We start from the raw sequence: 57,671 nt of genomic DNA on the forward strand, positions 1-57,671 counted from the left end.
GCACCCGGGAGGGTGTGGGAGAGTAGGTCACCGCCGGAACATCATTAAACGGTCGAGAGCCCCAACCACACGGTTGGGGCTCTCCCGCATTTAACAGCCATTCAAGGTGGAGCGTGCTCCTTCCCCGCCTTCCTCGGCGTCGCAGGAGCTCAGCGGCATCAGCGGGGTTTGTGGGGGCCCCGCAACGGCGGGAGGCGCCGCCGTCGTCGGGCTCCCAAGGGAGTCCGGGAGCGTTGCCCCGGATCATGCAGGATCTGAAGGAGCATCAGGGCGGACACCGCCCCGGCTGAGAGAGCGTCCGCTGTTGGCGAAATAAGGCCCCGAAAGGCGTCGATTCCCGGGTTTTTCCCCAAAAAAGGCCGAAAACACGCGGAATTTGCCACCTCGGCGGCGGCAAGCTGGTAAGTTTTCGGACAGTGGCTTGTGCGCATGCCGTGTGCAGGCTCCAGAAATCATGACAGTCCAGGAGGACATAAATGGCTAAGAACCGTAGTGAACTTGTTGCAGAGGTAGCAGGCAAGGCCGGCACCAGCCAGGCAGCCGTCAACTCCGTGCTGGATGCACTGTTCGAGGTCTTCGAGACCTCTGTCGCCGCCGGCGAAAAGATCACCATCCCGGGCTGGCTCGCCGTTGAGCGCACCGACCGTGCAGCTCGCACCGGCCGCAACCCGCAGACGGGCGAGACCATCCAGATCGCCGCGGGCCACAGCGTCAAGCTGACCGCCGGCTCGAAGCTGAAGGCTGCGGTCTCCAAGAAGAAGTAGTCTTCTCTGAACGCTTGAAAGGAGCGGCGACCCCCTGGGTCGCCGCTCCTTTTTCGTTAACCAAACAGCCCGGAGGCTGTTCCCTGGCAGGTGGCGGGCAGCTCTCGATTCGGCGGGCAGGCGGGGCGTAGCGGACAATGGAACTGTGCCTTCCGCAGCAAATCCCCGTGCCACCACCGCCGCTCCCACCCCGACCGGGGGAGGGCGGGGCGCCGTTGCGGGTTCCGGCGAAATCTCCCGGGCCTGGCTGTTCGCCGGCCTTGCCGCGCTGTTCCTGGGACTAGTCGCCGCGCTGGTGTTCTCCGGCGCCGCGGCCGCCCGCGAGGTCTCCGACCCGGGCGCCCTGGTCCGCTGGGGCCTGCCGGTCAGCAAAGCCGTGCACAACATGGCGCTGGCCACCGTGATCGGCAGCCTTCTCTTCGCCGTCGGAATCCTGCCCCGTTCCCATGCCGGCTCCCGGTCCAAGGACGACGACGCCCCGGAACATCCGGCCTTCACGCGGACGCTGGCGGCCGCCGCCGCCGCCGGGGCCGTCTGGACGCTGTCGGCGATTGCCGTGCTGGTGCTCAGCTACTCGGACATCGCTGGCCAGGGGATCTCCGGGGATCCGGAATTCACCCGCTCCCTGGTCTATTTCATGACCGACATCGAGACCGGCCGGGCTTGGCTGGCCGTAGTTATCATCGCCGCCGTGGTCACCACGGCCCTCTTTGGGGTCCGCTCCCGGGGAGCCCTGGCGGCAACCCTGGTTCTGTCCCTCATCGGACTCGTCCCGTCAGCGCTGATCGGACACTCCGCCAGCTCCGCTGACCACGAAGGCGCCATCAACTCGCTCGGCCTGCACCTGGTCGGGGTATCGGCCTGGGTCGGCGGCATCATCACGCTGGCCCTGCTCTCCGGCACGCTGGCAGGCACCGCGGCCGGCTCGAAGTCCGGCAGCCGCCCCGATATCACCGAGCCGACGTTCCGGCGCTTCTCCGCACTGGCCGGCTTCGCCTTCGTCCTCGTCTTCGCTTCCGGCGTGATCAACTCCAGCATCCGCCTCACATCCTGGAACGACCTGTTCGGCTCGGCCTACGGGCAGCTGATTCTGGCCAAAGCAGCGGCGACCCTCGTCCTTGGCGGTATCGGCCTGATGCACCGGCATTGGGTCATTCCCCAGCTGGGCAGCCAGGGCGGGGGGCTGTCAGCCCGCCGCGTGCTCTGGCAGCTCGTCGTTGCGGAGTTGCTCATCATGGGGGCGACGTCGGGCATCGCTGTCGCGCTCGGCCGCTCGGCGCCGCCGCAGGGCGAGGCCCTGGCGCCGAACGCCTCACCGGCCTTTATCGTCTCGGGCTACGAACTGCCGCCGGAGCTCACCCCGGAACGCTGGCTGACCGAATGGCGCCCCGACTGGCTCTGGGTCGCCGTCGCGGTCTTTGGCCTGGTGGCCTACATCCTCGGCTTGCGGAAGGTGCTCCGGCGCGGGGATTCCTGGTCCTGGTTCCGGGCCGTCAACTGGGTGATCGGGCTCGGGGTGCTCACGTATGTGACCTCCGGCCCTCCGGCGGTCTACGGCCGGGTGCTGTTCTCGGCGCACATGGTGGACCATATGGCACTGACCATGGTGGCCCCCATCTTCCTGGTCCTGGGCGCCCCCGTGACGCTGGCCCTGCGCGCGCTCACGGCGCGCCGCGACAGTTCACGCGGCCCGCGCGAATGGCTGCTGATCGTCATCCACTCGAAGTTCTCCCAGCTGGTGACGCATCCGCTGTTCGCCGCTGCCAACTTCGCCGGCTCGATCGTGCTGTTCTACTATTCGGACGCGTTCGGATATGCGATGCGGGACCACATCGGCCACGAGCTGATGAACCTGCACTTCGCCCTCACCGGCTACATCTTCGTGCTCACCATGATCGGCACCGACCCGCTGCCCCGGCGCGCGCCGTACCCCATGCGGCTGATGCTCCTGCTGGCCACCATGGGCTTCCACGCCTTCTTCGGGGTCGCGATCATGGGCGGCACCGGGCTGCTGGCCGCGGACTACTTCGGCAACCTCGGCCGGACCTGGGGCCCGTCGGCCCTGCTGGACCAGCAGATGGGCGGCGCCGTGGCCTGGGGCATCGGCGAAGTGCCCACGCTGCTGGTGGCGATCGGCGTCGCCGTCCAGTGGTCCCGTTCCGATGCGCGCGAGTCCAAGCGCACCGACCGGGCGGCGGACAGGAATAACGACGCCGATCTCACTGCTTACAACGATATGTTTGCCAAGCTGGCCGAGCGCGATGCCCGGCTGGCCGAACGCAAGTCAAAGCTGGAAGGACGCTCATGACCGAAACCGTACGCACCCACCTCCGGGTCCGGGCCTCCGAGCTGGTGGGCCGCAACTGGCTCAACACCGGCGGGAAATCCCTGGACCTGGAATCCCTGCGCGGCAAGATCGTGCTGCTCGACTTCTGGACATTCTGCTGCATCAACTGCCTGCACGTGCTGGACGAACTCCGCCCGCTCGAGCAGCAGTACTCCGACGTCCTGGTGACGGTCGGTGTGCACTCCCCGAAGTTCGAGCACGAGGCTGATCCGGTGGCCCTGGCCGCCGCCGTCGAACGCTACGAGATCCGCCACCCGGTCCTGGATGATCCTGAGCTGGACACCTGGAAGGCCTACACGGCACGGGCCTGGCCCACCCTGGTGGTCATCGACCCCGAGGGCTACATCGTGGCGCACCTCTCCGGCGAGGGCCACGCCGACGGCCTCGCCGTGCTCATCCCGGAGCTGATCGCCGAACACGAGGCGAAGGGAACGCTGCACCGCGGCGACGGGCCGTATGTGGCGCCGGAGCCGACGTCGGGCACCCTGCGGTTCCCCGGCAAGGCCCTGTTCCTCCCCGACGGCCGCGGCGTTGGAAGCGCTTCAGCGGCGGGTTCCTGGCTGGTCACCGACACCGGCCACCACCGCCTCGTGGAGCTCTCCACCGACTTCCAGACCGTGCTCGCCACCTACGGCTCCGGCGAGAAGGGCCATGCCGACGGCAACGCCGCCACGGCCCGCTTCAACGAACCCCAGGGCCTGGTCCTGCTCCCGGAGGACGTCGCCGCCGAGACCGGCTACGACGTCGTGATTGCCGACTCCGTGAACCACCGCCTGCGCGGACTGTCCCTCGCGGACGGAACCGTCAGCACCCTCGCCGGCAACGGCGTCCAGCGGCTCCTCGAGACGGGACCGGCCCGGGTGGACGAGGAAGGCGCCGCCTACGGTGCCCGGCTGGAACCGGATCCGCTGCAGGTCTCCCTCAGCTCGCCCTGGGACGTGGTCTGGTCCACCAAACTGCATGCCGTCGTCATCGCCATGGCCGGCGTGCACCAGATCTTCAGCTTCGACCCGCGCTCCGGCGCCGTGTCCATCATCGCCGGCAACGGCCTCGAGGGCCTGCTGGACGGCCCGGCCGAGGAAGCCTGGTTCGCCCAGTCCTCCGGTCTCGCCGAGGACGCCGACGGCAACATCTGGGTGGCGGACTCCGAAACCTCGGCGCTGCGCAAGCTTGTGATCGGCGACGGCGGCGCCATCACCGTTGAGTCCGCCGTCGGCAAGGGCCTGTTCGACTTCGGCTTCCGCGACGGGAAGGCCGCCGACGCCCGGCTGCAGCACCCGCTGGGCGTCACCGTGCTGCCGGACGGCTCGGTGGCGATCGCGGACACCTATAACGGTGCCGTCCGCCGCTACGATCCCGCCTCGGGCACGGTGTCCACCCTGGCGCGCGGGCTGTCGGAGCCCTCCGACGTGATCGTGGACCACACCCAGGTCGCCGGCGCAGAGCCGCTGCTGGTGGTGGTCGAAGCCAACAAGCACCAGCTCGTCTACGTGCCGATCCCCAAGGAAGCGCAGCAGGTGGATGAGGGCGCGGCCCAGACCCACCGGCCCAAGACCCCCGTGGCCGCCGGGCTGCTGGAGCTGGCGGTCCGCTTCACCGCACCCACGGGCCAGAAACTGGACGACCGCTGGGGCGACCCGACCCAGCTGAAGATCTCCTCCACCCCGCCGGAACTGCTGCTGGCCGGCGGCGGAACCTCGGTGGGACTGTCCCGCACCCTGGAACTTTCCGCCGACGTGCCGGAGGGCGTGCTGCACATCACCGCACGCGCCGCTGCCTGCGACGGCCCGGAGGACGCGGACGGCGAGATCCCCGACCACGCCGCCTGCCACCTGTACCAGCAGGACTGGGGCATCCCCGTGCTGCTGCAGGCCGACGGCGACACCGAGCTGGTGCTCGACCTGCGCGGCATGGACTGACATCCGCCTGAGCGCCCCGGGTGGGCTGCTGTCCGTGACCCGGCGTCACGGACAGCAGCCTTTTGGCTTTAACCTGGCCCCGGATCCGCGGAATCCCGGCGTTCCACGGTCGTTGCGGCCGCAAAACGCTGCGCCGCGTGACGTGAAGATGTCCACATAGCGGGTCCACGGACTCCCGGCGCCGCGTGGCCGGGTAAACGATTGCCCCATGGATGTCTTCAGGGCCCTGGCCATCTGCGGGGGAGCGGCCCGGCGGCCTGCGCTGGCCCGCTTGGGAATCGACGACGCCGCGCTGCGGCGGGCGGTGAGGGCCGGCGTCCTGCAGCCGGTCCGGGGTCTCTATGCGCTCCCGACGGCGGCCCCGGACCATGTGGCGCTGCTGCGGCACCGGCAGCTCCTCACATGCAGCAGCGCGGCGCCCTTCTACGGGCTCTGGCAGGTGAACTCCGCCGGTCCGCTCCATGTGCATCACAGACGCGGTGCAGCCTTCGAGGGGCAGGCCGGGCACTACGGACTGCTCCTCGAGCCGCACCCCTACCGCCCGGTTGCTGCGCTCGGTGACGTGCTCATCCACGCGCTGAGATGCCTGCCGTTCGCTGAAGCCCTGGTCATGGTGGAGTGCGCCGTCGGCCGGGGCGACATGACAGTCGGGTTCCTGCGCGACCGACTCCCCGGGAAGCGAAATGGCCGCGCCCGACGGGTCCTTGACTGGGTGGACCGCGGAGCCGAATCCCTGCTGGAGACCCTCGCCAGGACGTATTTCCGCCAGGCCGGCATCCGGGTGGAAACGCAGGTCCACATCGACGGCGTCGGATATGTGGACCTCCTGCTGGAGGGCACCCTGATTGTGGAGCTGGATGGGCGCCTTCACGGTGGGTGGGTCCAGGTCAGGAAGGACCAGCGGCGCAACAACGTGTCCGTGGTTCAGGGCTACTCCGTGCTCCGGTACTACTACGACGACGTTGTGCACCACCCCGCGGATGCTCGCCGAGGTCCTGGCAGTCCTCGGCCGGACGCCCGGGGAGGTGCAGGCGTCACGGCAGGCAGGTTCGTGGCCGTTTGGAGCAACGGATTCCGCGGAATGGCGGGGTGCGTTGGGGCCGGTGGAGTCAAAAGACTTTCCGGAGTGACGCCACTGCCACGACCACTGCCACCACCACGGCCGCCGCAGCCGCCGCGGGGCCTAGTAGCTCAGGAGCGGCGTGACCTTGACGGTGTCGGCGTCGATATCCAGGCGCGCGGTGAAGCTGAAATCGTGGACGGTGTTGAGGGACGTCACGGCACCGGTGAACAGATCCACCTGCTGGGCCTCGATCCGTGCTTTGCCGTTCAGGGGCGCCATCACCCAGCGTCCGCCGAAGGGTTCGATGCTGATGGCGGGGTACTCGGTGATGCTCCAGTCGATGGTGCCGTCAATGACCCGGTTGTTGGTCGTGTGGTAGAACGGGCAGTCCGGCTGGAGCTGCTGCTGCTTGTCGGCGGTGTCGGCGCAGGTGTCCAAGAACTCGTTCACTTTGCTGCCCACCGCGTCCTTCAGCCCGTCGGTGGCTTCCGTCATCACGTTCAGCGGTGCCACGGGGACATCCCGGCCGGACACGGTGGCCTTGGTGGGCGCGGCGGAGAAGTATTCACCGGCCAGGGAGGCCTCGTACTCGCCCGGGTAGAAGACGGCGAAGGTGTTGCGGCCGTTGGGCATGTTCACCGGGACCCCGTTGAGGGTGGCCTCGCTGGCGTTGACCACCGTGACATCCAGGACCGGAAGGGCTGCGGGAACAAGGGCCCATTTGTGGAAGAACAGCCACTCCGTGCCGGATCTCTCCAGCAGGAACTCGGTCCGGAGCTCGCTGCCGTCAATGGTGTACTCGATCGGCACCATGACCTGGTTGTTGCCGCGGTCCTCGGCGTCGCCGTACCTGATGCCGCTGATCCGTGCGGTGGCGGTCTGCAGCGCCGTGCCGTCCAGCATGGCGGCGTTGCTCTGCGGAACGGATGCGCTCAGCAGGCCCAGGGCTTTCTCGCCTTCGCCCTTCTGCAGGGCATCCATATATTCACGCACAGGCTGCTGCGGGCTCGCAAGGGAGTTGTTCACGACGTTGACCGCAACGATGCCTCCGGCCACGGCAAGCATCAGGACCAGCAGCCATGCGGCTGCGATCCTGACTAACGCCTGACTCATTTGCACTCACCTTACGTTACCTGCACCCCGCAGGAATTCTCCTGTCACGCGGGCCCGATGTGACAAGGTCCGCCTAGCGGCGGCGCTTGGAGGCGGTGCCGAAGACGCCGCGCAGCAGTTCGCGGCCGAGCTGGGTCCCGAGCGAGCGGGCCATGCTCTTGAGTCCGCCGCCGAGGGCACCGCCCAAGACCCCGGCAAGGTCTCCGGCCATGCCGCCGTCGTCCGCCGGCTGCCGCTGCGGCTGCCGGGGTGACGGCCGGGCCTCCCGACCCGGCTCTTGCCGTGAGGGTGCCGCAGCTGGCCGGCTGCTGGGGCGGCCCAGGATTTCCTCCTCGATCCGGCGTGCCTCGGCGTCGACGTCGGAGGCGCCGCCGCCGGTGCCGGGGGCCGGGGCGGGGGCCGCCGCAGCGGCGTCCGCCGCGGCCTTGCCGGAGATCTTCTCGTAGGCGGAGACGTTGTCGACGGCGGTGCCGTACTTGGGCAGCAGCGCAGAGGCGGCCACCGTGCTGGAGATCAGGGCGTCGGCGCTGGGCCCCATGACGGATTCCGGCGCGCGCAGACGGGTGAGCGCCACCGGCGTCGGGGCGCCCTTCTCGTTCATGACGGTGATGACGGCCTCGCCGATTCCGGCGGAGGTGAGGGTTTCCTCAAGGTCGTAGTCGCTCATCGGGAACGTGGAGACGGTGGCTTTGAGCGCCTTGGCATCCTCCGGCGTGTAGGCGCGGAGGGCGTGCTGCACCCGGTTGGCTAGCTGCCCCAGGACCTCCGCGGGGACATCCTTGGGGGTCTGGGTGACGAAGAAGATGCCGACGCCCTTGGACCGGATCAGCCGCACGGTGGTGGTGATGGCGTCCAGGAACGCCTTCGAGGCGCCGTTGAACAGCAGGTGGGCCTCGTCAAGGAAGAACACCAGCTTCGGCTTGTCCAGGTCCCCGGCCTCGGGCAGGTCCTCGAACAGGTCGGCCAGCAGCCACATCAGGAAGGTGGAGAACAGCATCGGCTTGGTCTGCAGGGTGGGCAGCTCCAGGCAGGTGATGACGCCGCGTCCGTCCGGGGCGGTGCGCATCAGTTCGGCGGTGTCGAACTCGGGTTCGCCGAAGAACTTCTCCATGCCCTGCGCCTCGAGCGTGATGAGTTCGCGGAGGATCACTCCGGCGGTCGACTTCGACAGTCCGCCGAGTTCCTCGAGCTCGTCCTTGCCTTCGGCGGAGGTGAGGAACTGGATGACGGCGCGCAGGTCCTTCAGGTCGATCAGTTCGAGGTTGTTCTTGTCCGCGAAGTGGAAGACGAGCTGCAGGCTCGATTCCTGCGTGTCGTTGAGCTCCATGATGCGGGAGAGCAGGATGGGGCCGAAGGACGTGATCGTGGCGCGGACCGGGATGCCGTTGCCGTCGCCGCCCAGGGCCAGGAACTCCACCGGGAACGTCTTGCCGGACCAGGGCTGGCCGATCCCGGCCGTGCGGGCCATCAGTTTTTCGCTGCCCGTGGCGGCCGTGGCCAGCCCGGACAGGTCGCCCTTGATATCCGCCAGGAACACCGGGACCCCGGCGGCGGAGAGCTGCTCGGCCATCATGTGCAGCGTGACGGTCTTGCCCGTACCGGTTGCCCCGGCCACCAGCCCGTGGCGGTTCATCATGGACAGCGGGAGCCGGACGGGGGCTTCCTTGTGGACCTCGCCGTCGATGATCGCGGCGCCCAGCTCAATGGTGGGGCCCTCGAGGGTGTACCCCTTCTGGAGGGTGGCGACTTTGTCTGCGGTGGATTTGATGGCCATGCGGACAGCTTAGCCGGGTCCGGCAATCCGGACCCGGCTCCGGCGGGTGGTGTTCCGGCGGTGCTACCCGGCGAGGGCCTTGAGGACTTCCTGCGCCACGTCCTCGCTGGACTGCGGGTTCTGGCCGCTGATCAGGTTGCCGTCGCGCACCACGTGGGAGCTCCACGCGGCGGCGTTCTCTACGACCGCGCCCTTGTCCTTCAGCACGTCCTCCACGAACCACGGCGTGTTGGGGCCGGTGCCGCCGCCCAGTTCCTCCTCGTTGGTGAAAACGGTGAGGCGGCGTCCCGCGAAGGCGAAGGCCCCGGCGTCGTCCGTGGCGCTCAGCAGGCCCGCCGGGCCGTGGCAGAACGGGGCGATGATCTTGCCGGCCGTGTTCGCCGCGATCAGGAGTTTGCCTAGGTCGGCGTCCCGGTAGAGGTCGGCCATCGGGCCGTGGCCGCCGGGCAGGACGACCGCGTCGTAGCCGGCGGGGTCGACGTCGGCCAGCGCCAGCGGCGCGGACAGCTCGGCGTCGATCCCGGCGAGGTAGCTGCGGAAGCTGTCGGCGCGGTCCTGGCCGCCGGCGGACCCGGCCGCCAGGCTCACCTCGTCCACGGTCGGCTTCGCGCCGCCGGGTGTGGCGATGTGGACGGTGTGTCCGGCGTTGCGAAGGGTCTGGTGCGAAACCACCAGTTCCTCGGCCCAGTAGCCGGTGGGGTGTTCGCTGCCGTCACGCATGGTGAGGGAGTCGGCGGCGGATACGACCATCAGAATGCTAGCCATGTCAGGCTCCTGTTCTGCCGGCCACGCGGCCGGCGGGTATCAGCAAGGGGTGTTAGCGTGCGGCTTCGAGTTCGGCGTACGTGGTGTCATCCAGCACGACGCCGGCGGCGGCCAGGTTCTCTTCGAGGTGCCGGATCGAGCCGGTGCCGGGGATCGGCATCATAACGGGGGAGCGGCGCAGCAGCCAGGCCAGGGCCACCTGGGACGTGGTGGCGCCGAGCCGCTGGGCGGCGGCATCCAGCGGGCCGCCGGGCCGGGACAGCTCCCCGGCGGAGATCGGTGCCCAGGGGATGAAGCCGATCCCGTTCTCCTCGGCGTAGTTGAGCACGTCCTCGGAGCTGCGGTCGGTCAGGTTGTAGCGGTTCTGGACGGTGGAGACGGTGAAGTACTTCCCGGCCTCCTCGAGTTCGGCGACGCTGACCTGGGACAGGCCCAGCGCCTTCACCTTGCCTTCCTTCTGCAGGTCGCGAAGCACGGTGAACTGCTCCTCGGGATCCACCTTGGGGTCGATCCGGTGCAGCTGCAGCAGGTCGAGCGCGTCGACCTTGAGCTTGCGCAGGCTCAGTTCGGTCTGCTGCCGGAGATATTCGGCGCGGCCCAGCGGCACCCATTCGTGCGGGCCGGTGCGCGTGAACCCGACCTTGGTGGCGATCTGAAGGCCGTCCCGGTAGGGGTGCAGGGCCTCGGCCAGGATCTCCTCGCTGATGTTCGGCCCGTAGGAATCGGCGGTGTCAATGAAGTCGACGCCGAGTTCGACGGCGCGGCGGACGACGGCGACGGCGGCCTTGCGGTCCGCCGGCTCGCCCCAGACGCCGTCCCCGACAATGCGCATGGCGCCGAACCCCAGTCGGTGGACGGTGCCCAGGTCCTTGAGGCCGATCGTGGCGGACAGTTCCGGATGCTGTGAATTGTCATGGCTCATGGGGGCGGCAACTCCTTCAGCCTGCTGAGTATTCCAACCGGCGACCCGCGCGGCGGGTTTCCCCGCCCGGGGCAGGGGCCGGAAGTAAGCTGGAGCATGGCTACCCGGGCATTGAAAAAAGTTCTTTCCGCCGCCATCACGCTTGGCCTGCTCCTGCTGGGCGGAGTGCCGGCCTCGGCGGCCCCTCCCCGGAACGCCGAGCCGGTCGGCATCGACGTTTCCTGGCCCCAGTGCGGCAAGACCCTCCCCAAACAGCCGGCGTTCGCCATCGTCGGGGTGAACAACGGCCTCGCCAACACCACCAACCCGTGCCTGGCCACCCAGCTCGCCTGGGCCAACACCGCGCCGTCCCCGGCACGCACCGCCCAGCCCCGGGTGGCACTGTACGTCAACACGGCGAACCCCGGCCTGCAGGGTTCGTGGTGGCCCACTTCCAACCACTACGGCGGCGATAACGTGGCCAACCCGTACGGTGCCTGCCGCGGCGGCGGCAGCGGAGCGGAGGACTTCCGGGCGTGCTCCTACATGTACGGCTATGCAAAGGCCTACGACGACGCCACAATCCGCGGGATCGACAACCCGGAGAAATACCTGTGGTGGCTGGATGTGGAAACCGAAAACAGCTGGCAGCCGGACAAGGCCGCCAACGTCGCGGACCTCGAAGGCATGACCGCCTACTTCACCAGCATCAACGCCGAAGTCGGCCTGTACTCCACCGGCTACCAGTGGAACCAGATTGCCGGCACCGTATCGGCGAGCAGCCCGCTCGCAGGGCTGCCCAGCTGGCTGGCGGGGGCGCGGTCACTCACGGGCGCCAAATCCAACTGCTCGCTGCCGGCGCTCACCCCCGGCAGCCGCGTCGCCCTGACGCAATACGTCTCCGCCGGGCTGGACTACAACTACTCCTGCCCCTGAGCCGCCGCCTGCTTCATGGGCAGCGCCACAGCTGGGGCAGAAATATCCCGGGGCCTGGCGTCGTTGTCGATAGTGTGCCCGCGCCGGGATCCGGCGCTGCGCCTGAGACTTCCCCGCTACGAAAGGCCGGCTTTTCCGTGACTGTTCCGCTTTCCATCCTTGACCTGGCAACCATCGGCAAGGGCCAGACGGCGGCAGAGAGCTTCGCGGGAAGCGTCGCCATGGCGCAGCTCGCCGAGCAGCTCGGTTACCGGCGGGTCTGGTACGCCGAGCACCACAACATGTCGGCCATCGCCTCCTCGGCCACGAGTGTGCTGATCGCCCACATCGCCGCGCAGACCGAGAGCATCCGCCTCGGTGCCGGCGGCGTGATGCTGCCGAACCACTCGCCGCTCACCATCGCCGAGCAGTTCGGCACCCTGGAGACCCTGCACCCGGGACGCATCGACCTGGGCCTGGGCCGCGCGCCCGGCAGCGACCAGAACACGCTGCGGGCCCTGCGCCGCGACCCGATGTCCTCGGACAGCTTCCCGCAGGACGTGCTGGAACTCCAGGGCTACCTGACCGGCCCCACCCGCATCCAGGGCGTGGAGGCCACCCCGGGCAAGGGCACCGACGTGCCGCTGTACATCCTGGGCTCCTCGCTCTTCGGCGCCCGGCTCGCCGCGCAGCTGGGCCTGCCCTACGCCTTCGCCTCGCACTTCGCGCCCAACGCGCTGCAGGACGCCGTCGCGATCTACCGGCGCGACTTCCAGCCGTCCGCGCAGCTGGACGCCCCGCACGTGATCGCCGGCGTCAACGTCATCGCGGCGGATTCCGCGGCCGAGGCGCAGCAGATGTTCCAGGCCACCAAGCGCGCCCGCGTCTCGCTGTTCTTCGGCAACGGCCGCGAGTTCAGCGACGACGAGGCGGACATGATCCTGGACTCGCCGCAGGGCCAGCACGTGGCCCAGATGATGAAGTACTCCGCCGTGGGCACCCCGGACGCCGTGCTCGAATACCTGGACGAGTTCACCGCGCACGCCGACGCCGACGAGCTCATCGTCGCGCACCAGAGCACCGGCACCGAGGCACGGCTGCGCTCCGTGCAGCTGCTCGCCGACGTCGCCGGTCTGGTCCGGGTCTAGCCAACCCGGGTCCCGGCAACCCGGGTTCCGGGCAACCCGGGTTCCGGGCCGCGGGCCCGTCGCCGGTCCCGTCATGCCAGGGTATCCGTCACGCACGGCAGGCTTTAGCGTCGTTCGACCCGCCGTGCCGCGGACCGGCGCGGCAGGACGGCACTTCTCGCGCCAATAACCCGCCCTGCGTGACGCGGCCGGCTGCCGGGCCGCCTCCCGCCCGGTCCCAGCCTCTCAGGCAAACGCTTGACACATCTCAACTGAACCGGTTTAGTAGTACACATCACTTAACCGGTTCAGCGCTTAACGATGCAGCTGAACCCCTCCGAAAGGGAACGGCCCATGGCAGTCACCATCAGCGACGTCGCCCACGCGGCCGGCGTCAGCAAGGGTGCCGTCTCCTACGCCCTCAACGGCCAGCCCGGCGTCAGCCAGGACACCCGCGACCGCATCCTGAAGGTTGCCAAGGACCTTGGCTGGAAACCGAGCCTGCGGGCCAAGGGGCTGTCTTCCGCCAAGGCGTATGCGCTGGGCCTGGTGGTCGCCCGGGATCCCTCGCTGCTCGGAACGGACCCCTTCTTCCCCGCGTTCATCGCCGGGATCGAGACGGCACTTGCCGAGCACGACTACACCCTGGTCCTGAGTGTCGCCACTGCCCCGGGAGCCGAGGAGCGCTGCTACCGAAAGCTCGTCGAGAACGGCCGGGTCGACGGCGTGATCCTCACCGACGTCAGGCACAACGACTCCCGCATCGGCCTGCTGAACGAGCTGAAGGTGCCGGCCGTGACCCTGAACCGGCCCGACGCCAACTCCCCGTTCCCGGCGGTTTCCGTGGACGAATCGGCCGGCATCGTTGCCGCGGTGGAGCACCTCGTGGCCCTCGGGCACACCCGGATCGCCCACGTCGGCGGCGGGCAGGAATACATCCACGGGCGCAGCCGGCGCAAAGCGTGGGCGGATGCGCTGGCCGCGGCCGGGCTCGCGTCTGATCTCTTCGCCGCGGCCGACTTCACCGCCGCCGGCGGCGTGGCGGCCACCGCCGAACTTCTCCGGCGGACGGACCGGCCGACCGCCATTGTGTACGCGAACGACCTCATGGCTACCGCCGGGCAGTCCTATGCGCAGTCGCTCGGGCTCAGCGTTCCCGGTGACCTGTCGATCACCGGTTACGACAACGCCGAGTTCACCCAGTACCTGAACCCGCCCCTCACTACCCTCGCCACGGACCCCATGCTCTGGGGCCGGGTGGCCGCCCAGGTGCTGCTGAACCAGCTCGCCGGAACGCACGGCGGCGGAGACACGGCCCTCCCGGCGCCCCGGCTCGTGGTCAGGGCCTCCACCGGCCCCGCCCCCGGCCATCCGACGGCCGCCTGACCGGCCGGCTGTCTGACGCGACCGGTCGCCTGACCGGCCGCACCGATCTTCCGCACCCCACCACGAACACCAGTCCCACAACCCCTCCCAAGGAGACGCAATGAAGCGCTTTTCAACTGCCACGCGAGTACTGTCCGTAGCCGCCCTGACCATCATGGGAGCCGGCCTGGCCGGTTGCGGCGGCGGCGGCGGAGCCGGCGGCAGCACCGCGGAGTCCGCCACCACGGCCAAGGGCCCCATCAAGATCTGGTACTCCAACAACGAGTTCGAGGTGAAGTGGGGCAAGGCCATGGTCGAATCGTGGAACGCCGCCCACCCGGACGAGAAGATCGATGCCCAGGAGATCCCGGCCGGCAAGAGCTCCGAGGAAGTCATCGGCGCCGCCATCACCGCTGGCAACGCCCCCTGCCTGGTCTTCAACACCGCCCCCGTCGCGGTTCCGCAGTTCCAGAAGCAGGGCGGACTCGTCGCCCTCGACTCCTTCCCGGACGGCGCCCAGTACATCAAGGAACGCACCGGCGATCTCGCGGACCAGTACAAGTCCACCGACGGCAAGATGTACCAGCTTCCGTGGAAGTCCAACCCGGTGGTGCTCTACTACAACAAGGACATCTTCACCCAGGCCGGACTGGACGCCGAGAACCCCAAACTGGGAACCCAGGCGGAATTCGTTGAGACCGCCCGTGCCCTCGTGAAGTCCGGCGCCACGGCCAACGCCGTGTGGCCGTCCCCGGCCAGCGACTTCTTCCAGTCATGGTTCGATTTCTACCCGTTCTACGCCGCCAACTCCCAGGGCGCCCCGCTCCTGAAGGATGGCAAGGCCACCTTCGACAGCGAGGAGGGCAAGCAGGTCGCCGCCATGTTCGAGACCCTCTACCAGGAGAACCTGGCCTCCAAGGAGGTCTTCCAGGGTGATGCCTTCGGCGAAGGCAAGTCCGCCATGTCGCTGGCCGGTCCGTGGGCCATTGCCGCCTACAAGGACAAGATCAACTGGGGCGCCGTTCCGGTCCCGGGTTCCGAGGCCCAGTCTGACGGCTCCACGTTCTCTGATGCGAAGAACGTCGCGATGTACTCCGCCTGCGAAAACCAGGGCACGGCCTGGGAGGTCATGAAGTTCGCCACGAGCAAGGAACAGGACGGCAAGCTCCTCGCCGACACCGGCCAGATGCCGATGCGCCAGGACCTCCCGGCCACCTACGCCGACTACTTCGCCACGAACCCGCTCTACACCCAGTTCGCGGAGCAGGCCGGCCGCACCGTGGAGGTACCGAACGTCCCCAACTCCGTTGAAATCTGGCAGACCTTCCGGACCGCCTATGCCAAGTCCGTGATCTTCGGCAACGAATCCGTGGACGCCGCGTTCACCGGTGCCGCGGAGAAGGTCAACCAACTGGCAGCCCAGAAGTAACGGGCGGATCCCCATGTCACTTCGCTCAGCCGACGGCGGCGCGGCCAGCGGCCAGACTGCTGGCGAAACCGCCGGGCGGGCGCCGGAGCGGCGGCCGGAGGCCAGGAAGCGCAAAAACTTCCTGGGCCGCCAGCCGCTGGGACTGCTGTTCAGCGCCCCCTATGTCATCTATGTCCTGGCCGTGCTGGCGTTTCCGCTCGGCTACGCCGTCTACATTTCCTTCCACGACTACTTCTTCACCGCACCGAGGGTCAAGGTGGACCGGCCGTTCGTGGGCCTGGACAACTACATCACCGTCCTGACCGATCCTGCCGTGCAGCGCTCCTTCGCCAACATCGGCGTCTTCCTGGTCATCAACGTTCCGCTGACCGTGGGCCTGTCCCTCGTCCTGGCGAACGCGCTGAACCGCGTGACGAAGCTGCGGACCTTCTTCCGGGTCAGCTACTACGTCCCGTACGTCACGGCGAGTGTCGCCGTCGTCGGCGTCTGGCTGTTCCTGTTCCAGCAGAACGGCCTGGTCAACGAGCTCCTGGGGCCGCTGGCCCCGAACCCCTCGTGGCTGGTGAACTCGTGGCTGGCGATGCCGACGGTGGCCCTGTACGTGACCTGGAAACAGCTGGGGTTCTTCATCCTGCTGTACCTGGCCGCGCTGCAGAACATCCCGGACGAGCTCTATGAGTCCGCCTCGGTGGATGGTGGCAGCAAATGGGTCCAGTTCTGGAACATCACCGTTCCCGGCGTCCGTTCGGCCAGTGTGCTGGTGACGCTGCTGGCCACCATCACCGGCGCCAACCTCTTTACCGAGCCGTACCTGCTCACCGGCGGCGGCGGCCCGGACGGCGCGTCCACGTCACCGGTGTTCCTGATGTACCAGAAGGGCATCCTGCAGGGGAATCCCGACCTGGCCGCCGCGCTGGGCGTGGTGCTGGTGATCGGCGTGCTGCTGATCGCCCTGATCCAGAAACGCCTCGTCGGCGGGAAGGAGGATTAACGTGTCAATTCTCAACAAGGCAACCGCGCCCAACGATGAGAACAACGACGACGGCGCCCGCCGCGGCGGTCTGCCCGGCGGGCCCGGCAGGAAACCGGCCGCAGCGGCCTCCGCCGTGGAAAAGCGCAAAAACCTGGGCCTCGGCAGCTTCGTGCTGCTGGCCGTCGGCGCGTTTGTGTTCCTCTTCCCCTTCTACTACATGTTCATCGGTTCGCTGCAGACCTCACCGGACACCTCGGTGGCGGGCGCGTTCCCGAACCCGTCGAACGTCACGGGTGAGAACTACACGAACATCAACAACTCCATCAACCTGCTGAAGGGCCTGGTGAACTCCGGGATCTTCACCGGCGGCGTCATCTTCTTCACGGTGATCTTCGGGCTGCTGGTGGGGTACGCCCTGGCGCAGATGCAGTTCCGCGGCAAGGGCTTCGTGTTCGGCATGATGCTGCTGGTGCAGATGATCCCGTTCCAGCTGCTGCTCATCCCGCTCTATGTGATGATCGTGCGCGACTACGGCCTCGCCGACACCTACCTCGGCATGATCCTGCCGTTCGCGATCAACTCCACCGCCGTGTTCGTGTTCCGCCAGTACTTCCTGCAGCTGCCCTCGACCCTGTTCGAGGCGGCCCGGATCGACGGCGCCTCGGAACTGCGGATCCTCTGGCAGATCGCCATCCCGCTGGTGAAGCCCGCGATTGTCACAGCGGTCCTGCTGACCTTCATCGGGCCCTGGAACGAATTCCTGTGGCCGTTCCTGGTCACGAAGGACCAGGCCATCCAGCCGCTCGCCGTCTCCCTGGCGAATTACATCTCCAACGTCTCCGCGACGGCGTCCAACCCGTTCGGAGCCATCCTGGCGGGAGCGTGCGTCCTCGCGGCGCCCGCCGTCGCACTGTTCATTTTCTTCCAGCGTCAGTTCATTTCCACCAATATCGGATCCAGCGTAAAGGGCTAATCTATGACTTCCCCCCAGACTTCCGCACTGCCCACCGTCCCCTTCACCCTCACCCGCGCCGGCGTCATCATGTCGCCGGAACCGGGCAATGAGTTCGAGGCCGAGGGTGTGCTCAACCCGGCCAGCGGCCGCGGCCCCGACGGCGAGCTCTACCTGCTGCCGCGCCTGGTCGCCAAGGGCAACGTCTCCCGCGTGGGGCTGGCCAAGGTGATCATCGAAGACGGTGTCCCCACCGGCGTCGAGCGCCTGGGCATTGTCCTGGCCCCCGACGAGGGCTGGGAGCGCGGCCTGAACAACGCCGGCACCGAGGACCCCCGCACCACCTGGGTCCCCACGCTCGGCAAGCACCTCATGACCTACGTCGCCTACGGCCCGCTGGGCCCGCGCCTGGCCTTCGCCCACTCCGAGGACCTCCGCAGCTGGGAACGCCTGGGCCCGTGCCTGTTCGGCTATCAGGCGGACCTCTCCCTGGACCTGAACCTCTTCCCGAACAAGGACGCCGTGTTCTTCCCGGAGCCGGTCAACGACCCCGACGGCGTGCCCTCCTACGCCATGCTGCACCGCCCCATGTGGGACCTGGGCTGGATCCGTGAGGGCGAAGGCGAGCACCTGCCGGCCGGCGTCACCGACAACCGGCCCGGCATCTGGATCTCCTACGTTCCGGTCGCGGACGTGGAAAAGGACATCCGCAACCTCGTGCACATGTCCAAGCACCGGCTCGTGGCGCTCAGCGAGTTCCCGTTTGAGGAACTGAAAATCGGCGGCGGCCCGGCCCCGATCCGCGTCGAGGAGGGCTGGCTGCTGATCCACCACGGCGTCGCCGGCGCCCTGGAGAAGTCCGCGTTCGACCACCAGCAGAAGGTCAACTACACCGCGGCCGCGATGATCCTCGACGCCGATGACCCGTCCAAGGTGATCGCCCGCAGCGACAAGCCGCTGCTGGCGCCCGAGACCGAGGACGAGATCTCCGGCATCGTGCCCAACGTCGTCTTCCCGACCGCCATCGAGAAGATCGGCGAGCAGCTGTTCGTGTTCTACGGCATGGCTGATTCGAAGATCGGCGTCGCCAAGCTGGACCGGATTCCCGCAGCCCACTAGTACCGCCGCCCACTAGTACCGCCGCCCGCCGACCCGACCGACAGAGAACCCCAGCAGGAGTACCGATGACGAACAACGATGTCCGCTCGAAACTGAGACCACAACCCACGGCCGTCGCTGTGGCCGTATCGATGCTCCTGCTGGGGACGGGTGCCGGTGCCGCGACCGCGGCACCGGCACCCCCGGCGGCGGTCGGGCTGGAGCCTGCGCAGCCGGGACCCGCCGCCCCCGCGCCGCCCCTGACGAACCTTCGCCACCTCGACTTCCTGATGGACACCGTGCCCCTCGCCCCGGTGGAGGGCCACACCACCTACCAGCTCGACCAGACCCCCTCGGCGCAGGCCCCCTGGACTTACGCGGACAAGAAAGCGGACGGCAGCTACGCCCGGATCGGCGGCGGAGACCTCGACCCCGCCACCGGCCACTGGACCCAGGGCGCCTACAACGCCGACGACATCGCCCGCACCGCCGTCGTCTACCTCCGCCACTGGCAGCAGACCGGCGACGCCGCCAGCAGGGAACGCGCCTTCCAGACCCTGCGCTCGCTGACCTACCTGCAGACCGTCAGCGGCCCCAACACCGGGAACGTCGTCCTCTGGCAGCAGGCGGACGGCACCCTGACCCCCAGCGCCAAGCCCGTGGAACTGCCGGACCCCTCCGATTCGGCCGAGTCCTACTGGCTGGCCCGCACCGTCTGGGCGCTCGGGGAGGGCTACGCGGCCTTCGCCGCCGCCGATCCGGCGTTCGCGTCCTTCCTGCAGGAGCGCCTCCACCTCGCGCTCGGCTCCCTGAACAAGCAGTCCCTCGGCAGATACGGCTCGTATGACTCAGCCGACGGCGTGCAGGTCCCGGCCTGGCTGATCGCCGGCGGGGCCGACGCGTCCGCCGAGGCCGTGCTCGGGCTTGCCGCCTACGCCCGGGCCGAGCCCGACGACGGCCTGGCCACCACGGCGCTCACCCGGCTGAGCGAGGGCGTCGCCGCGATGTCCTCCGGCTCGGGCACCGAATGGCCCTTCGGCGCGATCCTGCCCTGGAACAAATCCCAGACCCTCTGGCACGCATGGGGCGGCCTGGCCCCGGCCGCTGCCGCCACCGCCGCCGACGTCCTGGACCAGCCCCGGCTGCTGGAGGCCGCGGTCAAGGATTCAGCCCAGTTCACCCCGCAGCTGCTCGCCGCGGGCGGGCCGGACAACGCCTGGAGCCCCACGCCCGGCGAGGCGCAGATCGCCTACGGTGTGGACTCCCGCGTCCAGAGCCTCGTCGCCACGGCGGACGCCGCCAACGCCCCCGGGCTGCTGGACCTCGCGGCCATCGCGGCCGGCTGGTTCTTCGGCGCCAACCCCAGCGGCGCGCCCGCCTACCACCCGGCCACCGGAACCGCGATCGACGGGATCGAACCCGACGGCCGGGTCAACCCGAACTCCGGCGCCGAATCCACCATCCACGCCCTGCTGACCATGCTTGCCCTCGACGCCCGCCCGGAGCTCAAGGCCCAGGCCCTCGGCATCAACCGCACCGTCTCCACCCACGGGCTGAGCGTTGTCGAGGCCGAATCCGGCACCATCACCGGCGGCGGAACTGTGGTGAAACCCGCCTCGGCCTGGACCGGGGAGGCCAACATATCCGGCGGCGCCTACGTCGCCCTGGCGGCAGGCGCGTCCCTCAGCGTTCCGCTGCCCGCCGCCGACGAGCCGCGGAACATCTACCCCATCGTCAACCAGGGCATTGCCCCCTCCGGCAGCACGAGCTGGACCACGGCCAAAGGCCCGCTCGGCACGACCCGCAACGGCGGTGCCGGGGCGCAGGGCATCACGGACGCGCCCGGCATCCTCTTCCCGTTCACGCTGCAGCGGGCGCTGCCCGCGGGGGCGGCCGCCGTCGTCGGCACCACCGACGGTGACGTGGCACTGGACGCGCTGCTGGTCCAGCCGCAGCTGTCCACCGTCTCGGTCGACGGCTCCGGCGGTTCGGCCACGCTGTATGTCAGCGCGGCGAAGTCCACCACCGTCAAGGCAGTGCAGCTCCCGGCCGGGTTCGTCATGGAACAGCAGCAGTACGACAGCACGGGCAAACCGGTGCAGGGGAACGGCAACGACGCCCGGTCCGGGAACGTCACCGTCGCCCCCGGAGGCTTCACCCTGGTGAGCTTCGTGGCCCGCTAGACGGGAAACGGCACCTTCGCACGGGTTTCCCGGCGGTTGCGGATGTTACACAGCTGCAACCGCCGGGACACCCGCGGGAAATCGGGGCGGGAGGATACTGGAAGTACGTCCTTCACGGACGGTCTCACGCAGGCATTGGGGACTATCGAAGGACTCCGCACATGCCCACTCCTCTTAACCAGTCCCTGGCCGACTCTGCCCTCCTGACGAAATCCCTGCCGCTGGGCCTGCTCCGGGCCTTTGTGCAGACCAACGCCGCCGACGACGGGCTGACGCCGCAACTGCTGGCCGAACTCAAGATCCTGGCCCGCACGCCGGGTTTGCTCGTGGCCTGCAACTACGGCGGGACCCTGTGCGCCGCGGAAGGCATCTCCACCGAGACCCTGCCGCTGGGCAGCGCCGCGATTGCCCTCCGGGCGCTGGCCGCCCTCCCCAACACCCACGCGGCCGTCATCTCGGGGCGTTCCCTGCGCGACCTGGCCGCCGTCTCGCGGCTCCCGGCCGAGGTGCACCTGGTTGGCTCGCACGGCGCCGAGTTCGACATGGGCTACGCCCACGGGCTGTCCCTGGCCACCGAATCCGCGCTCCAGCAGGCCAGCCAGGCGCTCGCGGAAACGGTCGGCGCCTACCGCGGCATCACCATCGAGCGGAAGCCTGTGGCCGTGTCCGTGCACACCCGCCCGGCCGCGCCCGAAATCGTCGCGCTGGCCACCGAGCAGGCGGAGGCGATCGCCCGGGCGCACGGGCTGTCCTTCATCGTCGACGGCTCGGTCCTGGACCTGTCCGTGGTGGAACCGGCCAAGGCCACCGCCCTGGAACACCTGCGCTCCATGCTCGGCGCCAGCGCGGCACTGTACGCGGGGGACGCGGCCAGCGATGAGCTGGCGATGGCAACCCTGCGCGGGCCGGACATGGCCCTCCGGGTGGGGGAGGGTCCCACCCTGGCCGCGCACCGGCTGCGCGATCCCGAGTCCTTCGCCCGGGTGCTGGCCATCCTCTTTGAACTGCGGCGGGCCTGGCTGTTCGGGGAGGACGCCGTCGGCCTGGAGCGGCATTCGATGATCGGCAACGGCTCCTCCACGGCGCTCATCACCCCGGACGCCAAGATCTGCTGGATGAGCCACCCGCTGCCGGACTCGGGGTCCCTTTTTGCGCATCTCCTCGGCGGCGACGCGGCCGGCCACTTTTCTGTGGAACCGGTGAAGGCCTCCCAGGTCCTGGGCCAGCGGTATGTGGACAGCACCATGATCGTGGAAACCCGCTGGGCCGACGTCACCGTCACGGACTACCTGGAACCTGCGCCGGAGGGCGTGACCAGCCTGGTGCGCGTACTCTCGGGCACGGGAACGGCTCGGATTGTCTTTGCGCCCCGCCCGGACTACGCGAACGCGCCCTTCAGCATGGAGGCCCGCGGGACGGAGCTGCACGTGGTGGGGACCGCGGACCCGATCATGCTGCTCGCCCCCGGCGTCAGCTTCACCCTCACCTCGGACGGCCGCCACGGCACTGCGACGGCCGACGTCGAACTGCGGCACGGCCCCGTGGTGCTGAACCTGCGCTGCGGCGACACGGAGCCCCAGCGCGCGGAACCGCCGGAGGAAAACTCGCGCCGCGCCGCCGTCGCGCATCATTCCCGGCGCTGGGTGCAGGCGCTGCAGCTGCCCGCCGTGAAACCCTCCCTGGTCCGCCGGTCCGCCCTGGTGCTCCGCGCCCTGGTCCACGAGCCCACCGGCGCGGTGCTGGCGGCGCCGACCACCTCGCTGCCGGAGGGGATCGGCGGCACCCGGAACTGGGACTACCGGTACTGCTGGCTGCGGGACGGCTCCATGACGGTCAACGCGCTGGTGAACCTCGGCTCGACGTCGGAGGCGGAAGGGTTCCTGGCCTGGCTGGGCCGGATCCTGGCCCACGCCCCCGGACCGGAGTGGCTGCACCCGCTGTATTCCGTCACCGGGGCGCCGCTGTCCACCGAAGCCATCATCGAGAGCCTCCCCGGATACGCGGGCTCCCGGCCGGTCCGGATCGGCAACGCCGCGGACCACCAGGTGCAGCTGGACGTGTTCGGGCCGATCGCCGAGCTGATCGACGCCCTGAGCGCGCGGCAGGGGGCGCTGGACGACGCGCACTGGGAGCTGATGGTCCAGATGGCCTCGGCCGTCCTGGCCCGCTGGCACGAGGCGGACCACGGGATCTGGGAAGCCCGGCGGGCACCCCGGCACCATATCTACACCAAGGTGATGTGCTGGGTGGCGCTGGACCGGGCGCTGCGCACCGCCGCCCGGCACGGCCGGACGCCGCTTCCGGAATGGGAGCCGACGGCGGCCGTCATCCGGGAGGAGGTCCTGCGCGAGGGCTGGGATGAGAGTGCAGCGTCCTACACGGTGGCCTACGACAGCCCGGACCTGGACGCCGCGGTGCTGCACATCGGGCTCTCCGGGCTCCTGGACGTCTCCGACCAGCGCTTCCTGGACACCGTCACCGCAGTGGAACGGGAACTGCGTGTGGGCCCCACCGTGTTCCGCTACCGGTACGACGACGGCCTGCCGGGCCTGGAGGGCGGCTTCCACATCTGCACCACCTGGCTGATCGAGGCTTACGTGGCGGTGGGGCGGATCGAGGAGGCGTGGGACCTGTTCGACCAGCTGGTCAACCTTTTCGGGCCCACCGGGCTGCTGCCGGAGGAGTACGACCCGGGCACCGAAACGCACCTGGGGAACCACCCGCAGGCGTACTCGCACCTGGGCTTCATCCGCTGCGCGCGGCTGCTGGACGCGTTGCCGAAGAACTAGGCGCCCGGGGTTGAATGAGCAGGCCCGCTATTCGCAGGCCTTCCACCATTCGCTCGCGACCCGCAGTTCGCTCGCGTTCCCCTATTCGCAGGCGACGCCGTCGCGGTCGCCGTCCATCTGCTCGCGGTAGCCCGGCTGGCCTGCCCGGAGCGGCGCGGCCCCGGCGGCACGGGCGGCGGCGCAGTTCGCGTAGTACACCGCACCAGGGGCCGGTGCGGCGGGTGGGGCGGCCGGTGCGGGTGCGACGTCGGCCGGGGGCGCCGGCTGGGGTTCGGCCGGTGCCGGTGCTGCCTGGCCGGCGGGGGTAGCGGTGTCCCGGCAGTCGGCCAGCACCCGAGCCATGGCGTCGTGTTCCGCCCGGGTGACCCACAACCCGTAGCTGGACTTGACCGAGATCTGGCGGGCCACGTAGTCGCAGCGGTAGGACTTGTTCGGCGGCAGCCAGGTGGCGGCGTCGCCGTCGCTCTTCTGCTGGTTGGTGGGGCCGTCCACCGCGAGCAGGTTCAGCGGGTCGTTGGCGAAGGAGAGCCGCTGGGCCTCAGTGAGCTGCTGGGCGCCCTTCTGCCAGGCATCGCTGAGTGCCACCACATGGTCGATCTGCACGTCGGGGCTGGTGCTGGTGCCGCGGAGGAAGTTGATCAGGGTTGCCGTGTAGGGGTCGTTGAGGATGCCGGAGAGGACAACGCAGTCCCGGGTGCCGGGCTTGAGGGCGAGGCCGGTCAGGTCCCGGCGGAGCATGTCGTTGCGGGTGTCGCAGCCGTTGCGGTCGACGTCGGCCCAGGCCTGGCCGAACTGATCGCGCGAGTAGCCCGTCTTCGGGGCCCGGCCCTTGACCGGGATCGTGGCCAGCACGTCCAAAGCCTTGCCGGCGGCGGCCGGCTGCGGGGTCGTCGGGGCGGCGTCGCTGGTGCCGGGGTCCGGCGTGCCGGTCTGTGCGGCGGGCGCGGGGCTCGAGCCGGGGGCGGTGGAGCTAGCGGCGGGGGCTGCGGCCGGGGCCGGGGCCGTCGCGGTGCCGGCGCAGGCCGTGGCGGAGACCAGCAGCAGTCCTGCCAGCCCGGCGGCGATCCAGTCGACGGCGCCGGACCTGGCGGTGCTGGATCCCGCCGTGCTGGTTCCCGCTGTGCTGGTTCCCGCTTTGCCGCGCGGTTTTACCCTCTGCAATTCTTCCCCACTTCGTGCCGTTGCCCCGGGTCTTGGCGGAGCAGCCTGAGACCGGTCCCAGCCTACCGGCGCCCACCGCAACGCGGGGTCACCTCGCGCCCATGCCGTGGCCCGGGATGGGCGCGATCTGGCCCCGCGTTGTCCCTGGTGAGGGCTGGCCGGGGCCGTGGGGTCAGCGGACCCCCGGGCGGGACGCAGAGAAGATCGCCGGCGCTGGCCCTGCGCCGGTGGCGAGGTCGGCGAGGATCCGCCCGATCACGGGGGTGAATTTGAACCCGTGTCCGGAGAAGCCGGCGCCGATCACGAGCGGTCCGATGCGGTCGAGGATGAAGTTCTCGTCCACGGTGGTGGTGTAGGTGCAGCTGATGTCGGTAAAGGAGTCCGCGTCCACTCCGGGCAGCCAGCGCCGCGCGTAACGCTGCAGCGCACGCATCTGCGCAGGCTCCGGCGTGAACGACCTTCGGTCCGGGTCCACAACGGGCCCCACCCCGTGCCAGCCGGCCTTGACCCCCTCGCCGGGTGTCGGCATGCCGTAGACCGGCGAGTACCAGTCGGCGAACTCCGCGCCCCGGCCCGGGACGTGGTTGAACCCGGGCCACAGCGCACCCCCGTCCGCAATGGCGAAGTGCGCCGGCTGCTCCTGCGTCACGGTGAGGCGGGGGAGGGGCGCCTGCGTGCCGAGCAGTTTCGCGGTCCAGGCGCCGGCGGTGACCACGGCCTGCCGGGCGGTCATTACCTCGGTGCGGCCGCCGGCGTCGACCGTGAGCCGGACGCCGTCGTCCTCCACGGCGAGATCCAGCACCTTGACCCGGTGCCGGATGTCCGCCCCGCGGCCCGCAGCGAGGCGCTGCAGGACCGGCAGCGCCGCATCGGGATTCAGCTGCCCGCCGTCGGGCATGTGCAGCACCTGCTGGTCGAACCGGATGCCGCGCCAGCGTTCGGCGGCTTCCGCGGCTCTCAGGAATTCGGCCCGCAGCCCGGCCCCGCGCAGGGCGGTCCGCACCTCGCCCAGGCGCGGATCAGTGCCGTGGTTCACGATGCCGGTGCGCGCCAGGAGGCGCTCGCCGCCGTCCGCCTCGAGCTCGTCCCACAGCCTGACGGCCTCGGCCAGCATCGCCACGTAGTCCGGGTCCGCATAGCCGGGATTGAAGTTCCGGGTGGCGCCGTGCGACGCGCCGTTGCGGTGTCCGGGGCTGAACTGCTCCAGCAGGGTAACGGCCCGGCCGCGGCTGGCCAGGGCCCAGGCGGCCGCCGAGCCCATGGCCCCGCCTCCGATGACGACGGTGTCCAGGCTGGTTGTCATGGGTCCTCCGGAGGGTGTTGGTGCTGGCATAAGGGAGCGTCAGGCAAGGCAAGGCGTCAGGCAAGCAGCAGCGCGACGCCGATCATGGCCGGGACGGCGACGATGGTCGTGATGAGCACGGTGTCCTTGGCGACCGTGAGGCCGGTCTGGTACCGACTGGCGGCGACGAAGACGTTCTGCGCCGTGGGCAGGGCCGAGGTGACGACGACCGCGAAGAGCGCCAGGTCCTCCATGCCGAGGGCGAAGCGGGCGAAGACATAGGCCAGCGCCGGGTGGACGATGAGCTTGAAACCGCTGGCCAGCAGGGTGTCCAGGCGCCGGCCGGCCGAGGCCTGCAGCGGCCGGGAGCCGTTGAGGCTCATGCCGAAGGCCAGCAGCATGGCCGGAATCGCGGCGCCGCCGATCAGGTGGATGGGCTGCATCACCAGCTCCGGGACCTGCCAGCCCGTCCCCGCGACGAGGAGGCCGAGGCCGGAGCCCACGATCATCGGATTCCGCAGGATCATAAGCCCGAACCCCAGCGGCGTCGTCCGGTGGCTGCTGGTGGTGGCGTCGAGCGCCATGAGGAACAGAGGTGTGAAGAAGGCCAGCTGGAAGATCAGCAGCGGGGCCACGTAGCTGGCGTCTCCGAGGACGTAGACGGCGATGGGGATGCCCAGGTTGGCGGAGTTGGCCAGCGAGGCGCCCATCGAGGACATCAGCGATTCCGGCACCGAGCGTTTGAGTAGGAAGCGGACGATGATGAAGAAGAGCGCCGCCGTCGCGATGGCCCCGAACGCTGTGACCAGGAGCGGCGCGGCGAAGATGTCCTGCAGTTTGGACTTGCTCAGTGTTTCGAACAGCAGGGCCGGGCTGGCGACGAAGAACGTCAGGGCGCTCAGCACGGAGCGGGCGTTCTCGCCCAGGATGCCGCGCCGGCCGACGAACATGCCCACCAGGATGATGCACCAGACCACAAAGAAGCCGGCCAGGACCCCTAGCACGCGGCGGTCCGCGGCGTGGAAGGCGGGGAAGGGGTGGCAGTCACCCTCCCAGACTAATCAGCTTTAATAATGCCGGGCGCCTGTTACGGCGGAAGTACGTCCGCGGTTTGCAGGCGTCAGTTGAGCGCGGCGTTGTTCAGGGCGTACGGCGGGCGCATGATCCCGGGGGTGTGGCCCTCCGCGGGATCGTTGCCGATCTGGACAATCTTGTTGTCCTTGTCCACATGGACCACCTTGGGGCTGTAGGCCTTGGCCTCATCCGTGGTCATCTGGGCGTAGGTGATCAGAATGACGATGTCGTTCTCGTGCATGAGGTGCGCGGCAGCGCCGTTGATCCCGATGACGCCGGAACCGCGCTCGCCGGCGATCGTGTAGGTCTCCAGCCGGGCGCCGTTGGTGACGTCAACTATGGACACCAGTTCGCCGGGCAGGATGTCGGCCGCTTCCAGGAGATCCAGGTCCACGGTGACCGAACCGACATAGTGGAGGTCCGCGTGCGTGACCGTGGCGCGGTGGATTTTGGACTTGAATATTGTGCGATTCATAACGGCACCAGTCTAGCGCCGGCCCGCCGGAATCGCTGTGAGCCAACCGACACCGCCGGCCACGTTACGGGCCGGCGGGCGGGATGGACGCGGCAGTCTCGGCGAGGATCTCTCGGGCGGCGAGGATGGCCGGGCGCTTGGCGCTCGAGCGCCGCACCGAGGTGAAGATGGTCCGGTGCGGATCACCCGGCAGAGTGATCAGTTGCGACGTCGTCCCCCGGCCGGTCCAGACCAGGTCCGGCATGAGGGCCACGGCGTTGCCGGATTCGATCAGCCGGATCTGGGCCTGCAGGTCGGCCGTCTCGTAGCGGACGTCGGGTTCGAACCCGGCGCTGCGGCAGGCCTGCTCGGCCCAGTGCCGTGACGCCGCCCCGCGCGGCTCCATCACCCAGGCCAGTCCGGCGGTGTCCGGAAGGGTCGTGACCGCCGGACGGTCGGGGGAACGCGGCGGAACGGCGAGGCGGATCGCATCGCTGGTGAGCCGGAGCCGGTCGAGTTCGGCATACCGGGGCGCCGCGTGTCCGGGGTACTGCTCGGCAATGACCAGGTCGAAGTCCCGGGCCCAGGTCTCGTGAAGTGCCGTTTCGGGTTCCCGCTGGATCATTTCAATCCGCACCTCGGGATAGCGCGACGACATCCGGGTGAGGGCGTCCGGCATCAGGGCGAGCGCCGCGGACTGGAAGACAGCGATACGGACCGTGCCCGTCACGGTGGTCAGCGAAGCGGCCAGGTCAGCCTCGGCCTGCTCCAGGGTTTCCAGCAGCTGCGCCGTGTGGGCCACCAGGACCTCGGCCTGCGGGGTGAGCTGGACCCGGCGTCCGGTCTTGCGGAGCAGCTCGACGCCGGCTTCCTTTTCCAGGAGGGCCAGCTGCTGTGAGACCGAGGAGGGGCTGTACTGGAGGGCCTCCGCGACTTCGGCCAGGGTGCCCCGGATCTTCAGTTCGCGCAACAGGCGCAACCGCCGGACATCCAGCATCGCTATTCCTTTGTGAATTCTAACGGTTATTGATTAGGAGAATTCACTTTATCTAATGCAATCCCGGTTGCATACTGTTGTCGTTCAGTAATTCCCATCACAGGGTGGATTGATGGGCATCACACCTAAGCAGGAGACCCTGATGGCTACAAAAGACATAGACAGGTCGATCATGCGGCGGAAGCCCATCGACGACATCGAGGAAGAAAACCTACACAGCGGACTGATGAAGAGCCTCGGGCTCTGGCAGCTGACGGCCATCGGCGTCGGCGGCATCATCGGCGTCGGAATCTTTTCCCTGGCGGGACTCGTGGCCCACGGCAGCGAGACCGAGCCCGGCGTCGGGCCGGCCGTGCTGTTCTCCTTCCTGATCGCGGGCCTCGCCTCCGCGGCGGCCGCCTTGTCCTACGCCGAATTCGCCGGCATGATCCCGCGGGCAGGCTCGGCCTATACCTACGGCTACGTCGCGCTCGGTGAGATCATTGGCTGGTTCATCGGCTGGGACCTGCTGCTCGAATACATCGCGATTGTGGCCGTGGTGGCGATCGGCATTTCCGGCTATTTCGACGCATTCCTGACCGGCATCGGGATCCAGATGCCCGCCTGGATGACCTCGACGCCGGATGAGGGGGCCGGGGGCATCGTGAACATCCCGGCGATTGTCGTCTGCCTCCTGGTGACGTGGATCCTGTCCCGCGGTGCCAAGACCTTCGGGCGGTTCGAGCTCATTGCCGTGGGCTTCAAGGTCGTCCTCATCCTGTTCATCATCGGCCTGGGCATCTTCTACATCAATACGGAGAACTACGACCCGTTTATGCCCAGCGGATTCGGTCCGGTCGTGGCGGGCGCGGCCACGGTGTTCTTCGCCGTGTTCGGTTACGACGCGATGAGCACAGCCGCGGAGGAGGCGAAGGACGGCAAAAAGCACATGCCCAAGGCCATCATCTATTCCCTCATCGTCGCAATGATCCTCTACGTGGCGGCCACGCTGGTCCTCACCGGCATGCAGAACTACCAGGACATCGACCCCAAGGCCGGGTTCGCCTCCGCGTTCAACGGGGTGGGGCTGCCGGTCGTTGCCACGATCATCTCCGTTTTCGCGGTGATGTCCATCCTGACCGTGATGCTCACCTTCCTGCTCGGGGTCACCCGCGTGTGGTTCTCGATGAGCCGCGACGGGCTGCTCCCCGGCTGGTTCGCCAAGACGGACCACCACGGCACCCCGCAGCGCGTCACCTGGATCGCCGGGATCGGCTCGGCCCTGCTGGCCGGCGTCTTCCCGATCAAGGCCGTGGCCGACCTCACCAACATCGGCATCCTGGCCGCGTTCGTCGTCGTCTGCTTCTCGGTCATCGTGTTCCGCTACACGAAGCCCGACGCCCCGCGCACCTTCCGCCTGCCGTGGATGCCGGTGGTTCCGGCCTTCGGTGTGCTGGCCTCGGCGTTCCTGATGCTTCAACTGCACTGGGAGACCTGGGCCCGCTTCGGCGTCTGGCTCGTCATCGGCCTGATCATCTACTTCGGCTACGGACGCAAGCACTCGCTGATGAACCCGGACAGCCCGCGGCACGAAGAGCTCGTGGAGATGCACCGCCCCCTCGCCTAACCGACAACCCGAGTTGCGCTATCACTTTTGGCTCCCATTCCCGCCTTTTGGGAGCCAAAAGTGATAGCGCATTCGTGTGTGCGGGGACTGTTGAGCCACCGCGAGAACCTTCGATTTTTCTAACCAGTATTGCTCGGAAAACATCGCTTTATCTTATGAAAATCCGGTCGCATACTGAGTCTAGAACGGTCCACATATTGAGAAAGAACGAGTACCAGCCATGACCAACATTTCAACGGAGTCCGGTGTGATTGCCGGCAGCGCCGCCGGGCACGCACCCGTCTCGGAAGGCTCCCCGGTCCTCGAGGCCGCAGCCCTCGCCGAGGAGACCATCGGGCTGGTACGCCACTGGCTCACCGAGGCGGCGAAGGTCCCGGTGGACGCCTCCGCCGAGCAGCTGGCCGGTGTCCTGAAGGATCCCAACGGCCTGGACTTCACCGTCGGGTTCGTCGACGGCGTCGTCCGCCCCGAGGACCTGGCGGTCGCCGCCCGCAACCTCGCCGCGCTGGCCCCCAAGGTCCCCGCCTTCCTGCCCTGGTACATGCGCGGCGCCGTCCGCCTCGGCGGCACCGTGGCTCCGGCGCTGCCGCAGGTGGTCATCCCGATCGCCCGCCGCGTGCTCCGTGAGATGGTCGGCCACCTCATCGTCGATGCCACCGACGCCAAGCTGGGCCCGGCCATCGCCAGGATCCGCAAAGACGGCATCAAGCTCAACGTCAACCTCCTGGGCGAGGCCGTGCTCGGCGAGCACGAGGCCTCACGCCGCCTCGAGGGAACGCACAAGCTGCTCGCCCGCCCCGACGTCGACTACGTCTCCATCAAGGTCTCCTCCACGGTGGCCCCGCACTCGGCCTGGGCCTTCGACGAGGCTGTGGAGCACGTCGTCGAGAAGCTCACCCCGCTCTTCACCCGCGCCGCCTCCTTTGCCGCCGGCGGAGGGAAGGCCAAGTTCATCAACCTGGACATGGAGGAGTACAAGGACCTGGACATGACCATCGCGGTCTTCACCCGGATCCTGGACAAGCCGGAGTTCAAGGACCTCGAGGCCGGCATTGTGCTGCAGGCCTACCTCCCGGACGCGCTCGCCGCCATGATCCGCCTGCAGGACTGGGCCTCCGCCCGCCGCGCCGCCGGCGGCGCCGCGGTCAAGGTCCGCGTGGTGAAGGGCGCCAACCTGCCGATGGAGCAGGTCGAGGCGTCGCTGCACGACTGGCCGCTCGCCACCTGGGGCACCAAGCAGGACTCGGACACCAACTACAAGCGCGTCATCAACTACGCGCTGCACCCGGACCGGATACGCAACATCCGGATCGGCGTCGCCGGCCACAACCTCTTCGACATCGCGTTCGCCTGGCTGCTGGCCAAGCAGCGCGGCATCGCGGATACCGCACAGCAGAGTATTGAGTTTGAGATGCTGCTCGGCATGGCCCAGGGCCAGGCGGAAGCCGTCAGACAAGACGTCGGCTCGCTCCTGCTCTACACCCCGGTGGTCCACCCGGCCGAGTTCGACGTCGCGATCGCCTACCTGATCCGCCGGCTCGAGGAAGGCGCCAGCCAGGACAACTTCATGTCCGCGGTCTTTGAACTCAGCGAGAACGAATCCCTCTTCGAGCGCGAGAAGCAGCGCTTCCGCGCCTCCCTGGACCGGCTCGACGACGAGGTCCCGCCGCCCAACCGCCGGCAGAACCGCAGCCTTCCCACCGAGCCGATGCCGCACGACTCCTTCGAGAACACCCCGGACACCGACCCCTCGCTGCCGGCCAACCGCGACTGGGGCCGCGCCATCCTGGAGCGGGTCCCGTCCTCGACCCTCGGCAACGCCGCCGTGGCCGCGGCCACCATCAACGATGAGCAGACCCTCAACACGGTGATCGACACCGCGGTGGAAAAGGGCAAGGCCTGGGGCGCGCTCTCCGGCGACGAGCGGGCGGCGGTCCTGCACCGCGCCGGCGATGTCCTGGAAGCCCGCCGCGCCGAACTGCTGGAGGTTATGGCCAGCGAAACCGGCAAGACCATCGACCAGGGCGACCCGGAGGTCAGCGAGGCTGTCGACTTCGCGCACTACTACGCCGAAGCGGCCCGCAAGCTCGACGACGTCGACGGCGCCACCTTCGTCCCGGCCAAGCTCACCGTGGTGACCCCGCCGTGGAACTTCCCGGTGGCCATTCCGGCCGGCTCCACCCTGGCCGCCCTCGCCGCCGGCTCCGCCGTCGTGATCAAGCCCGCCAAGCAGGCCCGCCGCAGCGGTGCCGTGATGATCGAGGCCCTCTGGGAGGCCGGCGTCCCGCGGGATGTCCTGACCATGGTCCAGCTGGGTGAGCGCGAGCTTGGCCGGCAGCTGATATCCCACCCCGCGGTGGACCGGGTGATCCTCACCGGCGGCTACGAGACCGCCGAACTGTTCCGTTCCTTCCGCCCGGACCTGCCGCTGCTGGCCGAGACCAGCGGCAAGAACGCCATCATCGTCACGCCGAGCGCCGACCTGGACCTCGCCGCCAAGGACGTCGCCTACTCCGCCTTCGGCCACGCCGGGCAGAAGTGCTCCGCCGCCTCGCTGGTGATCCTGGTGGGGTCCGTGGCCAAGTCCAAGCGGTTCCACAACCAGCTGATCGACGCCGTCACCTCCCTGAAGGTCGGCTACCCGGAGGATCCGTCCAGCCAGATGGGCCCGATCATCGAACCCGCCGGCGGCAAGCTGCTCAACGCCTTGACCACCCTCGGCGAAGGCGAAAGCTGGGCCGTCGAGCCGAAGCAGCTGGACGGGACGGGCAAGCTGTGGAGCCCGGGCGTCCGGTACGGCGTGCGCCGCGGCTCCTACTTCCACCTCACCGAATTCTTCGGCCCCGTCCTGGGCGTGATGACCGCCGCAACCCTGGAGGACGCCATCGCCATCCAGAACCAGATCGAGTACGGCCTCACCTCCGGGCTGCACTCGCTGGACCCGGCAGAACTGGACCTCTGGCTCGAGACGGTCCAGGCCGGCAACCTCTACGTCAACCGCGGCATCACCGGCGCCATCGTGCAGCGCCAGCCCTTCGGCGGCTGGAAGAAGTCCGCCGTCGGCGCCGGCACCAAGGCCGGCGGGCCCAACTACCTCGTCGGGCTCGGCGAGTGGGTCAGCAAGCCCAGCTCCGCGGCTGGCCAGGGGGCCGCACATGCCGGCGTCCGCCGGCTCGAGCAGGCAGCCCACGGCTTCCTGGCCGACGGCGAACTGGAACCGCTGCAGCGCGCCCTGGCCTCCGACGCCCTCGCCTGGGCCGAGGAATTCGGCACCGCCAAGGACGTCTCCGGTCTCAGTGCCGAGCGGAACATCTTCCGCTACCGGGCCCTGCCGGTCACGGTGCGGCTCTCCGAAGGCGAACGTCTCGCCGACCTGGTCCGGACCGTAGCGGCGGGCGTCCTGGCGGGCTCCGCGCTGACGGTCTCCACCGCCGTCGACCTCCCCGCCCGGCTGCGCACCGTGCTCGCGGGCCTCGGCATCGACGTGACCGTGGAGAACGACGCCGACTGGCTGGCCTCCGCGGGCAGGCTCGCCGGCGCGGCCCGGCTCGCAACCTCGCGGATCCGGCTCATCGGCGGGGACGCCAAGGCCCTGGCCGAGGCGACCGGCGGGCGTCCCGATCTGGCGGTCTACTTCCACCCGGTCACCGAAGCCGGACGCGTTGAACTGCTGCCATTCCTGCACGAGCAAGCTGTCAGCATCACGGCGCACCGCTTCGGCACCCCGAACCACATCTCGGACGGACTGATCTAGGGCCCGCGTTTCCGGGGGCGCACACCCCTGGCAGACAGCACAAACGAGCCGGGCGGCCACCCTCCAATAGTGGCCGCCCGGCTCGTGGTTTATGTGGCTCGGCTACGAGCCTGCCGGCTGATTCAGCCGAAGTACCAGCCCGGGGGAACCCACGAGGCAGGGACGGCGTGGGCGGAGAAGTCGTCGCAGCCGGAGCAGAAGTACGTGACTTCGCCCAGCTTGTTGATGGAACCGTCCCGGTGGTGAGTGGCCGGGACGAAAGTCTCAAGGTAGATGAACTCGTCGGTGCCGCAGCGTTCGCAGTAGGGGCTGCCGACGTACTCGGCCTCCACCAGGGTCGTCAGGTGCGGGTCCAGACGTCCGCGGCTGGGGTGGTGCGCGGCGGAACCGCGGTGCACTACCTGGGAAAGAGGGCCCGCCTGCTTGAGGCCTCTGGCTGATGCGGGACTGTGGGGGCGGTTAACGGCTGGCGTCATTGTCGGCCTATCCCGAACGCTTCCGGAGGTCGCCGTACGGCAGACACACAGGACAGCGTCCGTATTTCGAATCGTTGTCATTGGCCTCTGCTTGACCTTCAACACACTCAGGATAAGCCACGAACTCGAGTGGATCAATGGTATGCGTAAGTACGCAATCCGAGTAGGTACATCAAGGAGTACGCAGGTGCCGCTCCCGGGCGCTCAGGCGGGGCGCTTCAGGGTCCGGCCCGCGATGGTCTGGGTCAGGGCCTCGATCACCTCGGTGTTGGCCAGCGGGTTGCGGATCAGGGTGAAATCGACGTCGCCCACCGGCGGCAGGTCGAAGCGCCGGGTGATGATCTTCAGGTCGTCCGGCACCAGCGACGACGGCATGACCGCCACCCCGATCCCGGCGCGGACCGCGGCCAGCACCCCGCTGATCTGCCGCGTGGTGCACGTGATCCGCCAGGTCCGGCCGGCGGATTCGAGCGCGTCGATGGCCAGCTTCCGGCTCAGGCTGGGAGCGGGGTAGGCGATCAGCGGCACCGACTCCGCCGGATCCAGCAGTGTCTGTTCCAAGCCCACCCAGGCGAAGGAGTCCTGCTGCACCACGGTGCCGTCCTTGGCCCCGGCCACCCATTTGACGAAGACAAGGTCCAGCTGGCCGGCGTTGAGCCGCTTGTAGAGCTGGTCGCTTTGACCCACCGTCAGTTCCAGGTTGATCTGCGGGTAGACCTGCCGGAACTCCCGCAGGATCCTCGGCAGGCCGGTGATCGCAAGGTCGTCCGCCGTGCCGAAGCGCAGCCGGCCGCGCATGGCCGAGCCGGAGAAGTAGCGGGAGGCGGCGTCGTGCGCGGACAGGATGCTGCGGGCAAACCCCGCCATGGCGTCCCCGTTGTCGGTCAGGCGCACGTCCCGGGTGTCCCGTGCCACCAGGACCCGCTTCGCGGCGGCCTCGAGCTTGCGCACGTGCTGGCTGACCGTCGGCTGCGCCAGGCCCAGGCGTTCCGCGGCCTTGGTGAAGCTCAGGGTTTCCGCCACGGCCAGGAAGGACCGCAGCTGGGCGGGTTCGAACATGCGGTCTCCTGAACTGCGGCGTTCTCGCGCCGCATTGCGTTTCGTAATGCGAGTTATGCGGTGAATAAGCTTCCACAATCTGTTGCGGCCAGCTTAGCGTTAAGGCATTCCCGCTCACCCGCTCCCTTGAGGACTTTCTGTGGCACCCCCTCCGCCGTTCGAGGCCAACGTAACTGCACTCCCGGACACCAACACCGCGCCCATCGCCGTCGTCAGCCAGCGGCTTCCCTGGCGCCACACCTTCATCTCGCTGAAAGTCCGCAATTTCCGCATCTTCGCGATCGGCCACTTCATCGCCGTGATCGCCATCTGGATGCAGCGGATTGCCCAGGACTGGCTGGTGCTCCAGCTCTCCGGTTCCGTCACCGCCGTCGGGATCACGGTGGCGCTGCAGTTCCTGCCCTCGCTGTTCCTGGGCCCGTGGGCGGGCATGATGGCGGACCGCTTCGCGAAGCGGAAGATCCTGATGCTGTGCCAGTCGGTGGCAGCCGTGCTGGCGGCCATCCTCGCGGCGCTGGCGCTGAGCCAGCGGATCGAGGTCTGGCACGTGTACGCGATCGCCCTGGCCCTGGGCCTGGTCACCGTGCTGGACCAGCCCGCGCGGCAGGTCTTCGTCAATGAACTCGTCGGCCCGGCCTACCTCCGGAACGCCATCAGCGTGAATTCCACGACCTTCCAGCTCGGCGGCCTGATCGGGCCGGCGCTCGCCGGGCTGCTGCTGACCGCGGTGGGGGCCGGCTGGGCGTTCGCCGCGAACGCCGTCGCCTGCTGCTTCACCGTCGCGATGCTGCTCACGCTGCGCAAGGACCAGCTGCACATCAGCCCGCCGGTACCCAAGCGCAAGGGCATGCTGCGGGAGGGGCTGAACTATGCGCTGAGCAAACCCACCATCTACTGGCCGTGGCTGATGGCCGGCTTCATCGCCGTGTTCGCGATGAGCCTGCCGGTGCTGCTGGCGGCCTTCGCGGACAACGTCTACGACGTCGGCGCCGGCGGCTACGGCCTGCTGAACGCGCTGGTGGCCCTCGGGGCGCTGGCCGGGGCCATCACCTCCGCGCGCAGGCGGGAACTGAGGCTGCGCTCGGTGATCCTGGGGGCTGGAATGTACGGGCTGATGCTCTGCCTCGCCTCGCTGGCGCCCTCCATGGTGTGGTTCGGGGCGGCGATGGTGCTGGCCGGGTTCTGGTGCCTGATGTTCCTGACCGCCGCCAACCAGCTGGTCCAGATCAGCTCCAATATGGCCATCCGCGGGCGCGTCATGAGCCTGTACATCATGGTGCTGATCGGCGGGCAGGCCATCGGCGGGCCGATGCTCGGCTGGCTGGCCGAGCATGTGGATCCGCACACGGCGATCCTGGTCTCCGGCGGGGTGCCGGCGCTGGCTGCGGCGACGGTCGCCGTCGTGCTGGCGCGCCGCGACCAGCTGATGCTCAAGGTGGACCTGAAGGACCGGCGGCGGCTCGTGAGGATTGTCTGCGCAGCCGCCACACCCTAGCTTTCCGCAAAGTTTTTCGGACAGCCGCTGCGTGGATCCACGCAGCGGCTGTCCTTTTCCGCAGCGGAAACCGGGGGGCGGCGCTAGTCCGCCAGCAGCAGGTGCGGGTACTCCGCATTCCGCTGCTGGAACTGCAGGACGTCCGGGTTGAGGACCACGCCGTCGCGGATTTCGATCGCACGGCGGATGGTCTCGTTCCCGGCCCAGGCCCCGGGGCCGGCGATCACGGTCTCCAGGAACGGCAGCAGCGCCTCGCTGATTTCCCAGCTGGAGGAGTTCCAGAGGTAGGACGGGCTGTGGTCCACCGCGTAGTAGTCGATATGGTCCCCGACCTTGAACATCGGCTCGGCGAACGTGGTGGTTTTCGCCCAGCTGAAGCCCATGCCCTCGTCACAGGACACGTCCACGATCAGGCTTCCCGGCCGGAAGGCGTCCAGGTCCTCGGTGCGCAGGTACGTCAGCGGCGCGTTCGGGTCCTGCAGGGTGCAGTTGACCACGATGTCGCTCTCGGCAAGGAACGGCGCCAGCGGCACGCGGCCCCGCTCGGTGATGACCTGGCTGAGGAACGGCGCCTCGTGGTCGTGGTCGAACTGGGCGATCCGCACCGAATGGATGGGGGAGCCCACCGCGGCAACCCCGCGGTTGGTCAGCACCTGGACGTCATGGATGCCGTGGGCGTTGAGGGCCGTGACCGCGCCGCGGGCCGTGGCCCCGAAGCCGATGACGACGGCGCTCAGCCGCCGGCCGTAATCCCCGGTGGTACCGGTCAGGGCCAGGGCGTGCAGCACGGAGCAGTAGCCGGCCAGTTCGTTGTTCTTGTGGAACACGTGCAGGCCGAAGCCGCCGTCGCTGGCCCAGTGGTTCATCGCCTCGAAGGCGATCAGGGTGAGCTTCTTGTCGATCGCCAGCTGGGTGATGGCCCGGTCCTGGACGCAGTGCGGCCAGCCCCAGAGGATCTGCCCGTCCCGCAGTTCGGCGAGGTCCTCGGGCTGCGGCTTGGGCAGGAGGACGACGTCGGCCTCGGCCAGCAGCTGCGCGCGCGGGACGATGCGCCCCACGAGCGGTGCCAGGTGCTCGTCCGAAACACCGAAGCGCTCGCCGTAGCCCTCTTCCAGGATCAGCTGCTCCCGGAGCTCCGGGGCGATGCGGTCCAGATGGAGGGGGTGGATCGGGAGGCGCCGCTCGTCAGGTTTCCGCGTAGTGGCAAGGACTCCGAGGGTGAGGTGGCTCATGGCGCCGCTCACTTCTTTTTGGGACTCGCCGGCTTGGAGCTGGTGGCCTTGTCCAGGGAGCTTGGCGGCGCTGCAGCGGTCCGCTTGTCGGCCCGCTTTTCCTTGATGGATTTGCCGGACTTCTTGGATGCTGCTTGACGGGGGGATTTGTCAGCCATGATCGCTCCTGTAGCGGAACCGGAGAGGTTCCTGACTTCGAACGATACAGGTAGCGACCTAACGGTCCGGGAGGTCCGCCGGGCCGGGTTCCGGCCGTGGCCGTGCGGGTAATTGGAGCGGCTGACGGGAATCGAACCCGCGTATCAAGCTTGGGAAGCTAGCGCTCTACCATTGAGCTACAGCCGCAGTGGGACCGTCCGAAAGGCCGGACCTGGTCCCGGGGAACAACGAGATTTACCTTACCCCAGCCGGAAGCCTTCTCAGAACACCCGCGCCGTTTTCTGCTCGCGTCCAGGGCGCACAGCAATGGACGCTGGGGAGAAAACCGAGGGACGGGGCGCGTGGCGCGGCCCGTCCCTCCCGCCCGTTCTCCGTCAGCCGCCCTGGCGTGCCATGTGGCGCGCGGCGCGGAGACCGAAGACGACGGCGGGTCCGATGGTCGAGCCCGGACCGGGGTACGTCCGCCCCATGACGGACGCGGAGTTGTTGCCCGCCGAGTAGAGGCCCTCGATGACAGTGCCGTCCTCCCTCAGCGCCCGGGCCTCGGCGTCGGTGACGACGCCGCCCTTGGTGCCGAGGTCGCCGATCACGACCCGGAACGCGGTGAACGGCCCCTTCTCGAGCGGGCCGAGGCAGGCGTTCGGGTGGACCGTCGGGTCGCCGTAGTAGCGGTCGTAGGCGGAGTTGCCGCGGCCGAAGTCGCCGTCAACCCCGGACCGGGCGAAGCCGTTGAACCGGTGGATGGTCGCCTCCAGCCGGGCGGGATCCATGGTGAGCTTCGCGGCGAGTTCGGCGACTGTGTCCGCCTTGACCATGATGCCCGCCTCCTTCATGGCCTGGTTGTTCTTCGGATCGATCGCGAACGTGCGCAGGTAGCGGCGGGCGTGCCGCACGTCGCCGACGATCCAGTACGGGCCGTCCTTGTCGTGTTCGAGCATGTGGTGGCCGAGGTCGACGTAGGACTCGGACTCGTTCGCGAACCGGTCACCCTTGGCGTCGAGGATGACCGAGTAGGGCAGGGAACGCTCTCCGACGATGAACGCCGGGCCGTGGCCGGGCGCTGCGGCGATCGATCCGCCCCACCACGCGTCGTCCATCAGCTCGAGCGCGGCGCCGTTGTCCTGTGCGATCTCGATGGGGCGGCCGAGGTTGCCCGGGGCGCCCGACGGGTCGCCGTCGATCCCGTGGTGCTTCTGGCGGAGGTCCTTGTTGTGGTCGAAGCCGCCGCCGGCGAGCATCACGCCACGCGTCGCGCCGATGGTCAGCGGCCGGCCGTCGCGCGTGACCCGCACCCCGACAACTCGGCCACCCTCGATGACGAGGTCCTGCAGCGGCGCATTCAGCCACAACTCAGCACCCTGCTGCTGCACCACCACATCGAGGAACGCGGCGGCGAACCCGGCGCCGATGCCACCGAGCTTCTTGCCGGTGACTGCGCCGCCGAGGGCGCGGAAGACGAGCTGCGCCCCGCGGACAAAGCCGGCTGGCGTCGACCAGGCGCGGCCCAGGAGCCACACGTCGTCGGTCTTGATCGGCAGCGCGGCGGGCGCCTGGCAGGTCTTCCACCAGTCGCCGATTTTATTGATGTCGAAAGGCTTCACCTCGAGGCCGCGGCCGATCTTGCCGCCCGGGAGCTCAGGGTAGTAATCGGGGTAGTCCGCAGCACGCACGAACGTCACGCCGTACTTCTCAGCGGTGGTGACGAAATCGGCGACGCCGTCGACAAAGGCCTCCTTGCGGGCCCGCCGCGTGGCGCGGCCCTCATCGCCGACCGTCGCCTCCAGGTAGGTCAGCGCCTCGTCGCGGGAATCGCCGGCGCCGTCGCGCTGCATGAGCGGGTTGTTGGGCATCCACATACCGCCCCCGGACATCGACGTGTTGCCGCCCCACTTCCCGGTGCTTTCCAGGAGGAGGACCCGCAGGCCCTCGTCTGCGGCGCCCATGGCTGTCGCAAGTCCGGCGGCACCGGTGCCGACGACGACGACGTCATAGCTGTGATCAGTGGACTTCGACTCTGACATGCCTTGCTCCTTCGCTTCCCGGACGCCTGTGTCCGGGTGGGACGTTGCCGGACTGATGCCGGGCGCTTTTCGTCACTCTATGACATAAAGAGGTTTGCGACTAGGGTGCTGACATGACCGACACCAGGACACCGACGACAGCCCGCGGGCGCCCCGTCGCGGTCACGGCTGAACAGATCGAGGCCGTCGCCCTGCGGCTCTGGTCGGAGCGCGGATTCCACGAGGTCTCCGTCGCCGACATTGCCGCCGAGGCTGGCGTCACCGCGCGCACCATCTTCCGCCGGTACCCGACGAAGGCGGACATCGTGTGGGGCCCGCTCACGGCCTCGTTCCAGCTCCTCACGGAGGCGCTCGAGCAGACCTCACCGCGGGCCCCCCTGCTTGAGCGCGCGCGCACGGCCCTTGTCGGCATGATCCGCGACGGTGACATCGACCCGACCGCCCGCCACCGGATCCGCATCGTCGGACGGACCCCCGAGCTGCAGAGCAGCACCTCGGCCCCGTTCACGCTGTGGCGGCAGAGTCTCTACGACTTCGCCGTCGCCCAACCCGGCGTCGGCGACCTCCGCGCCCAGGTGTTCGCCTGGTCCGTGCAGAGCACGGCGCTGGCCGGGCTCATCTGGTGGGTGGCGCAGGATCCGGGAACGGCCCCCTGGCAGGCCGTGGACGAGGCGTTCGCACACCTCACCGACTAAGCGGGCGCCGCCGGATACGGGACGGCGCCTGTTCGCGGAGCGTCCTGGCCGTGGCGGCGCGCAGACCTCTATAGCCTAGATCCATGACTGTTTTGCTGAGGAAAGACCGACGGTGGTAGAAATCCCGGCGCCGCCGCCGGGAGACGGACTGGACTCCGATCCGGCCGGCGGAAGCGCCGTCCCCCGGCCGACCCCGCGGCACCAGCAGCTGATCGTCACGGTATACGGCCTGTACGGGCGCGCCAACGGGGGTGCCCTGCCGGTCTCGGTGCTGATCTCCATGCTCGACGACCTGGGCGTCGAGTCCTCCGGGGTGCGCTCTTCCGTGTCGCGGCTCAAGCGCCGCGGAGTGCTGGAAAGCGTCAAACAGGGCGGAGTGGCCGCCTATCGGCTGGCCCCCAATCTTGAGGATGTCTTCCAGGAGGGTGACCGCCGCATCTTCTCGCCCCGGCGGGCGACGGCGACCGACCGCTGGCTACTCATCGCCTTCTCCGTCCCGGAATCGCAACGCCACCTTCGCCACCAACTGCGCAGCATGCTGACCCGGATGGGCTTCGGGTCTGTCACCCCGGGCCTCTGGATTGCCCCGGGCAACACCTACGAGGACATCAGCCACCAGCTCGAGCGGACCGGGCTGACCGAATATGTCGAGTTCTTTAGGGCGGAGCACCTGACTGCCGGCGACGTTAAGGACAAGGTCTCCCGGTGGTGGGACCTTCCGGCGCTGGAATCGCTCTACTCGGAATTCATCGAGCGCTTCGCTCCGGTGCTGGCGCGGTGGGAGTCCGCAGGCACGGCCGGGCCCGACGCCGACCGGGCGGCCTTCGCGGACTACGTCCAGCTCCTCACCCAGTGGCGCCGGCTGCCGTATCTGGATCCGGGCCTGCCGGCGGAGTTCCTGCCGCCAGGCTGGCACGGGCTCACCGCGGAGCGGATCTTCGCCGAACTGCACCGCCTCCTGAACGGCCCGGCCCGCCAGCACGCCGAGAGGCTGCTCGCGGCTACGGGCAGTTCCGGCACCGTCTAGGCCGTGCCGGGCCGAGAGCCGGGCCTGGTCCTAGCCCTGGCCTGATACGACGGCGATGGCCTGGATCTCGATCAGCGCCTCTGCCTGCCACAACCGCGTGACCCCGACGCCGGCCATCGCGGGGTAGTCGGTGCCCGCCATCTCGCGCCAGATCCGCCCGATTTCGCGGCCGTTCCGCTGGTAGTCCTCGACGTCGGTCAGGTAGATAGTGACGTTGACCAGGTCCGAGGGCATGCCCCCGGCTTCGGCGAGGGTGGTGAGGACGTTGGAGAAACACTGGCGGAACTGCTCCACGATGCCGCCGGGAACGATGGCGCCGCTGCTGTCCATGGCCGTCTGGCCACCGAGGAACACGGTGTTGCCGGCCAGGACGCCGTGCGCGAATCCCGAGGGTTTGGCCAGTGCTGCGGGGTTGATGACCTTGTGGTTCATGGTGGCTCCTCAATGAGTCGGCGGTGATGGGTACATGCGAAGGTACATGCGGGCGGGGCCCGCGGTGGCCCGGAGGCGGATCGGAACACCTGCCGGTCTACCCAAACGGGTGAATTCGTGTTAACTTGAGCATATGTGACGACCGTAAAAATGTCGACATACCCAAGTTGGGGATGCCGCGGTTGCTCGTCACCGGAACCGGCAAAGGGGCCGGCTCCGCCGTCGAACCGGAAGTGAAGAAATCATGCGCCTTGCGACCGTCATTACGGCAGCCAGCGACGCCCAAGGTGGCCCCGCCACACGCGCCGCAGTGCAGTCGGGGGACCGTTTTGTGCTCCTGGCCGCGCGGGACCTGAGTGAACTGCTGGGAAGTGCCGGCTGGCAGGAGCAGGCAGCGGCCGCCGTTGCCGCCGCGGAAGCGGCGGGCAGCGGGCCGGAAGACTCCATCGCCGTTGGTTCCGCCCGGTACGCCACCGCGCTGCCGCGCCCGTCCAAGGTCATTTGTTGCGGCCTGAACTACGCGGACCACATTGCGGAAATGGGCAGGGAGTTGCCTGAATACCCCACCCTGTTCGCCAAGTTCGCGGACACCCTGATCGGCGACGGCGAAGTCATCGACGCCGCCGGGCACGGCGCCAGGCTGGACTGGGAAGCGGAACTGGCGGTCGTCGTCGGCGCTCCGCTCAAGAATGCCTCGCCGGCGGAAGCCGCCGCCGCGATCGCCGGCTACACGGTGGCGAACGATATTTCCCTGCGCGACTGGCAGAGCCGCACCCTGCAGTGGTTCCAGGGCAAGGCCTTCGACCGCACCACCCCGCTCGGTCCCGTGCTGGTGACCCCGGATGAGTGCGACCCCGAGGCCGGTGTCCGGGTCCGGTGCCTGGTCAATGGCGAAGAGGTGCAAAACGGCAACACCAAGACGCTCGTATTCACCGCGGCCGCCCTGCTGTCCTATATCTCCACGTTCACCAGGCTGAGCCCCGGCGACGTCGTCCTCACCGGCACCCCCGGAGGTGTCGGCATGGGCGCCAACCCGCCGCGCTTCCTGCGCGACGGCGACGTGGTCACCACCGAGGTCGAGGGGATCGGCACGCTCACCAATACGGTCCGGCTCTAAACTCCCAAACCGCCCTACCGACCCGCCATACAGAGAGGCACCACCATGACAGAACAGATCAACCAGCAGTTGACCGAACAGGTTGTCCCGGTCGTCACCCGCAAGGGTGCCGAGCACCGCGACACCGGCCAGTCCGGCGGAGCCGTCCGGATCTCCGGCGTCAGCCCGCAGCACACCCCTGCTACAAAGATCTGGTACGGCCAGGTCAGCAACGAACCCGGATACCGCTCCTTCCCGCACCACCACGGTGAAGCCGAGACCGGCGGCTATGTGCTGCGCGGCCACGGCCGGATCTACTTCGGCGAGGACTACAGGGAATTCATCGACATGACCGAGGGCGACTGGGTCTTCGTCCCGCCCTACATGCCGCACGTGGAGGCGAACATGAGCATCACCGAGGAACTCGTCTGGCTCACGGCACGCACGCCGGAGAACATCGTGGTGAACCTCGACGACGTCGACGACGCCACCCTCGAAGGGTACCGCCGGGCATGAGCCCCACCTCTGAAATCCTCCTGTCCGCCCTCGAGCTGACGCCGGTCGAGCCGGACTTCCTCGACGAGGCCTACACCGCCACGACGCAGTACGTGCCCTGGCCCAAGGCTTACGGCGGCGACATGGTGGCGCAGGCCGCAGCGGCCGCGATGCGCTCGGTGGGGGAGGACCGCTCGCTGCACTCCATGCACAGCTATTTCATGCGCCCGGCGGACATCGGCGCCGAAGTCCGCTACGAGGTGGAGCGGCTTCGCGACGGACGGGGTTACTCCACCCGTCAGGTCCGCGCCTATCAGGGCGGCAAGACCGTCTACGTGGCCATGGCGTCGTTCCACGCGGCGGAAACCGGCGAGGAATTCGCCCGCGCCATGCCGGCCGGAATCCCGGAGCCGGAATCGCTGCCGTCCTCCGCCGACGTGCTCGACGGCGTCGATGGTGACGCCGCGGCCTACTGGTCCGGCGGCCGCAGCTTCGACATGCGGCACGTACCGGGGTCCGTGTACCTCAGCGTCGAGGGGGAGCAGGTGCCGCATCAAGCCGTCTGGGTGAAGGCCTTCGACCGGCTGCCGGACGACCCGAACCTGCAGAAGGCGGCGCTGGCCTACGTCTGCGACTACACCATCCTCGAACCGGTGCTCCGGGTGCACGGCTACGCCTGGGGTGACCCGGGCCTGGTCACAGCCAGCCTGGACCACGCCATGTGGTTCCACCGCGAGGGCCGGGTGGACGACTGGCTGCTCTACGTGCAGGAAGCTGTCTCGGCCCAAGCCAGCCGCGGCCTCGCCCAGGGGCACTTCTACGACCGGCAGGGCAGGCTCCTCGCCACGGTGGTCCAGGAAGGCATGATCCGGATGTCGGTTGCTCCGTAACTGCCCTTTTGGGCTGCCAAAACGGCCGTTACGGAGCAACCGATGGCCCTCCACCTCCTATCAATGACGATACGAAAGGTCTGCAATGGAACTGACGCCCTCGGCGCACCAGGACACCTTTGCGCGTGACAATCTGCCGCCGGCAGAGCAGTGGCCGGAACTGGAGTTCACGCTCCCGGAACTGCAGTATCCGCAGCAGCTCAACGCCGCCACCGCGCTGATTGACGACGCCGTCCGCAGCTTTGGTGCCGAACGCCCGGCCCTGCTCACCCCCGACGGCAACGTTTGGAGCTACGGTGACCTGCAGCGCCGCGCCAACCAGGTGGCGCAGGTCCTCGTCGAGGACTTCGGGATCGTACCCGGCAACCGCGTGATGCTGCGCTCGCCGAACAACCCGTGGCTCGTCGCGGCCTGGCTCGGGGTGCTCAAGGCCGGCGCCGTGGTCGTCACGATCATGCCGGCTTTGCGTGCCAACGAGATCCGGACGCTGCTGGGGCTGACCCGGCCGGCCGCCGCCCTGTGCGACAGCCGCTTCCTGGACGATCTGGCAGAGGCCGCCGGAGACGACATGCCGGTGCTGGCCATGGGGGGCAGCACCGGAACGGACCTTGCCGCACGCTGTGCCGCCAAGCGCGGCGAGTTCACCGACGTCCCGACGGCGGCGGATGACGTCGCGCTGCTCGGCCCGACCTCGGGCACGACCGGGACGCCGAAGATCACCATGCACTTCCACCGCGACATCCTCGCCAATGCGGACACCTTTGCCAGGCACATCCTCCAGCCGACGCCCCAGGACGTTTTCGCAGGGTCGCCGCCGCTGGCTTTCACCTTCGGGCTGGGCGGCCTGGTGGTCTTCCCGCTGCGCTTCGGGGCTGCGGCTCTGCTGACCGAACGCGCCACCCCGCTCGAACTGGCGCAGGCCGTCCACGCCGCGAAAGCCACCGTCCTGTTCACTGCCCCCACGGCGTACAAGGCGATCCTCAAGGAAGGCGCCGAGGGGCTCCTCGCCTCGCTGCGCACCGCGGTCTCCGCCGGCGAGCACCTGCCGGCCGAAACCTGGCGGGCCGTCCACGAACGCACCGGCCTGAAGCTGATCAACGGGATCGGTGCCACCGAAATGCTGCACGTCTTCATCTCCGCGGCAGGGGATGACATCCGCGCCGGCGCCACCGGCACGGCCGTCCCCGGCTACCGGGCCACGATCCTGGACAACGACGGCCGGGAACTCGGCCCGGGCGCCGTCGGACGCCTCGCTGTCATCGGCCCCACCGGCTGCCGCTACCTCAACGATTCCCGCCAGCTGGACTACGTCGTCAACGGCTGGAACGTCACCGGCGACACCTTCAGCCGCGACGACGACGGCTACTTCTACTACCAGGCCCGCTCGGACAACATGATCGTGTCCTCCGGCTACAACATCGGCGCCCCGGAGGTCGAGGCCGCGATTGACCAGCACCCGGACGTGATGGAAAACGCCGTCGTCGGTCGGCCCGACCCGGAGCGCGGCAGCGTTGTCTGCGCGTTCATCGTGCTGCGGGAGGGCGTCGAGGCCGATGACGCGAAGCGCAAGGAAATCCAGGACTTCGTCAAGCAGACCATCGCCCCGTACAAGTACCCGCGGCAGGTGAACTTCGTCGACGGCCTGCCCCGCAACCCCAGCGGGAAACTCCAGCACTTCCGGCTGCGCGAGCAGCTGGCCGCTGACACTGCCACCCCCGAACACCAGAACGCTTGAGAGGCACCACATGAAAATCGCAATCATCGGCGGCGGTCCGGGCGGGCTGTACTTCGCCGCCCTTATGAAGCAGCTGGATCCGAACCACGAGGTAACCGTCTGGGAACGCAACGCCGCGAGCGACACGTTCGGCTTCGGCGTCGTCTTCAGCGACGAGACCCTCGGCGGGATCGGCAACGCGGACACCGTGATCGCCGAGTACATGTCCGAGCGCTTCGCCCGCTGGACCGACATCGACATCCACTTCCAGGGTGCGCAGCACACCGTCGGCGGCCAGGGTTTCGCCGCCATGAGCCGCAAGGAACTGCTGGAACTGCTCCAGCGCCGCTGCGCCGAACTCGGCGTCGACCTGCGCTTCAGCACCCTGGCGCCGGACATCGAGGACCTAAGCCGGGACTACGACCTTGTCCTTGCCGCGGATGGCCTGAACTCCGCCATCCGGTCGCAGTTCGCCGAGGTTTTCCAGCCCAGCCTCGACGTCCGCAAGTCCAAGTACATGTGGCTCGGCACCGACCTGGTCTTCGAGGCGTTCAAGTTCTTCGTCAAGGACACCGAGCACGGCGTCATGCAGATCCACGGCTACCCCTATTCGGATGAGGGAAGCACCTTCATCGTGGAAATGCACGAGGACGTCTGGCGCCGCGCCGGCTTCGACGCCACCAAAAACCAGACCTTCCGGCCCGGCGAAAGCGACGAGGCGGCCGTCGACGCCATTCGCGCCCTCTTCGCAGCGGAGCTTGAGGGCCACGAGGTCCTGGTCAACAACTCCAAGTGGCTCAACTTCACCACGGTCCGCAACGAGTCCTGGCGGCACGGCAACATCGTGCTCCTCGGCGACGCCGCCCACACCGCGCACTTCTCCATCGGCTCCGGCACCAAGCTGGCCATGGAGGACTCCCTGGCTCTGGCGGCCTGCCTGCACGAACACTCCGAGCTTGGTGCCGCGCTGGAAGCCTACGAAACTGAACGCCGTCCCGTCGTCGAATCCACCCAGCGCGCCGCCCAGGCCTCGCTGGAATGGTTCGAGAACATCGGCATGTACAAGGACCAGAACCCGGTCCAGTTCTGTTTCAACCTGCTCACCCGCAGCCGCCGGATCACCTACGACAACCTCAAGCTTCGGGATCCCGAGTTCGCCGCCCGCGTCGACGAGGAATTCGCCCGGACGCAGGGGATCGAGGGCAGTGCCCCTGCCATGTTCCAGCCCTACCGGATCGGCGGGCTGGAACTGAAAAACCGGATTGTCGTCTCGCCGATGGACATGTACTCCGCCACGGACGGTGTGCCGGGCAACTTCCACCTGGTCCACCTGGGCAGCAAGGCCCTCGGCGGCGCAGGCCTGGTCATGACCGAGATGGTCTGTGTCTCCGACACCGGCCGCATAACGCCAGGCTGCAGCGGTCTCTACAACGAGGCCCAGCAGGAGAGCTGGCGCGGGATCGTCGACTTCGTGCACGACCGTTCGACGGCGGCTATCGGTGTCCAACTGGGCCATTCGGGCCGCAAGGGCTCCACCAAACTCATGTGGGAGGGCATTGACGAGCCGCTGGCCACGGGCGGCTGGGAGCCGGTTGGCCCCTCGGCGATTCCCTACGGCCCGGAAAGCCCGGCCCCGCGCGAAATCGGCCGCGCCGAAATGGACCAGGTCCGGGACGAGTTCGTCGCGGCCACTGCCCGTGCGGCCGCCGCGGGATTCGACCTCCTGGAGCTGCACTGCGCGCACGGCTACCTGCTGTCCGCTTTCCTCTCGCCGCTGGCCAACCGCCGCACCGACGACTACGGCGGATCGCTGGCGAACCGGCTGCGGTACCCGTTGGAGGTGTTCGACGCCGTCCGTGCAGCCTGGCCGGCGGACAAACCGCTGACGGTCCGGCTCTCCGCGACGGATTGGTCACCCGGCGGCAACGACGAGCACGACGCTGTTGCCATTGCCCGGGCATTCGTGGAGCACGGCGCCGACGGCGTGGACGTCTCCTCCGGCCAAGTGGTCAAGGAGGAGAAGCCAGCCTACGGCCGGAGCTACCAGACGCCGTTCGCGGACCGGATCCGGCAGGAGGTGGCACACAAGGCAGGCGTGGCAGTGATCGCGGTGGGGGCGGTGTCCTCCTACGACGACGTCAACTCGATCCTGCTGGCAGGCCGGGCGGACCTCTGCGCCCTCGGCCGCACGCACCTGTTTGATCCGCAGTGGACCCTTCACGCGGCGATCGAGCAGGACTACCGCGGGCCCGGCGCCGAGTGGCCGCAGCAATTCCGGGCCGGCAGCCGGAAGCCGCCGGCGGCCCGCACGGACGCGGTCCGGCCCCGGCTGGCGCTGATGCGCGAGCCCGAGATTGCCGGATTGCCGACGCACCTGCGCTGGACACCGGCGAAAGTGCCGGCGGCGGTCTAGCGCCGGTGCGGGGATCGCTGCCCGGTGCCCCGATGGCGCGGTGCCGGGCAGCGGCCGGGGCGGTCCGGTCAGTCCAGACCGGAGACGCCGCGGGCGGTGACTTTGGCCGCCAGCTCAGCCGGCCACGGGGTGGCGGCCGTTGCGCCCTGGGCGACATGGGCCGTCACAAAGGACCCGTGGGCGGCCAGGGCACGGGGTTCGCCGCGGAATTCCTCGCCCCACACCTCAAAGCTGAACGTCATGGACGTGCGGCCGATTTTCTCCACCACTACGGTGGTGGTGACCTGCTGGCCGAAGTACAACTTCGCCCGGTAGTTGAGCTCGTGGCGAACCCGCGGAGCCGACGGGAAGTACTCCGGCAGATCAAGGTCCCGGAACAACTTGGCCTCGCAGGCCTCGACGAAGCGGAGCACCGCCGAGTTGTGCTGGTGCCCCGCGGCATCCGTATCCACCCATTCAATGGTCCGTTCCAGGGTTGCCGTCGTGGCGGTGTCAGGGAGGGACTGAAGGGGGTTCATAGCGGCCGCCTGGAAGTTCGAAGAGCAGTCAGCAACAGCGCAATATCCAACCGCTGCAGTACTCAATGGAAGGTAAGTCCATGGTAGTAGCTTCACAAGTTTCCCCCGGCGCCGCGGGCGCCCCGGAAATGGCCCGCGGACCCATCGACGCGGCCCGCCAGGCCGCCGGTGACCCGGTACAGCAGTCGTCCGCGACCGTCGCGCAGCTCGTGGGCCGGACCCTGGCGGAGCTCGGCGTCGGGCACGTCTTCGGCGTCGTCGGCAGCGGCAACTTCGAGGTGACCAATGCCCTGCGCCTGGCCGGGGTGCCCTACACCGCTGCCCGGCACGAGGGCGGCGCTGCCACGATGGCCGACGCCTATTCCCGGATGTCCGGCCTCGTGGGCGTCGTGAGCACCCACCAGGGATGCGGGCTCAGCAACGCCGTCACCGGGATCGGGGAAGCGGCCAAAAGCCGCACGCCGCTGATAATACTGGCGGCGGACACCCAGGCCGCCGCGGTCCGGTCCAATTTCAAAATCGACCAGGACGCCCTCGCCCGCAGCGTCGGAGCCGTGAGCGAGCGGGTCCATTCCCCGGCCACCGCCGTCGCGGACACCGTCCGGGCCTTCCGCACCGCCCGGAACGAACGCCGCACCGTGGTGCTCAACCTGCCTCTCGATGTCCAATCGGCCCCGGCCGCCGCACAGGCCGCGGCGGCCCGTCCTGCCGCTGTCGCGGACCCCCAGCCGGTCCGTCCTGCCGCCGCCAGCGTTCGTCGTCTGGCGCACCTGATCAGTGCCGCGGAGCGCCCGGTCTTCGTGGCGGGCCGCGGGGGCAGGAACGCGCGCGGGGAACTGCTCGCCCTTGCCGCGCATGCCGGGGCGCTCGTGGCCACGTCCGCGGTGGCGAACGGCTTGTTCCATGACGAGGACTTCGCCCTCGGGATCTCCGGCGGATTCTCCTCACCGCTCAGTGCCGAGCTGATTCAGGGCGCTGACCTGATCATCGGCTGGGGCTGCGCCCTGAACATGTGGACCATGCGGCACGGGCACTTGATCTCGGCCGGGACCGTCGTGGTCCAGGTCGATGTCGAGGACGCCGCGCTCGGCGCCAACCGACCCATCGACCTTGGCGTGGTGGGGGATTCTGCGCTGACCGCGGCGGATGCCCTCGCGGAATTGCTGACGCTCCAGCCGGTCCCGGCGGAGAAGTACCGCACCGCGGAGAACGCGGCGGCCATCGCCGGAAGCTCGCGCTGGAACGACGTCGCAACGCCGGATCTCTCCGGCGGCGGGCGGATCGATCCGCGCGTGCTGAGCCGTGAACTGGACACCATCCTGCCCGCAGACCGGATTGTCTCGATCGATTCCGGCAACTTCATGGGCTATCCCAGCACCTACCTGAAGGTTCCGGACGAGTTCGGCTTCTGCTTCACCCAGGCTTTCCAATCGATCGGTCTGGGTCTATACACCGCGATCGGGGCCGCGCTGGCCCGGCCGGACCGACTGCCGGTCCTCGGGGCCGGCGACGGCGGCTTCCTGATGGGCATCAGCGAACTGGAGACCGCCGTGCGGCTGGAGCTGCCGCTGGTCTGCATCATCTACAACGACGCCGGCTACGGGGCGGAGGTCCACCACTTCGGCGCGGGAGCCGAATCCGGAGGCGGTCCCGCCGTCGATCTCAGTACCGTCACCTTCCCGGACACGGACATCGCCGCGATCGCCCGGGGTTTCGGCGCGGACGCTGTGACAGTCCGGAGCGTGGCGGATCTTGAAGCGGTTCGCGCCTGGCTGCAGGAGCGTCCTGCCCGGCCGTTGGTCATCGATGCCAAGATAGCGTCCGACGGCGGGGCCTGGTGGCTCGCCGAGGCCTTCAAAGGCCACTGATGCACCTGCTCACTGCTGACGATCGTTACAGAAACGAAATATGCTGATTTGTTTACTGTCGCAATCAATGCGTGACACAGTGGGCACAGCATGTGAGCTGTCACACAAATTCCAACCAAATCCCAACGAGAGGTACATCCATGACGCAGTCAATGTCGACTGAGTTGCGCAACGAGGCCACACCTCGCTGGAAGGGCCATGCGGTCCTCATCCTGTGCTTCGTGGCCATCGTCTTTGATGGCTATGACCTGGTGGTCTACGGGTCCACCGTTCCCACGATCCTCAAGTTCCAGGAGTGGGGCGTCACCCCCGCGCAGGCCGGGCTGATCGGCAGCCTCGCCCTGGTCGGCATGCTCGTCGGCACACTCTCGGTCGGCATCCTGACTGACAAGCTGGGCCGCCGACGCATCATGCTGGCCTGCATCGCCTGGTTCTCCACCTGCATGCTGCTCACGGCGTTCTCGCCGTCCGCCGAGGTCTTCGGCTTCCTGCGCTTCCTGACCGGTCTCGGCCTGGGCGGCATCGTGCCCACATGCATCGCCCTGACGGTTGAGTATGCCCGCAAAGAGCGGCGCCAGATTGCCAATGCCGTGATGTTCAGCGGCTACTCCGTGGGCGGGGTCGGCGCCTCCCTTCTGGCCATCAACCTGCTGCAGCACATCGACTTCCGCTGGATGTACGCGATTGGCGCGCTGCCCCTCGTCACCCTTCTCCCGATCGCCTGGAAGCTCCTGCCCGAATCGGTCGCCTACCTCGCCCGTAAGCAGCGCATCGAAGAAGCCAAGACCACCGCGGCCCGCTACGGCCTGATCTACTCGGACATCGTCACCGCGGAGGACGTCAAGACCGGCGCAGACGCCCCGAAATCGGCCATGAAGACCCTGTTCACCCGCAAGTGGGTCCGCTCCACGGTCCTGTTCGCGATGGCGAACTTCTGCGGCCTGCTGCTGGTTTACGGCCTGAACACGTGGCTGCCGCAGATCATGCGGCAGGCCGGGTTCCAGCTCGGCGACGCCCTGACCTTCCTGCTGGTCCTCAACGCCGGTGCGATCGTCGGGTCCATCAGCGCCTCCGTCCTGGCGGACAAGATCGGCATCCGCAAGGTCGTAACGGCGTCGTTCCTCCTGGCGTTTGTGGCCATCCTCATGCTGAGCCTGCAGCTCCCGCTGGCGATGCTGCTCGTCATCGTCGCCTTCGCCGGCCTCGGATCGGTGGGCACCCAGATCCTGGTGGGCGGCTACTGCGCCACCCATTACCCGCAGTCCCTCAGCGCCACCGCCCTGAGCTGGTCGCTCGGCATCGGACGCATCGGCGCCATCTGCGGTCCCCTGATCGGCGGGCTGATCGCCGGTATGGCCTTCGGCTGGCAGCTCAACTTCTACATGTTCGCGGCCTTCGCCGTGGTCGGCGCCATTGTCGTATTCTCGGTGCCGAAACTGACCGAAAAGTAGGGTCCGGAAAGTAGTCACAGAGCAGTACACAATCCGGACAGTCCCATAACTCTTCGATAAAGGCCCGTCCCGCAGCCGCGCGGGACGGGCCTTGCTGTCTATCCTGAAGGAGTTAGCTGCAGTTCCGGGGAAGCGGGCTACGCCCATCAGCCGTCCGCCGAGCAAGGATTTCCGTGGCAATCGCAGAATACGACGTCGTCATCCAACGGGATGCCATGAGCGTGTATGACTTCCTGCTGGACGCCCGCAATCTGCCCAGCTGGCGGGCCGGAGTCCGCAGCATCGAACTTGAATCAGGGGCCGCGGGGACCAAGGGCGCGGTGTACCGGCAGACCGTCGCCGGTCCCGGCGGACGCGCCGTCTGTGGAGACATCGAGATCACCGAGGCGCGGCCCGGTGCGGAAATCCAATACACGATCCTGGGCGGGCCGGAACTCACGCGCGGCGGCTTCTACCTGAGCACGGAAGGCGGGAGCACCCGCGTCCGCTTTGCCATGGAACGCGAGCCCCGGGGTCTCCTGGCCCGGCTGAAGGCGCCCTTCCGCCGCCGGATGAAGGCGGAGGTCTGCCAACTGGAGCAGCTCAAGTCGGTCCTGGAGGAACAGCCAGAGCCGTAACGGCAGGGCTGTAATACTCGCCCCGCGGACTTTTGTCCCCGGCAAGTACGGTAATTTTGAGACTGTGCTGATCTCCGACCGCGACATTCGTGCCGAAATTGACTCCCAACGGATCGTTCTGGAGCCGTTCGACCCCGCCATGGTTCAGCCATCGTCGGTTGACGTCCGGATCGACAGGTTCTTCCGGCTCTTCGACAACCACAAGTACGCCCACATCGATCCGGCCGAGGACCAGCCCGAGCTGACCCGCCTGGTGGAGGTCGAGGCCGGCGAACCCTTTATCCTGCATCCCGGGGAATTCGTCCTGGGCTCAACCTACGAAACGGTGACGCTTCCCGACGACGTCGCCGCCCGGCTTGAGGGTAAGTCCTCGCTGGGCCGGCTGGGCCTGCTCACGCACTCGACCGCAGGATTCATCGATCCCGGCTTCTCCGGGCACGTGACGCTCGAACTGTCCAACATGGCGACGCTGCCGATCAAGCTGTGGCCGGGCATGAAAATCGGCCAGTTGTGCTTCTTCCGGCTCACCTCCGCCGCCGAGTACCCCTACGGGTCCGGGGAGTACGGCAACCGCTACCAGGGCCAGCGCGGCCCCACGGCGAGCCGCAGCCACCTGAACTTCCACCGCACCGACATCTAGACGCCGTCCGCGGTCCGCACCGCCGGCGGTTTCGCCGGCCGGCGCAGCATCGCCACTACCGGCTCCACGAACCTGGCGGCCAGCGGACCCGTCACGGCCATAATCAGCACGTAGGCGGTGGCCATGGCCGCGAGTTCCTGGGGCACCACCCCGGAGGCGACGGCCAGGCCGGCGATGACGATCGAGAATTCTCCGCGGGCAATCAGTGCGGCGCCGGCACGGAAACGCCCCGCCCGCCCGATCCCGGCCCGCCTGGCCGCCCAAAAGCCCGTGATCATCTTGGTGGCGGCCGTGACGATGGCCAGCAGCAGCGCCCAGCCGAGCACCGGCGGGATGGTGGAGGGGTCTGTGTTGAGGCCAAAGACCACGAAGAAGATGGCGGCGAAAAGGTCCCGCAGGGGCTCCAGGATCCTGGTGGCGCTGTGTGCGGTGGCCCCCGAAATGGCGATTCCGAGCATGAACGCCCCCACGGCCGCGGACACCTGCATGGCCGAGGCCAGCCCGGCCACCAGCAGCGCGGCCCCCAGCAGGTTGAGCAGGAACACCTCGGAGTTTTCGCTGTGCACGGCCTTGGACACGTGGTGCCCGTGCCGCAGTGCCACCATCAGCACGACGGTGACAACGGCGAGTGAGATCCCGACAGTCTGCAGCCCCATAACGAAGCTGACGCCGGCCAGGGTCGCGGTCAGGATCGGCAGGTAGACCGCCATGGCCAGATCCTCGAATACCAGGATGGACAGCACGACCGGAGTCTCGCGGTTACCGATCCGGCCCAGGTCCGTGATCACTTTGGCGGCGATCCCCGAGGACGAGATGTAGGTGACCCCGCCCATCACCATCGCTCCCACGACGCCCCAGCCCAGCAGGACCGCCAGCAGGGCGCCCGGCAGGAAATTCAGGACGAGGTCCAGGACGCCGGCCTGCCAGGAGCGGCGCAGCCCCGTCACGAGCTCCGCCGCCGTATATTCCAATCCGAGCATAAGCAGGAGGAGGATGACGCCGATTTCGCTCGAGAGATGTGCGAACTCCTGCATACCTTCGAGTTTCACAATTCCGCCGGCACCGAAGAACAGCCCGCCGAGAAGGTACAGCGGAATAGGTGACATGCCGATCCGCCCCGCCAGCCTCGCCAGCAGGCCGAGGCAAAAGACGACGGCCCCGAGTTCAATCAGGGTCAGTGCAAGCGGATCCATACCGTCAGCCGTTGCGCAGGATGCCGGCCGCTGTGTCCAGGCCTTCTTGCGTTCCTACTGCAACCAGGAGATCGCCGCGTTGCAGGACGACGTCCGGGCCCGGGGACGGGACCACTTCGCCTTCGCGCATAATGGCCACAATCGAGGCGCCGCTCCTGGTCCGGATGCGCGCCTTGCCCATCGGCTGGTCGCGGTAGGGGGAGTCGGGGCCGATGGAGAACTGCCGGGTGACAATCCCGGGGACCTCGCGGTGGGCTTCGGAAAGCTGCATGGCCAGCCGCTGGCCGCCCAGCAGGTTCCCCAGCGCGGCGGCTTCATCGGCGGTCAGCGGGATGGACGCCTGGCAGGTGTCCGGATCGTCCCACGTGGAGACGATCAGTTCGGTTTGGCCTTCGCGGTATTCCACGACGCCGATCCGCCGCCCGGAGGCGGTCATGAAATCCTTGCGCCGGCCCAGTCCCGGCAGGTCCGTTTCATCCACGTTCATTCCTCCAGCCTAGTGGGCCGGAGGCCATTCCGGGCAGAGTCAGGCCGCGGGGACCACCGCGATGTCGGTCTCGTCCGGTGCCTTGACCGGCAGCAGGAGCAGCAGTCCGGCCAGGAGCACCACCATGATGCCGAGGATGCCCCAGCGCTGTGCCTCGCCGGGCTCCACCAGCGGGGCAGCGACGGCAATGCAGAGCGTAAAGAGCGCGGGGGCGAGGAAGCTGACGGCCCGGCCGGTGGTGGCGTACAGGCCAAACAGTTCGCCGGACTCGCCGTGCGGGGCAAGCCGGGCCAGGTACGCCCGCGAGGAGGACTGCGCCGGCCCCACGAAGAGGCACAGGAACAGGCCGAAAATCCAGAACGTGGTGGTGCCGGCCCAATCCATGCCCAGGAAGGAATGGTTCCCGTTGCCGAGGACCAGGATCATCGAGCCGGCGATCAGCAGGCCTACCAGCGACCCGATGATGACCGTCTTCGGCCCGATCCGGTCGTCGAGGAAGCCGCCCAGGATGGCGCCCGCGGCGGCCACGACATTACCGAAGATCGCGAAGAAGATAACGTCCTTGAGTTCGAAGCCGAAGGTGCCCGCGGCGATGATGCCACCGAAGGTGAACACCGCGGCCAGCCCGTCCCGGAACACGGCACTGGCGAGCAGGAAGTAGATCGTGTGCGGGCTGGTCCGGTAGATCGCCTTGATCCGCCGCACCAGGAGGCCGTAGGAGGCCAGGAACCCCAGGCTGGCGCCCCGTCCGGTCCTGGGCAGCTCCGGGACCGCAAACAGCACCGGCAGCGCGAAGATGAAGAACCACAAGGCCGAGAACACCGCGACCAGGCGGATGTTCAGGCCGTCCGCCGTCGAGGCGCCGAACCACACGAAGCTGGGCTGGACGAAGATCTGGAGCACGATCAGCAGCGCCGCGATCCCGCCGAGGTACCCCATGCCCCAGCCGAAGCCGCTGACCTTGCCGATGTTCTTCGGTGTGGAGATCTGGGCGAGCATGGCGTTGTAATTCACACCGGCAAACTCGAAGAACACGTTCGCCAGCGCAATCAGCGTCACGCCGAGGAGCAGGAACTCCGGACGCGGGAACACGAAAAAGCACAGGGCGGTCAGGAGCGCGACGGCGGCCGTGTTGACCCCCAGCCACAGCTTCCGGCGGCCGCCGGTGTCCGAGCGCTGCCCGGTGACAGGTGCCAGCAGCGCGATGGCGGCACCGGCGATGGCCAGGGCGCCACCCAGGACCGCGGAGGCCTGGTCCTCGCCGCCGAAGGCATTGGAGGTCAGGTACACGGTGAAGACGAACGTGGTCATGACGGCGTTGAAGGCGGCCGAGCCCCAGTCCCAGGCTGCCCACGCGAGGATGCGGCCCTTGTGGGAGACCGGGCTTCCGGATTCCAGTTCCGAGGCGGGACGCATGGCCTCTGGGGGAGCAGCGGAGTTCATAGCGTGAATATTATCCGCAGTGGCCCGGAGCCCGGCGCACCGAGCGAAAAGAATTTGTCCACGCTTGGTAAACTGTCCGGACTGAACCTAACGAATGCCCCGCCTGCTCCAACTTTTTGACAATCGAATTCCTGACGTTGCGGAGATACCAGTGATCACAGTCCTTGCCGTGCACTTTGCGGTGGCTGCTGTGGCGCCATTTCTCTTCCGGAAGTTCGGCCGGAATTCGTTTTACGCCCTCGCGGCGGTGCCCGCGGGCTCGTTCGTCTGGCTGCTCCTGCAGCACGGCGCCGTCTATTCCGGCGCCGGGGCAGCTCAGGGCGGTGCCGGGACCGGTGTCTCCGAGGTCCTGCCCTGGATTCCCGAGCTGAAAATTGAGCTTGCCTTCCGGATGGACGCCCTGGCCTGGGTCATGTCCCTGCTCGTCCTCGGTGTGGGGGCGTTG

46 protein-coding genes, 1 tRNA gene and 1 pseudogene (1 of these 48 running past the window's edge) are annotated in these 57,671 nt (G+C 68.4%); 28 read left to right on the forward strand and 20 right to left on the reverse strand.

Annotated elements, in window-relative coordinates; all coding sequences use genetic code 11:
• Nucleotides 1–476: 476 nt before the first annotated feature.
• The 4 genes and pseudogenes from J2W14_RS17890 to J2W14_RS17905 all read left to right on the forward strand — a co-directional run.
• Nucleotides 477–764 (forward strand): HU family DNA-binding protein, encoded by a 288-nt coding sequence (locus J2W14_RS17890; protein ID WP_024367639.1) that lies wholly within the window; start codon nt 477–479, stop codon nt 762–764.
• Nucleotides 765–909: 145 nt separating this feature from the next.
• On the forward strand, nt 910–3,072 hold the full coding sequence (locus J2W14_RS17895) for a cytochrome c oxidase assembly protein (RefSeq protein ID WP_370871346.1): 2,163 nt from the start codon (nt 910–912) through the stop codon (nt 3,070–3,072).
• The gene (locus tag J2W14_RS17900; RefSeq protein ID WP_307465017.1) at nt 3,069–5,030 is read left to right on the forward strand and encodes an NHL domain-containing thioredoxin family protein; all 1,962 of its coding nucleotides are present in this window, start codon (nt 3,069–3,071) and stop codon (nt 5,028–5,030) included. The genes J2W14_RS17895 and J2W14_RS17900 overlap by 4 nt, the downstream gene beginning before the upstream one ends.
• Nucleotides 5,031–5,670: 640 nt before the next feature.
• Nucleotides 5,671–5,946, forward strand: a pseudogene (locus J2W14_RS17905) (hypothetical protein); the annotation flags it as partial.
• 267 nt (nt 5,947–6,213) lie between these two features.
• Here the strand turns inward: J2W14_RS17905 and J2W14_RS17910 are convergent.
• The 4 genes from J2W14_RS17910 to J2W14_RS17925 all read right to left on the reverse strand — a co-directional run bounded on the left by J2W14_RS17910 (nt 6,214) and on the right by J2W14_RS17925 (nt 10,667).
• Complete coding sequence (locus tag J2W14_RS17910; protein WP_307465019.1) at nt 6,214–7,206, reverse strand: hypothetical protein; 993 nt, start codon at nt 7,204–7,206, stop codon at nt 6,214–6,216.
• Between the two features lie 73 nt (nt 7,207–7,279).
• Nucleotides 7,280–8,980 (reverse strand): helicase HerA-like domain-containing protein, encoded by a 1,701-nt coding sequence (locus tag J2W14_RS17915; protein ID WP_307465021.1) that lies wholly within the window; start codon nt 8,978–8,980, stop codon nt 7,280–7,282.
• A gap of 63 nt (nt 8,981–9,043) precedes the next feature.
• Complete coding sequence (locus J2W14_RS17920) at nt 9,044–9,745, reverse strand: type 1 glutamine amidotransferase domain-containing protein (protein ID WP_307465023.1); 702 nt, start codon at nt 9,743–9,745, stop codon at nt 9,044–9,046.
• A 52-nt stretch (nt 9,746–9,797) separates the two neighbouring features.
• The gene (locus tag J2W14_RS17925; RefSeq protein ID WP_307465024.1) at nt 9,798–10,667 is read right to left on the reverse strand and encodes an aldo/keto reductase; all 870 of its coding nucleotides are present in this window, start codon (nt 10,665–10,667) and stop codon (nt 9,798–9,800) included.
• Between the two features lie 96 nt (nt 10,668–10,763).
• On the opposite strand from J2W14_RS17925, the gene J2W14_RS17930 reads away from it, so the two are divergent.
• From J2W14_RS17930 to J2W14_RS17970, 9 genes are all read left to right on the forward strand, one after another.
• Nucleotides 10,764–11,582: a hypothetical protein gene (locus J2W14_RS17930; protein ID WP_307465026.1), complete on the forward strand. Its 819-nt coding sequence runs from the start codon at nt 10,764–10,766 to the stop codon at nt 11,580–11,582.
• A 137-nt stretch (nt 11,583–11,719) separates the two neighbouring features.
• Nucleotides 11,720–12,709, forward strand: a complete 990-nt coding sequence (locus J2W14_RS17935; RefSeq protein WP_307465028.1) for an LLM class flavin-dependent oxidoreductase — start codon at nt 11,720–11,722, stop codon at nt 12,707–12,709.
• Between the two features lie 333 nt (nt 12,710–13,042).
• The gene (locus tag J2W14_RS17940; RefSeq protein ID WP_307465030.1) at nt 13,043–14,074 is read left to right on the forward strand and encodes a LacI family DNA-binding transcriptional regulator; all 1,032 of its coding nucleotides are present in this window, start codon (nt 13,043–13,045) and stop codon (nt 14,072–14,074) included.
• 100 nt (nt 14,075–14,174) lie between these two features.
• Entirely contained in the window at nt 14,175–15,482 is a 1,308-nt protein-coding gene (locus J2W14_RS17945; protein ID WP_307465032.1) for an ABC transporter substrate-binding protein, read from the forward strand.
• 13 nt (nt 15,483–15,495) lie between these two features.
• A complete protein-coding gene (locus tag J2W14_RS17950) occupies nt 15,496–16,473 on the forward strand; it encodes a carbohydrate ABC transporter permease (protein WP_307465034.1) in 978 nt (325 codons plus the stop codon).
• A gap of 199 nt (nt 16,474–16,672) precedes the next feature.
• Nucleotides 16,673–17,428 carry a carbohydrate ABC transporter permease gene (locus J2W14_RS17955; RefSeq protein WP_370871350.1) on the forward strand — a complete coding sequence of 252 codons (756 nt, stop codon included), beginning with the start codon at nt 16,673–16,675 and terminating at the stop codon, nt 17,426–17,428.
• Nucleotides 17,429–17,431: 3 nt separating this feature from the next.
• The gene (locus J2W14_RS17960; protein WP_307465037.1) at nt 17,432–18,526 is read left to right on the forward strand and encodes a glycoside hydrolase family 130 protein; all 1,095 of its coding nucleotides are present in this window, start codon (nt 17,432–17,434) and stop codon (nt 18,524–18,526) included.
• Between the two features lie 65 nt (nt 18,527–18,591).
• Nucleotides 18,592–20,688, forward strand: a complete 2,097-nt coding sequence (locus J2W14_RS17965; RefSeq protein ID WP_307465039.1) for a hypothetical protein — start codon at nt 18,592–18,594, stop codon at nt 20,686–20,688.
• 161 nt (nt 20,689–20,849) lie between these two features.
• On the forward strand, nt 20,850–23,477 hold the full coding sequence (locus J2W14_RS17970; RefSeq protein WP_307465041.1) for a trehalase-like domain-containing protein: 2,628 nt from the start codon (nt 20,850–20,852) through the stop codon (nt 23,475–23,477).
• An 81-nt stretch (nt 23,478–23,558) separates the two neighbouring features.
• Here J2W14_RS17970 and J2W14_RS17975 read toward each other — a convergent pair whose 3' ends face one another.
• The 5 genes from J2W14_RS17975 to J2W14_RS17995 form a co-directional block, all read right to left on the reverse strand.
• Nucleotides 23,559–24,638, reverse strand: a complete 1,080-nt coding sequence (locus J2W14_RS17975; protein ID WP_307465043.1) for a GmrSD restriction endonuclease domain-containing protein — start codon at nt 24,636–24,638, stop codon at nt 23,559–23,561.
• A 172-nt stretch (nt 24,639–24,810) separates the two neighbouring features.
• Nucleotides 24,811–25,941 carry an FAD-dependent oxidoreductase gene (locus J2W14_RS17980; protein ID WP_307465045.1) on the reverse strand — a complete coding sequence of 377 codons (1,131 nt, stop codon included), beginning with the start codon at nt 25,939–25,941 and terminating at the stop codon, nt 24,811–24,813.
• A 56-nt stretch (nt 25,942–25,997) separates the two neighbouring features.
• Complete coding sequence (locus J2W14_RS17985; RefSeq protein WP_307465047.1) at nt 25,998–26,924, reverse strand: AEC family transporter; 927 nt, start codon at nt 26,922–26,924, stop codon at nt 25,998–26,000.
• A 116-nt stretch (nt 26,925–27,040) separates the two neighbouring features.
• The gene (panD, locus tag J2W14_RS17990) at nt 27,041–27,469 is read right to left on the reverse strand and encodes an aspartate 1-decarboxylase (protein WP_307465049.1); all 429 of its coding nucleotides are present in this window, start codon (nt 27,467–27,469) and stop codon (nt 27,041–27,043) included.
• A 64-nt stretch (nt 27,470–27,533) separates the two neighbouring features.
• The gene (locus J2W14_RS17995) at nt 27,534–28,445 is read right to left on the reverse strand and encodes a LysR substrate-binding domain-containing protein (protein ID WP_307465051.1); all 912 of its coding nucleotides are present in this window, start codon (nt 28,443–28,445) and stop codon (nt 27,534–27,536) included.
• Between the two features lie 142 nt (nt 28,446–28,587).
• On the opposite strand from J2W14_RS17995, the gene J2W14_RS18000 reads away from it, so the two are divergent.
• Together J2W14_RS18000 and J2W14_RS18005 are read left to right on the forward strand one after the other, a co-directional pair.
• Nucleotides 28,588–30,051 (forward strand): amino acid permease, encoded by a 1,464-nt coding sequence (locus J2W14_RS18000; RefSeq protein ID WP_307465053.1) that lies wholly within the window; start codon nt 28,588–28,590, stop codon nt 30,049–30,051.
• Nucleotides 30,052–30,271: 220 nt separating this feature from the next.
• On the forward strand, nt 30,272–33,805 hold the full coding sequence (locus tag J2W14_RS18005; RefSeq protein WP_307465055.1) for a proline dehydrogenase family protein: 3,534 nt from the start codon (nt 30,272–30,274) through the stop codon (nt 33,803–33,805).
• Between the two features lie 122 nt (nt 33,806–33,927).
• On the opposite strand, the gene J2W14_RS18010 is transcribed toward J2W14_RS18005, so the two are convergent.
• Together J2W14_RS18010 and J2W14_RS18015 are read right to left on the reverse strand one after the other, a co-directional pair.
• Nucleotides 33,928–34,281 (reverse strand): hypothetical protein, encoded by a 354-nt coding sequence (locus J2W14_RS18010; RefSeq protein ID WP_307465058.1) that lies wholly within the window; start codon nt 34,279–34,281, stop codon nt 33,928–33,930.
• A gap of 204 nt (nt 34,282–34,485) precedes the next feature.
• Nucleotides 34,486–35,340, reverse strand: coding sequence for a LysR substrate-binding domain-containing protein (locus J2W14_RS18015; RefSeq protein WP_307465059.1), 855 nt, complete (start codon nt 35,338–35,340; stop codon nt 34,486–34,488).
• Nucleotides 35,341–35,479: 139 nt separating this feature from the next.
• Here J2W14_RS18015 and J2W14_RS18020 point away from each other — a divergent pair, with 139 nt between their 5' ends.
• On the forward strand, nt 35,480–36,835 hold the full coding sequence (locus J2W14_RS18020; protein WP_307465061.1) for an MFS transporter: 1,356 nt from the start codon (nt 35,480–35,482) through the stop codon (nt 36,833–36,835).
• Between the two features lie 83 nt (nt 36,836–36,918).
• Here J2W14_RS18020 and J2W14_RS18025 read toward each other — a convergent pair whose 3' ends face one another.
• The 4 genes from J2W14_RS18025 to J2W14_RS18040 all read right to left on the reverse strand — a co-directional run bounded on the left by J2W14_RS18025 (nt 36,919) and on the right by J2W14_RS18040 (nt 40,247).
• Entirely contained in the window at nt 36,919–38,067 is a 1,149-nt protein-coding gene (locus tag J2W14_RS18025; protein WP_307465063.1) for a N(5)-(carboxyethyl)ornithine synthase, read from the reverse strand.
• Nucleotides 38,068–38,075: 8 nt separating this feature from the next.
• Nucleotides 38,076–38,225: a hypothetical protein gene (locus J2W14_RS18030; RefSeq protein ID WP_192815748.1), complete on the reverse strand. Its 150-nt coding sequence runs from the start codon at nt 38,223–38,225 to the stop codon at nt 38,076–38,078.
• Between the two features lie 113 nt (nt 38,226–38,338).
• Nucleotides 38,339–38,412, reverse strand: a tRNA-Gly gene (locus J2W14_RS18035).
• A 188-nt stretch (nt 38,413–38,600) separates the two neighbouring features.
• Nucleotides 38,601–40,247, reverse strand: coding sequence for an FAD-dependent oxidoreductase (locus J2W14_RS18040; RefSeq protein ID WP_307465066.1), 1,647 nt, complete (start codon nt 40,245–40,247; stop codon nt 38,601–38,603).
• A 113-nt stretch (nt 40,248–40,360) separates the two neighbouring features.
• On the opposite strand from J2W14_RS18040, the gene J2W14_RS18045 reads away from it, so the two are divergent.
• Together J2W14_RS18045 and J2W14_RS18050 are read left to right on the forward strand one after the other, a co-directional pair.
• Nucleotides 40,361–40,942: a TetR family transcriptional regulator gene (locus J2W14_RS18045; RefSeq protein ID WP_307465068.1), complete on the forward strand. Its 582-nt coding sequence runs from the start codon at nt 40,361–40,363 to the stop codon at nt 40,940–40,942.
• Nucleotides 40,943–41,054: 112 nt separating this feature from the next.
• Nucleotides 41,055–41,969, forward strand: coding sequence for a PaaX family transcriptional regulator (locus tag J2W14_RS18050; RefSeq protein WP_307465071.1), 915 nt, complete (start codon nt 41,055–41,057; stop codon nt 41,967–41,969).
• 30 nt (nt 41,970–41,999) lie between these two features.
• Here J2W14_RS18050 and J2W14_RS18055 read toward each other — a convergent pair whose 3' ends face one another.
• Nucleotides 42,000–42,401 (reverse strand): RidA family protein, encoded by a 402-nt coding sequence (locus tag J2W14_RS18055; RefSeq protein WP_307465073.1) that lies wholly within the window; start codon nt 42,399–42,401, stop codon nt 42,000–42,002.
• 244 nt (nt 42,402–42,645) lie between these two features.
• On the opposite strand from J2W14_RS18055, the gene J2W14_RS18060 reads away from it, so the two are divergent.
• The 5 genes from J2W14_RS18060 (at nt 42,646) to J2W14_RS18080 (ending at nt 49,009) form a co-directional block, all read left to right on the forward strand.
• Entirely contained in the window at nt 42,646–43,518 is an 873-nt protein-coding gene (locus tag J2W14_RS18060; protein WP_307465075.1) for a fumarylacetoacetate hydrolase family protein, read from the forward strand.
• Nucleotides 43,519–43,563: 45 nt separating this feature from the next.
• Nucleotides 43,564–44,013 carry a cupin domain-containing protein gene (locus J2W14_RS18065; protein ID WP_307465077.1) on the forward strand — a complete coding sequence of 150 codons (450 nt, stop codon included), beginning with the start codon at nt 43,564–43,566 and terminating at the stop codon, nt 44,011–44,013.
• Nucleotides 44,010–44,882, forward strand: a complete 873-nt coding sequence (locus tag J2W14_RS18070; RefSeq protein WP_307465079.1) for an acyl-CoA thioesterase — start codon at nt 44,010–44,012, stop codon at nt 44,880–44,882. The genes J2W14_RS18065 and J2W14_RS18070 overlap by 4 nt, the downstream gene beginning before the upstream one ends.
• Nucleotides 44,883–44,967: 85 nt before the next feature.
• On the forward strand, nt 44,968–46,617 hold the full coding sequence (locus tag J2W14_RS18075) for an AMP-binding protein (RefSeq protein ID WP_307465082.1): 1,650 nt from the start codon (nt 44,968–44,970) through the stop codon (nt 46,615–46,617).
• A 10-nt stretch (nt 46,618–46,627) separates the two neighbouring features.
• Nucleotides 46,628–49,009, forward strand: a complete 2,382-nt coding sequence (locus J2W14_RS18080; RefSeq protein WP_307465084.1) for a bifunctional salicylyl-CoA 5-hydroxylase/oxidoreductase — start codon at nt 46,628–46,630, stop codon at nt 49,007–49,009.
• A 68-nt stretch (nt 49,010–49,077) separates the two neighbouring features.
• Here the strand turns inward: J2W14_RS18080 and J2W14_RS18085 are convergent, their stop codons facing one another.
• Entirely contained in the window at nt 49,078–49,527 is a 450-nt protein-coding gene (locus J2W14_RS18085) for an acyl-CoA thioesterase (RefSeq protein WP_307465086.1), read from the reverse strand.
• Nucleotides 49,528–49,655: 128 nt separating this feature from the next.
• Between J2W14_RS18085 and J2W14_RS18090 the strand changes: the two genes are divergently transcribed.
• From J2W14_RS18090 to dcd, 4 genes are all read left to right on the forward strand, one after another.
• Nucleotides 49,656–51,395, forward strand: coding sequence for a thiamine pyrophosphate-binding protein (locus J2W14_RS18090; protein WP_307465279.1), 1,740 nt, complete (start codon nt 49,656–49,658; stop codon nt 51,393–51,395).
• A gap of 140 nt (nt 51,396–51,535) precedes the next feature.
• The gene (locus J2W14_RS18095; RefSeq protein ID WP_307465088.1) at nt 51,536–52,846 is read left to right on the forward strand and encodes an MFS transporter; all 1,311 of its coding nucleotides are present in this window, start codon (nt 51,536–51,538) and stop codon (nt 52,844–52,846) included.
• A gap of 173 nt (nt 52,847–53,019) precedes the next feature.
• Entirely contained in the window at nt 53,020–53,463 is a 444-nt protein-coding gene (locus J2W14_RS18100) for an SRPBCC family protein (protein ID WP_307465091.1), read from the forward strand.
• 64 nt (nt 53,464–53,527) lie between these two features.
• Nucleotides 53,528–54,103, forward strand: a complete 576-nt coding sequence (gene dcd / locus J2W14_RS18105) for a dCTP deaminase (protein ID WP_307465092.1) — start codon at nt 53,528–53,530, stop codon at nt 54,101–54,103.
• On the opposite strand, the gene J2W14_RS18110 is transcribed toward dcd, so the two are convergent.
• Genes J2W14_RS18110 through J2W14_RS18120 form a run of 3 tightly spaced genes read right to left on the reverse strand, consistent with a single transcriptional unit; the run spans nt 54,100 to nt 57,226 of the window.
• Nucleotides 54,100–55,296 carry a cation:proton antiporter gene (locus J2W14_RS18110; RefSeq protein ID WP_307465094.1) on the reverse strand — a complete coding sequence of 399 codons (1,197 nt, stop codon included), beginning with the start codon at nt 55,294–55,296 and terminating at the stop codon, nt 54,100–54,102. The two genes, dcd and J2W14_RS18110, sit on opposite strands and share 4 nt — an antisense overlap.
• A 4-nt stretch (nt 55,297–55,300) precedes the next feature.
• Nucleotides 55,301–55,783, reverse strand: coding sequence for a cation:proton antiporter regulatory subunit (locus tag J2W14_RS18115; protein WP_307465097.1), 483 nt, complete (start codon nt 55,781–55,783; stop codon nt 55,301–55,303).
• 39 nt (nt 55,784–55,822) lie between these two features.
• The gene (locus J2W14_RS18120; protein ID WP_307465098.1) at nt 55,823–57,226 is read right to left on the reverse strand and encodes an MFS transporter; all 1,404 of its coding nucleotides are present in this window, start codon (nt 57,224–57,226) and stop codon (nt 55,823–55,825) included.
• Nucleotides 57,227–57,377: 151 nt separating this feature from the next.
• Between J2W14_RS18120 and J2W14_RS18125 the strand changes: the two genes are divergently transcribed.
• Nucleotides 57,378–57,671, forward strand: the beginning of a protein-coding gene (locus J2W14_RS18125) for a Na+/H+ antiporter subunit A (RefSeq protein ID WP_307465100.1). It continues 2,745 nt past the right edge of the window; only the first 294 of its 3,039 coding nucleotides appear in the window; the start codon lies at nt 57,378–57,380; its stop codon lies off the right edge, out of view.

This window comes from Pseudarthrobacter oxydans (assembly GCF_030812335.1).
Lineage (GTDB): Bacteria > Actinomycetota > Actinomycetes > Actinomycetales > Micrococcaceae > Arthrobacter > Arthrobacter oxydans_B.

Bases quoted from the DNA above. Each gene is read 5' to 3' on its own strand.
- J2W14_RS17890 (WP_024367639.1), top strand. From the start codon at position 477: ATGGCTAAGAACCGTAGTGAACTTGTTGCAGAGGTAGCAGGCAAGGCC.
- J2W14_RS17900 (WP_307465017.1), top strand. From the start codon at position 3,069: ATGACCGAAACCGTACGCACCCACCTCCGGGTCCGGGCCTCCGAGCTG.
- J2W14_RS17910 (WP_307465019.1), bottom strand. From the start codon at position 7,206: ATGAGTCAGGCGTTAGTCAGGATCGCAGCCGCATGGCTGCTGGTCCTG.
- J2W14_RS17915 (WP_307465021.1), bottom strand. From the start codon at position 8,980: ATGGCCATCAAATCCACCGCAGACAAAGTCGCCACCCTCCAGAAGGGG.
- J2W14_RS17920 (WP_307465023.1), bottom strand. From the start codon at position 9,745: ATGGCTAGCATTCTGATGGTCGTATCCGCCGCCGACTCCCTCACCATG.
- J2W14_RS17925 (WP_307465024.1), bottom strand. From the start codon at position 10,667: ATGAGCCATGACAATTCACAGCATCCGGAACTGTCCGCCACGATCGGC.
- J2W14_RS17930 (WP_307465026.1), top strand. From the start codon at position 10,764: ATGGCTACCCGGGCATTGAAAAAAGTTCTTTCCGCCGCCATCACGCTT.
- J2W14_RS17940 (WP_307465030.1), top strand. From the start codon at position 13,043: ATGGCAGTCACCATCAGCGACGTCGCCCACGCGGCCGGCGTCAGCAAG.
- J2W14_RS17945 (WP_307465032.1), top strand. From the start codon at position 14,175: ATGAAGCGCTTTTCAACTGCCACGCGAGTACTGTCCGTAGCCGCCCTG.
- J2W14_RS17950 (WP_307465034.1), top strand. From the start codon at position 15,496: ATGTCACTTCGCTCAGCCGACGGCGGCGCGGCCAGCGGCCAGACTGCT.
- J2W14_RS17955 (WP_370871350.1), top strand. From the start codon at position 16,673: ATGTTCATCGGTTCGCTGCAGACCTCACCGGACACCTCGGTGGCGGGC.
- J2W14_RS17960 (WP_307465037.1), top strand. From the start codon at position 17,432: ATGACTTCCCCCCAGACTTCCGCACTGCCCACCGTCCCCTTCACCCTC.
- J2W14_RS17965 (WP_307465039.1), top strand. From the start codon at position 18,592: ATGACGAACAACGATGTCCGCTCGAAACTGAGACCACAACCCACGGCC.
- J2W14_RS17970 (WP_307465041.1), top strand. From the start codon at position 20,850: ATGCCCACTCCTCTTAACCAGTCCCTGGCCGACTCTGCCCTCCTGACG.
- J2W14_RS17980 (WP_307465045.1), bottom strand. From the start codon at position 25,941: ATGACAACCAGCCTGGACACCGTCGTCATCGGAGGCGGGGCCATGGGC.
- panD (WP_307465049.1), bottom strand. From the start codon at position 27,469: ATGAATCGCACAATATTCAAGTCCAAAATCCACCGCGCCACGGTCACG.
- J2W14_RS17995 (WP_307465051.1), bottom strand. From the start codon at position 28,445: ATGCTGGATGTCCGGCGGTTGCGCCTGTTGCGCGAACTGAAGATCCGG.
- J2W14_RS18000 (WP_307465053.1), top strand. From the start codon at position 28,588: ATGGCTACAAAAGACATAGACAGGTCGATCATGCGGCGGAAGCCCATC.
- J2W14_RS18005 (WP_307465055.1), top strand. From the start codon at position 30,272: ATGACCAACATTTCAACGGAGTCCGGTGTGATTGCCGGCAGCGCCGCC.
- J2W14_RS18010 (WP_307465058.1), bottom strand. From the start codon at position 34,281: ATGACGCCAGCCGTTAACCGCCCCCACAGTCCCGCATCAGCCAGAGGC.
- J2W14_RS18015 (WP_307465059.1), bottom strand. From the start codon at position 35,340: ATGTTCGAACCCGCCCAGCTGCGGTCCTTCCTGGCCGTGGCGGAAACC.
- J2W14_RS18025 (WP_307465063.1), bottom strand. From the start codon at position 38,067: ATGAGCCACCTCACCCTCGGAGTCCTTGCCACTACGCGGAAACCTGAC.
- J2W14_RS18030 (WP_192815748.1), bottom strand. From the start codon at position 38,225: ATGGCTGACAAATCCCCCCGTCAAGCAGCATCCAAGAAGTCCGGCAAA.
- J2W14_RS18040 (WP_307465066.1), bottom strand. From the start codon at position 40,247: ATGTCAGAGTCGAAGTCCACTGATCACAGCTATGACGTCGTCGTCGTC.
- J2W14_RS18045 (WP_307465068.1), top strand. From the start codon at position 40,361: ATGACCGACACCAGGACACCGACGACAGCCCGCGGGCGCCCCGTCGCG.
- J2W14_RS18055 (WP_307465073.1), bottom strand. From the start codon at position 42,401: ATGAACCACAAGGTCATCAACCCCGCAGCACTGGCCAAACCCTCGGGA.
- J2W14_RS18060 (WP_307465075.1), top strand. From the start codon at position 42,646: ATGCGCCTTGCGACCGTCATTACGGCAGCCAGCGACGCCCAAGGTGGC.
- J2W14_RS18065 (WP_307465077.1), top strand. From the start codon at position 43,564: ATGACAGAACAGATCAACCAGCAGTTGACCGAACAGGTTGTCCCGGTC.
- J2W14_RS18070 (WP_307465079.1), top strand. From the start codon at position 44,010: ATGAGCCCCACCTCTGAAATCCTCCTGTCCGCCCTCGAGCTGACGCCG.
- J2W14_RS18075 (WP_307465082.1), top strand. From the start codon at position 44,968: ATGGAACTGACGCCCTCGGCGCACCAGGACACCTTTGCGCGTGACAAT.
- J2W14_RS18080 (WP_307465084.1), top strand. From the start codon at position 46,628: ATGAAAATCGCAATCATCGGCGGCGGTCCGGGCGGGCTGTACTTCGCC.
- J2W14_RS18085 (WP_307465086.1), bottom strand. From the start codon at position 49,527: ATGAACCCCCTTCAGTCCCTCCCTGACACCGCCACGACGGCAACCCTG.
- J2W14_RS18090 (WP_307465279.1), top strand. From the start codon at position 49,656: ATGGCCCGCGGACCCATCGACGCGGCCCGCCAGGCCGCCGGTGACCCG.
- J2W14_RS18095 (WP_307465088.1), top strand. From the start codon at position 51,536: ATGACGCAGTCAATGTCGACTGAGTTGCGCAACGAGGCCACACCTCGC.
- J2W14_RS18110 (WP_307465094.1), bottom strand. From the start codon at position 55,296: ATGGATCCGCTTGCACTGACCCTGATTGAACTCGGGGCCGTCGTCTTT.
- J2W14_RS18115 (WP_307465097.1), bottom strand. From the start codon at position 55,783: ATGAACGTGGATGAAACGGACCTGCCGGGACTGGGCCGGCGCAAGGAT.
- J2W14_RS18120 (WP_307465098.1), bottom strand. From the start codon at position 57,226: ATGAACTCCGCTGCTCCCCCAGAGGCCATGCGTCCCGCCTCGGAACTG.